This is a genomic window from Tissierellales bacterium, assembly GCA_025210965.1.
Lineage (GTDB): Bacteria > Bacillota > Clostridia > Tissierellales > JAOAQY01 > JAOAQY01.
In genome coordinates this window covers 1-57,671 of sequence record JAOAQY010000069.1, presented here as the reverse complement: position 1 = coordinate 57,671, position 57,671 = coordinate 1, and the positions used below count along the sequence as shown (strand labels likewise).

Here is a 57,671-nt window from a genome sequence, read left to right as displayed (position 1 = left end):
AACATAATATCAATTTTTCTACTGTATAATATAGATGAATACTTTACTAAGGAGGATTTTACATTAAATGAATAAACTCAAGTTTTACGCAATAATTTCTCTATGCGCAACACTTGCCTTAACTGGTTGCAAAACTGGCACTGCGCAAAATAATGAACAAAGCAATATTGGTGAACAAACTGTTTCTTCTGAAGTAAATTCTGAGCCTACTGAAACTGAGGCTGAAAGAATAGAACGCGAAAAAAAAGAAGCTGAAGAAGCCGCTAAATTTGAAGCTGAAAAAAAAGCTGAAGAAAGATTGGCACTTGAAACTTCTAGAAAGGAACAGTACAAAGAATTTTATGTACCACTTCCTGCACTTGATCAAGAAGTAGCAAAAAAAATGATTGAAGCTAAAGGTCTTTATGTTACAGGCTCTGTTGCAGGATACAAATTTGATGAATCTAGGATTGAAAGTTATGCTAAGTACGTAGAAGGATTAAAAACAGGCAATCAAGAATTAATTTCTCAAAACAGCGCTAGCAATAAAAATGCAAATCTTTTAGAAAAAGCTGTTGGAATTTGTTTAGCTACTGAAGTAAATGCACTTGTAATAGACGTCAAAAATGATTCTGGTTTCATGACTTACAATAGCGATGTTGAAGCTACAAATATAGCAAAATCTAATAGCAAAAATTCTATACGTAATATCGATGCTCTTATCGAACTTTTGAAAAAACATGATATCTACGCTATAGCTAGAATAGTTACTTTTAAAGATCCTCATTTTGCTAGAACTATGTCGAAACATTCAATGCAATCAAAATCAGGTGGAGTTTGGCATGATAGACACGGTATCCCGTGGGTAAATCAATTCGACGAATACGTTTGGAATTATAACGTTGCTATAGCAAAGGAAGCTGCGTTAAAGGGTTTTGACGAAATACAATTTGATTATGTGCGTTTCCCTGATAATGCAAGAGTTTATAATAAGCAAGTTAACTATCCGCATAGAAATGATAGAGATAAAGATGAAGGAATTGAAGATTTTCTTGAATTTGCAAGACAAGAACTGTCTCCTTATGGCGTAAATATAGCAGCTGATGTTTTTGGTGTTATAACACGAAATTGGGATGATAAACCTGAAGATATTGGTCAAACATGGAGAAAAGTTGCAAATACTACCGAGTACATTTGTCCTATGGTGTATCCTAGCCATTATTCTACCGGATGGTATGGATTTAAATATCCAGATGCTCATCCTTACGGCGTATTGGAAGCATCTATGAAGGAAGCTATAGAAAAAAATGCTGCACAGCAAACTCCAGCAACTATAAGACCTTGGATCCAAGGTTTTACAGCAGGATGGGTTAAAGGTCACATCGATTATTCACCTGAAAATATTCGAAAACAAATTCTAGCTTGTATGGATCTAGGCATAAACGATTATTTAATCTGGGATGCTGGTAACACTTATGATCCAAGAATATTCTTCTACAATTATGAAAAGAAAGATGTAAAAGATGTATCTTTAGATCGTATAGAACGAACACCTATAGATGCTGTTAAAAAATATTTAAAAGCTGAAAGATATGACAAGACAGCTTCTCTATATTTAATAACTGCAATCGAGTCAAGAGATAAAGACTATGACACTTTTGCATCTAATCATGAAAAAAGCAATATATCAATATCTAAATATACAGTTGGTGATATGACTCCAAACGATAAGGGTTATACAGTTTCTGTTACTTACACTTATAAAGCTACTGAAAAAAATGAATCTGGCGAAGATGTTCAAGTGAATAAAACTCTTGAAAACCAGCCAATTCAAGTAATAAAAGAAAATGACATTTGGAAAGTTGTACCTATTTCAATGTAATAGCAAAAAAAGATGAGAATGTATTTAATCTACATTCTCATCTTTTTTTATTAAATCTACAAATAAATCTGTGATTTCTGGATCTAATGTGGTTCCTCTTAATTCCACGCAATAATCGATACCTTTTTTCAAATCATAACAGTCATAAAAAACATCCGCATAAGTTTCTACAACATCTTTAACCCTTGAAATCAGATTTACATTATTTTTCTTTAGAGAAACCTTACCACTTCCATCCCAGTGCTCTAATATATCTTCATTATATTTGTCTATTTTTGTTTGAATTTCAATGCTATAATCTTGGTATTCTTTGCGTACAATTTCATTAACCTTCAAGTAATAAGCCTCTTCTTGCTCATTTTTTGAACCGGTTACTTCAAACACAAGTTTTCCCATCCAATACGCTTCAAATAATGTTTTATTAATAATGTTCTCATCATCATCAGACATTTTCCCTAGCCATATTTTTATCATTTTTTTGCCTAGATTGCTAAAATTGTTGTGTTTTTGATTTTTTCTATGCTTACTGAGCCTTATAACATTTGCCATACGTGCCTTTAAAACTTCTGTATTATATGGCTTATATATATAATCTTCAACACCAAATTCTATCCCTCTTGCTTCATCATCAAAAGAGTCCAATCCCGAGACAAATATTATAGGTATATCTTTTGTCTTTTCATTAGTTTTTAATTCTCTACAAATATCATAACCATTCATTTTGGGCATCATAATATCTAGCAATATCAAATCTGGTAACATAGTATTCTCATCAAAATAATTTAAAAGTTCTTCTCCATCAGAAAAGCACTTCAATTCGTAAATATTATGCAAAATACGATTTAAACTATTCAAATAATATTTTTCATCATCTACAACAAATATTTTGTTCAACTACACTCCTCCTTTGTTATTTATTATCATCTATCCATTCGAGAAGGTCTTTATATTTCTTTTCTGCGTCTATATATCCTCTTATATAAATATATATCAAATCTTTAATATTTGAATCAAATATTTTTATATTGATTGGCTCACTAGGGCGAATAACAAAAAAATCTTTAGATTTCTCTAAGTTTTTTATGTCACTAAGCGTTCGTTCATAATTAACTGGTCTTTCAAATATAGTTTTTAGCAAATTTGGGTATTCTCCATATTGCGTATTCAATATCAGTTTATGTTTTACTGGTTCTACTTCAAAATCTTCATCTCTAGTCAAAACTATTACATTTTTACAATATCCATCTCTAATTGCCTTTTTATATGGGATAGGGTCAGACAATCCTCCATCTAAAAGTTTTCTACCCTCAAATTCTACTATAGAATTAACTAACGGCAAACTACTTGAAGCTTTACAAGCAGTCAATATGTCATCACAGCTTCCTTTATCGTAATAAACAGGCTCTCCAGTTTCTACATCAGTACAAGCCAAGTTAAAATTTTGATCAGATTCCATAAAAGTCTTGTAGTCGAATGGATTATATTTTTTACAAATATCTTCAAATATGAAATCTAGTCCAAAAACATCTCTTCCCAAAAATATATTTCTCATATTTACATATCGCGAATCACTAATAAATTCCATAGTAATATTTCTATTTCTTCCTTTCTGCTTAGAAACATAGCTCAGTCCATTCATCGCTCCTGCGGATACTCCAATTACATATGGGAAATATAAATTCTTTTCCATGAAAAAATCCAAAACACCGGTAGTGTACATGCCACGCATTCCACCACCCTCTAATATCAAACCTATCTTACCCATCATTATACCCCTTTCTGAACTTAATTCACTACAATTATAGCATATTTTTTACATCAATTAGCAAATTCAGACAAAAATAAAATACCAGTACTCGAATATATTTCAATTCAAATACTAGTATTTATTTTTAATTAAAGCTATTTATCTGTACTTCCAATACCGCCAGTTCTAGTTTCATCACTATTTCCTTGATCTGCAACCAAGTATTTCATAAATATCCCTTGCGCTATTCTTTCTCCTGCATTTATATTTACTGTTTTGTCGCTATTATTAATTAATGCAATACCAATGTTTCCTTCATTCGAATCATTATTGTAATAATCATGATCGACTATTCCGGTTCCATTTGAAAGCACTATACCTTTTTTTATACCTATCGAACTTCTAACATAAAGCTGCAGTACTTCATCCTCCTGCATATATGCTTTTATATCAGTCCAAACAATAGCTTGTTTACCAGCTTCTATATCCACATCTATTGGTGTATAAAAATCATATCCAGCCGATGTTTTACTGCCTCTTTTAGGCAATTTAACCTCATCATTTTGCTTTTTGTTTTTGTCGCTTACTAATTCAAATCCTCTAATTTTCATGTTTACTCCTATCTTATCGGACAAACTCCTGATTCACAACCCTCTGTCCCTATGTCAAATTCAGTTTCTTCTTTTTCATACTTACTAATGAGAGATGGTATAAATGATTTCATTTCACCAACTCTCCTATTGTACTCTTCTTCGTCAATAGCTTCATATGGTAATAATTCGTAAAAATTATCATCTAATGCCAAAAACGAAAGTGCCACAACATCATCCCAATTTTCCCAAACCCATTCTTCTACAGTTTCCCATTCATGCGGTCTTACATGTATTGTAATAGAACAATTGTGATCTACATAGTGTTTCATAAACATCTTATAATTTTCTAATTGTTCTATAGCACTTACATCATACTTAGTAATTCCATCTGGTGCCTTTACTGGAAATTCTACTACTTTAGTTGTACAAGTTTTAATATCTTGCCCAACTTCTGGAAATACTGGGTAACCTAACTCTTCACAAACTTTGACCAATGGATCATCAGAACTAATCCTAACTCGTCTTATAAAGTAAGGTGAGTGTGAATAATGAACTCCACTAGACACTGTTGGAAGTTGAGATAATGTTCCCTCCGGCTTTACAGTAGTCACAAGAAGTGGTTCACTATGACCTAGTTCCCTAGCATACTCATCTGCAGCTTCACGCGCAGCTTTTCTAAGTTCTCCAAGTATATGCTTTTGCTCTTCTCTCTCCATACTAGTTGCATTAACCATATCTTGCCATCCCGTCATTGAGCATCCTAATAGCCTATCTCTATTTTGAACCTTATCCCACTTAGGTATTTCAAGTTCTACACAAGTCATTCTATATGCCGCCCTAGCTGAAAGTCTTTGAGCATCAAGCAATCTTTCAATATCTAGTTTTCCATTTTCTACAAATGAATATACATTTACTGTAGTCAGATTACACATTCCCTTCGCATCTAGCAATATCTCTCCGCAAGGGTTTACCCCATTCATATTCGGACGTCTTTTAGCTCCCGCTTCTTCGTTTACCCAGCCAGGTTCTCCAGAATATCTCATTTTTTCCATTTGCCAATGTAATCTTTCTCGCGTAGGTTTTTTTGTATAATATATTGAATTATTACTCATCTGTCTATGAATTATTTCCTGATCCACTATCCAGTTATTGTCAATTTTTTTGTATAAATTAGTTTTTGCATCAATGCTCATTTCATCATCTTGATCTACAAGTACTATTTCTGCTGTCCTTCTAACTCCACCTACTACAACATTTTCTCCAATTATGTTTGCTATATCCAAGCAATCTATAGGTCTTAGTGCTATTCTTGCTTTTTCAGCTAACACAGAGGCTTTCTTTATAACTCTATCTACTTTATAAAACATGTTTTTAAGACTCTCATGACCACTAGCTGTTCCTCCAAATGTTTTGAGCCTTTCTCCTTTAGGTCTAACATGGTCATAATTTATTATAATTGTCTTAATATTTCTGTATTCGTTGCTATACAACAATCTAAAGAAATAATCAAGCGATTGAACCCAACCCTCTTTACTATCTCCTACCGTTATTTTAACAACCGAATTATAACTGAACTCGAGACTAGTGCTATCTTCTCTATTTTGCTTTTGAATAGGAGTATAATCCCCATGAATCAAATCATAATCTGTTCGAATTTTAGGCAGTTGCTCAACATCTGATTTTAATATTCTAACGCCAACTCCAGCTCCTACCATCAGTAAATAAAATAAATCCCTCAAAGATTCAAAACTATTTATAACTTCAAATGCACAATTATAGTTCGACATAGGATAATTTTTAGCTACTTCTGTGTTTCCAACCCAAAATGTTCTACCCGATAGAAATTGTCTCAAATTAAATATATTATCGTATAAATTTTCAGCTTCTTCTTTAGTAGTTGGAACTAATTTACAATTATAATCTACCGCTCGTTTTACAGTCTCCCACCAATATTCTCTTCTTTTTAAATCAGGTATATATCGGGAATACGTTCTGTAGTATACAAAATTCCCCAATTGTTTCATAGGCGATGGCTTGTGTTTATACTGACTTACAAATTCTTCACTCAATAAACTTCCATCATGTCTTTTTCTAGCATCTCTAGTTTTATCTCTTTCATATCTATACAATATATATCGCTTAGCAGCATCTTTTCGACTACTATCCATAAGTGCATTTTCAACAATATCTTGTATATCTTCTACATTAATGCTTTCATAACCTTTTTCAATGATTTGTTCAACAACTGCAACTACATCCGCTATGATATCCTCTTCAATTCCAAGCTTAGTTTCAGCCATAGAAGCTCGTATAGCTACCACAATCTTATTTTTGTTAAATTCAACTAAATCTCCATTTCGTTTTATAACTTTCAATAATTGCACCTCCACATTATATGGGGTCTGATTGATAATCAGACCCCATATGTAGCATCTTCTCGATATTAGTCTATCACTTTCTCGATTTCAAAACAAGACTTTTTCCTAAAAATAATTGCCCAATCCCGATTAAACCTGACAAAATATATTTCATTAATAATATCTGCTCTGATACAATTCTCTCCAGAAGTGAAAATGTTACTGCATTTATTAAAAACAAACTTCCAACTACTATAAAAGATACTCCTATCATGAATTTAAAATTAATTTTCCACAGTTTCAAACTAAATATATTCAAAACTACTCCAATCAAAACCAAAGCAATCTCAAAGTATCTAAAGTCTCCTAAATTTGCTATCGCTAAAAATCCCAATATTATACCACCAGTTAGTATAAATAAACTTATTCCATATAAAAATACTCCAAGTAATTTGTACGGTGCTTCTATAATTTTCGATTCTTTCATTTCTTCTTTTTCTAACCTATTTTCTTTAAAAAAATCTTTTACATCTTGTGTATTCAACAATAAATATACCAAAATACAAGCCATAGAATTCGACATGACCATGGGTGTAAATCCTACCATGAAAATTTCTACCCCAATAGCTATAGGCATACTCAAAAGATATACTTTTTCTCCAATTGAATTTCCTTTTAAGATCAATATACCGCTCATCAAACTAATCACAGCTATTAGGGAATACAATATAGTTATAGAACTAGCATTTACATTAGTTAATAAATTTTGATTTCTCAAGATATTAAATAAGATATTTTGACCTATAATAGACATCAATCCACTAATCAATAATATTGTTCCAACCCACTTCAGTATATTTGGCTTTTTCATATCAAATTCTCCTCTAAGAATGTTCTTAATCGCTCCAAATCATTCGCATATATTTCTTTTAAGCTTTGATTGTATATTATAGCTGCTGGATGATAGAGCGGCATCAAGTCAAATTCTATTCCATTTAAATCCAATGTTTGAATTTCACCATGACATTGTCCTATATTTACCTTGTCTCCTAAAAGTGCTTTTAACGGAGTATTTCCAAGTGTTACTATAACTTTTGGTTTAATAGTTTCAATTTCTTCTATCAGATAAGGTTTAAAACTACTTATTTCGTCTTTTTTAGGGGGTCTGTTTATTGGTTTCCCAGTTTTAACACTTAATTTAGTTGGTCTAAATTTGACCACATTTGTTATGTATAAATCTTTTCTCTGTAATTTCAGAATAGATATAAATTCATCTAGATTTTTGCCAGCCTTGCCTACAAATGGTTTTCCTTGTTTAGCTTCTTGTTCTCCTGGAGCTTCTCCTATCAATAAAATTTTCGTTGATTTTTCTCCATCTCCAAAAACCAATTTTTTGTCAGGAAAGTGTTTTTTTAATCGTTCTACAAATTCTTTATTCAAATTATTTCCCCCTTAAGTTCATCATATTTTGCTTTTATTACCTTCCAGTCATCCCATGCATCTCTTTTTTTAGATTCATCTCTTAAAAGTGCTGCTGGGTGATAGGTTGCAATCATCCAATAATTCCCTTTTTTAAACCATTTTCCATGCTCTCTAGTTATTCTAAAATTTTCATCAATCAATCGCTTAGATGCTACTGCACCCAAACACACTATAATTTGGGGCTCTACAATTTTAACTTGCCATCTCAAATATGGCAAGCACGAGTCTTCCTCTTCTTTAAGTGGATTTCTATTATTCGGCGGCCTACATTTAACTATATTTGCTATATAAACTTCCTCTTTACTAAGTTCTATAGCTGCCAATATTTTATCTAGTAATTGACCTGCAACTCCTACAAACGGTATTCCCTGCTGATCTTCATTATAGCCCGGACCTTCGCCAATAAGCATCATATCAGCATCTTCTTTACCTTTTCCAAATACCAATTGATTTCTAGTTTCTCCTAGTTTACACTTTCGGCAGCCATGGCATATCTGTTCAAGTGAATCTAACGTGTACATAGGATCACTCCTTTTAAATGTGTTTTAAGATAACTAAAAAGCGTCCATAGGACGCTTTTTTATATCAAACTATTTATTATCTTCTATTGCTGTCCACCTGTTGGTTTCATAGTTGGGAATAAAATTACATCTCTTATGCTCGATTGGTCTGTAAATAACATTACCATTCTATCAATTCCAATTCCTAAACCGCCTGTTGGTGGCATACCAACTTCTAGTGCATTTATAAAGTCAGTATCCATCATTTGAGCTTCTTCATCACCAGATTCTCTTTTCTTAACTTGATCCATAAATCTTTCTTTTTGATCAATTGGATCATTTAATTCTGAAAAAGCATTTCCTGCTTCACTTTTGCAAATAAACGCTTCGAATCTATGTGTATATCTTCCATCTTCTGGATCTTTTTTAGCTAATGGAGATATTTCAACTGGATGATGAGTTACAAACGTTGGCTGAACTAGATGTTCTTCAACAAACGCTTCAAATGCCTCATTGATAATCTCTCCAATACTTTCATGACCTTCTAACTCTAAGTGTAATTCCTTAGCTTTAGCATGAGCTTCTTCTTTGTCAGTAATCTTGTCAAAATCAACACCAGCATATTCTGTAACTAAGTCGACCATTCTAGCTCTTTTCCAAGGTGGTGTCAAATCAATAGTCTCTCCCTGGAAATTAATTTTCAAATCACCTTTTACTTCTTGCGCTACAAATGCATAAAGTTCTTCAACCATTCTCATTACATCTTCATAATCAGCAAATGCTTCATACGTTTCCAATAATGTAAATTCTGGATTATGACTAGCATCCATTCCTTCATTTCTAAATACACGACTCATTTCATACACCTTGTCAAATCCACCAACAATCAATCTCTTAAGTGGTAATTCTAAGGCTATTCTCATATACATTTCTATATCTAAACTGTTATGATGTGTGATAAATGGTCTAGCAGATGCTCCTCCCGAAAGAGTATTTAATACTGGAGTCTCTACTTCCATGAACCCTCTACCATCTAAAAACTCTCTAGTCTTTCTGATTATTTTTGAACGAGTTTCAAAAACATTTTTAATCTCTGGATTCATAACCAAATCAACATATCTTTGTCTATATCTTAAATCTGGATCTTTTAATCCGTGGAATTTTTCTGGTAATATCTGTAATGATTTAGAAAGCAAAGTAACTTTTTCAACTCTAACAGAAATTTCACCCTTCTTAGTCATGAAAATAGTTCCTTCTGCTCCTAAGTAATCACCTATATCATAAGTTTTAATCCACTCATATTCAGCTTCTCCAACCAAATCTTTTTTGATAAATAATTGAATTCTTCCATTAGAATCTTGAATATCATAAAATCCAACTTTTCCTTGTCCACGCTTAGACATAAGTCGTCCAGCTAAAACAACGTTTTTACCTTCGAATTCTTCAAATCTTTCTTTAATTTCCTTGCTCTTGTTTGTAACCTCGAATTTTTCTATCTTAAAAGGATCTCTACCATTTGCTTGTAAATCTTTTAATTTGTCACGTCTTATAATTTGCATTTCATTTAAATTATCCATTAAATGCCCACTCCCTTACATAAAAGAAGGAGATTTCTCTCCTCTATCGACCTATTTTTAATACTTTATATTGAACTATGCCATCTGGCACTTGAACGTCTACCACATCATCTACTACATGTCCTAAAAGTGCAGAACCTACAGGAGAATCATTTGAAATCTTAAACTCAAATGGATCAGCTTCCGTAGAACCTACTATTGTGTACTCAACTTCTTCATTTTCCTCTAAATCTAAAATAGTAACAATCGATCCGACATGTACCTTTGATTTATCAATTTTAGAATCATCTATAATTTCAGCTTTGGCAATCATCTGCTCTAATTTATAAATGCGCTCTTCAACTTGAGCCTGTTCATTTTTAGCTTCGTCATACTCAGCATTCTCACTTAAATCTCCAAAACCAATAGCAATCTTTATTCTTTCTGAAACTTCTTTTCTCTTCGTCGCCTTTAAATAATCTAATTCTTCTTCTAGTTTCTGTAAACCTTCTTTGGTTAAAATAACTTCTTTTTCAGCCATTTATCGTCTTCCTTTCCATTCCTATATTTAAATTCCGTTTTATGTCTTACCGCTCGCATATAACGATAATTATAATTTAGTCTTCAAGCATTGTCAAGTTTGCTTGAAGTCTCATTTAAATAAGTTTATTAATCATACTCTTTAGATAAATTTCTACCTCTTCATATGTTTCTAATGTATTTATTTGTCTCCTAATTTCAGTAGAATGTCTTATACCTTTTACATACCACCCAATATGCTTTCTCATTTCTCTTATACTTCTATATTCACCCTTATATGGTATCAATCTTCTCATATGTTCTAACGCCATTTCTAATCGTTCAAAGGGCTCTGGCTTTTTAGGCACATCTCCTGATTTCAAATAATCTTTTATTTCATTAAATATCCAAGGATTGCCTTGGCATCCTCTTCCAATCATTACACCATCACAACCAGTATATTGAAACATTTTTAGCGCATCTTCTGCTTCAAATATATCGCCATTACCTATAACCGGAATACTCAGTTCATCCTTTACACGTCTTATTATGTCCCAATCAGCTTTACCAGTATAAAATTCTTCTCTAGTTCTACCATGAATAGTAACAGCTTGTGCACCCTCTGATTCTGCTATTTTAGCAATTTCAATTGCATTTATGTTATCATCATCCCATCCTTTTCGCATTTTCACCGTAACAGGTTTATTAGATGCATTTACAACCTCTCTTACAATTTTACTAACGCTCTCGGGTGATTTCATAAGGGCACTCCCATTTCCATTGTTTACAATTTTAGGTGCTGGGCATCCCATATTAATATCAATAACATCAATATCGTCTCTTTTATTTAAATATTTAGAAACAACATATGACATAATTTTTTCGTCATTACCAAAAATCTGAAGAGCTACTGGTCTTTCTCCTTCTTCTATATGGAGCATTTGCTCACTTTTTTTATCTTCATAGTAAAGTCCCTTACAACTAACCATTTCGCTAAAAACCATTTCAGCACCATTTTCTCTACAAATCTGTCTATAAACAGCATCTGTCACACCAGCCATTGGTGCTAAAAATACTCCATGTTCAAAAGTTAAATTTCCTATTTTCATGCACTACCCCTTCAACTTTAGATTTTCTTAATCACACTGCCCTACTATTTTATCAGTTTTGACAAAGTCTATCAACTCAATTTGAATTCTTTTTTATTATTTTACGAAATCAACATATCATTTCTATCCTATTAAATTTTCTAATAATCCAATGTGAAAACTCATATGAGTAATCATAATAGTTACAAGTTTTTGAACGACGTATATAAATGGAACTCCATACTTGAATTTCGATTTATTTAGCTTATGCTTGAAAAAAATCATACCAAATAAAATGCCTATGCTTCCGCCAAAAACAGCTGTAAATATCAAACTATTTTCACTTATTCTCCATTTTTTATTTTTGGCTTTTCGCTTATCTAAATACATAACCATTATTCCCATGATATTCATCAATATCATATAAACATAAAAAATCAACTCTGCTCTCGTATATATCACAATATCACCTCTTATTCTCAAATCATTATATCACAAAATTGAGATATCAAATTGAATCAAAAAAACTAAACCAAAAAAACATCCTCCAAAATATAGAGGATGTTTCTCAATCTTTTATTTATTACTGAAAGAACATCAATAAAACACCAGCTGCTACAGCAGAACCTATTACTCCCGCTACATTAGGACCCATAGCATGCATCAATAAATAATTGTTAGGATTTTCTTCTCTTCCTACTTTTTGAACAACTCTAGCAGCCATCGGTACTGCCGATACACCAGCTGCTCCTATAAGTGGATTTATCTTGCCTTTTGACAATTTACACATTACTTTTCCGAATAAAACCCCTGTCGCCGTTCCAACACAGAATGCCGCTATTCCTAGTATAAATATCAATCCTGTTTTTGGATCTAAAAACGTTACATAATCTGCCTTCGCACCAACTGTAACACCTAATAATATTGTCACAGTATACATCATCGCATTTGTAGCAGTTTCAGTAAGTTTTGGCACAACTCCAGATTCTTTTATTAAATTACCAAACATTAGCATCCCTATAAGTGGTCCTGCACTTGGAAGCAAGAATATTACAAATATCATAACAGCTATAGGAAATACTATCTTCTCTCTTTTAGACACTGGCTTTAGTTGTGTCATTTTTATCTGTCTTTCTTCCTTAGTAGTAAGCGCTCTCATAATAGGTGGCTGAATAATAGGCACTAACGCCATATAGGAATACGCAGCTAGACCTATAGAACCTAGTAAATGAGGTGCGAGCTTACTTGTAAGATAAAGTGCCGTAGGACCATCTGCTCCACCAATTATAGAAATAGCTGCAGCTTCTAGTCCATCAAATCCAAATAATATTGCTCCAAAGAATGTAAAGAATATTCCAAATTGAGCTGCTGCTCCTAAAAGCAAACTCCTTGGATTTGCAAGTACTGGTCCAAAATCCGTACTAGCCCCTAAACACAAAAATATGATAGGAGGATATATACCAAGCTTGGTTCCTTGATATAGGTAATACAACAGTCCGCCATTTGCATCTCCTTCAGGGTGTGCCATTAGGTTTGCTCCAGGTAAGTTTACTAATATTATTCCTACCGATATAGGAATAAGCAAATATGGTTCATATTCTTTTTTTATAGCTAAATATAGGAAAAAACAAGCCCCTACTATCATAGCTATTTGCCCTGGCTGTACCATGGCAAACCCGGTTGTCTCCCAAAAATTTTGTAAAAGTTCCATGAAATCGACCTGCCTTTCGTCGTCTTAATTAAGTGAAACTAATGTATCACCTGATCCAACATTATCACCTTTTGATACATGAATCGCACTAACTTTTCCCGATGTAGGTGCAGTAATTTCATTTTCCATCTTCATAGCCTCTAAAATCAATACTACATCTCCAGCTTGAACGCTGTCACCAACACTAACTTTGAAATCCAATATAGCTCCTGGCATAGGCGCTTCAATTGTAGTTGAACCTGCAGATACTTCTACCTTTGGAGCTTCTTTTTTTGCTGCTTTCTTTTGTTCCATCTTTGGAGTTTCTACTGCTTTTGTCTCTACTCGTTTCTCTGACCTAGCTGTACTTTGTGCACCAACACTGCTTGAACCTTGAACTTCTTCAACTTCAACTTCATAAGTTTTGCCATTTACTGTAATATTATATTTTTTCATTTCCGCTCCCCCAATTATATGCGATTAAGCATGTTTTCGTGTTTACCAGCTTCTGCCCACGGTTGCACTGGCGTATTTTTTCTCTTTATGCTCTTTAGTCTTATATCTCTAGTACTGCAAGAGAGTTCTGCTGCTATTGCTGCAGTAATAACAGCTATAAGCTCTTCGTCATCGTCTTTTGAAGTATTACTTGTAATTTCTGTTTTCTTTACCTGTGGAGTTATATCCTTAACAACCTCTGCTTTTTGCTTTTCTCCAAAAACCATTCTTATCAAATCCATCATAAAAGAAATTATTAGTAAAACAAAAAATACAATAGCCATACTAAAAATCATTACCGTAGCTGCTTCTGCAATCGTGACATTATGCACATCTGTAATCATCTATATCACCTCTTCTATAGTGGAATATTGCCATGTTTCTTAGCTGGCGATGCCTCTCTCTTTGTTGCAAGCATTTCAAATGCATTTATAAGTCTAGCTCTCGTATGAGCAGGCTCTATTACATCATCAATAAATCCTCTACCTGCAGCAACATAAGGATTTGCTACTGTATCTCTATACTCATTTATTTTATCGTTTCTAGTCTCTAGAGGATCATTAGAATTTTCTATGTCTTTTCTAAATATTATATTTGCTGCCCCAGCAGGTCCCATTACAGCAATCTCTGAATTTGGCCAAGCATATACAATATCAGCTCCCATATCTTTACTACACATAGCAAGATATGATCCTCCATAGGCCTTCCTTACAACTATAGATACTTTAGGAACTGTCGCCTCACTATACGCATACAACATCTTCGCTCCATGTCTTATGATTCCACCATATTCTTGGTCTACTCCTGGCAAAAATCCTGGAACATCTATCAAATTTAATATAGGAATATTATACGCATCACAAGTTCTTATAAAACGACTTGCTTTATCCGATGCATCTATATTTAAACATCCTGCGAGAACTGCTGGTTGATTCCCTATAACTCCAACAGATTGACCATTTAATCTTATAAATCCAGTTATTATATTTTTAGCAAAATGAGGCTGAACTTCAAAAAATTCTCCATTATCTCCAATTTCTCTAACAATTTCTTTCATGTCATATGGTTTATTTGGATTTTCTGGAACCAATTCATTTAAAATAGTATTAAGTCTGTTTCTCTCATCATCACTATCTATGCTAGGTGCTTCTTCTAGATTATTAGATGGCAAATAACTTAAGAGTTTTCGAACTGCATTTAATGAATCCTCTTCACTGTTATCTACAAAATGCGCAACTCCACTTACTGTATTGTGAGTCATTGCACCACCTAGTTTTTCAGCAGATACTTCCTCGCCAGTAACTGTTTTTATTACCTGTGGACCTGTTATAAACATCTTGCTTGTTTTCTCAATCATAAATACAAAATCAGTAAGTGCTGGAGAATAAACTGCTCCACCTGCACATGGTCCCATAATAACAGAAATTTGTGGGATAACGCCCGATGCTTTGGTATTGTTGTAAAATATTCTTCCGTATCCTGAAAGTGCATCAACACCCTCTTGTATTCTCGCTCCACCAGAATCATTTAATCCAATTACCGGAGCACCCACTTTCATAGCTAGCTCTTGTATCTTGCAAATTTTCTTTGCATGCATTTCTCCAAGTGAGCCACCTATAACAGTGAAATCCTGCGCAAATACGTAAACCAATCTTCCGTCAATCGTTCCATATCCAGTAACTACTCCCTCTCCTGGAATATCTTTTTTCTCCATACCAAAATTATTGCATCTATGTGCTACAAATGCATCTAATTCTACAAAACTATCAGTGTCTAGTAATACATTTATTCTCTCTCTAGCTGTTAATTTCCCTCTTTTATGCTGCTTTTCTATCTGTGCTTCTCCGCCACCATTTTCTATTTTAGAGCGTTTTTCATAAAGTTCTTCTATTTTAGAGTTTGACATCTCTAAACCTCCTTATCGCCTTCTAATCATTTCTTTCGCAAAGTTCCAAAAGTACACCCTTAGTGCTTTTTGGATGACAAAAGGCTATCTTAGCGCCACCTGCACCATATCTAGGTTTTTCGTCAATCATTCTAATTCCTTTTGCTTTCATCTCTTCTATAGCTTCTTCAATATTGTCTACTCTAAGTGCTATGTGCTGTATCCCTTGACCTTTTTTTTCTATAAATCTAGCAATCGGACCATCTTCTTCTGTCGATTCTAATAATTCAATTTCACTATCTCCTACTGGCAAAAAAGCTACCTTCACCTTTTGTTCTTCCACTACCTCAGTTCCCGCTAAATCGAGTCCTAAAACATCTGTGTAAAACTCTAAAGTTTCTTCTAAATTGCTCACTGCAACTCCTATATGGTCTATTTTTTTTATCACTCTAATTGCCTCCCCTTGATTTTGAAATGATTTTATCAATAACCTCATCCCTTGCAGAATAAGGATCTTGTCTTTTTTCAAAAACTAAATGCGCTATTTTATCCAAATAACTAGATTTTTGATCATTTTCATATATAACATTGATAAGTTTGTCTTCAACCAATCCTAAAATTTCATATTTCAAATGATCTCTTTTTCTTTCTTCATATAAATTTTCTTCAATCAAATAAGCTTTATGCTTTTCAATCTCTTCAAACAAATCATCAATTCCCTTGTTTTCTAATCCTATTACTTCAACAACTGGTGGGCGTCTTTCTAAATGACCACCTAAATCTAACATCATATTTATTTCAGTAACTGTTCGCTGCGCTCCAAATAAATCCGATTTGTTTACAGCAAATATATCTCCAATCTCCATAACACCAGCTTTTATAGCCTGAATATCATCACCCAGTCCTGGTACCATTACCATAACTACTGTATCTGCTGTTTTAACTACATCAACTTCTGATTGTCCTACTCCTACAGTCTCAACAAATATATAATCCATTCCAAATGCATCTAGCACTTTAATAGCATCTTTAGTAGCTCTTGAAAGACCTCCTAAATGACCTCTAGTACCCATACTGCGAATAAATACATCTGGATCTAACGCCAAATCGTTCATTCTAATCCTATCTCCTAGTATTGATCCACCAGAAAAAGGACTTGTCGGATCTATAGCTATTATTCCAACTTTTTTATTTAATTTTCTAATGTGTTTTGCAAGTTTATCTGTAATAGTGCTTTTACCACCACCAGGCGGCCCTGTTATACCTACAACATGGGCCTTACCTGTATATGGATATATTTCTCTCACTAGCTCCGATGCCAGCGCTTCACTGTTTTCAACTTGGGAAATCACTCTAGCACAAGCCCTCTTATCTCCCTTTAACAATCTCTCTATTAGCTGGTCCATCTTAAACTCTCCTTAATGTCTTTTAAGGTTGTCTTTTATAAAATCAATAGTAACCTGTGTTGGAGTTCCTGGAGTAAATACCTCTGCTATGCCACATGATTTCAAAAATGGAATATCTTCCTCTGGAATAACTCCACCACCGACAACTAAAATGTCATCTGCATCTTGATTCTTCAATAATTCCATTACTTTTGGAAATAAGTGATTGTGAGCTCCTGATAGTATACTCATTGCTACTACATCAACATCTTCCTGTATGGCTGCTGCAACTATTTGCTCTGGTGTTTGTCTGAGCCCTGTATATATTACTTCCATTCCTGCATCTCTAAGTGCTCTAGCAACTACTTTTGCTCCTCTATCATGCCCATCTAGGCCTGGTTTTGCCATCAAAACTCTAATTGGTCTATCCATATCATATCCTCCTCAAATCCTATAGCATAACACTCTGTTGATATTCACCAAATACTTCACGCATAACTCCACAAATTTCTCCAAGTGTAGCATATACTCTTACAGCCTCTAATATATACGGCATAACATTTTCTGTACCTTCACAAGCCACTTTTAATGCCTTCAAAGTTTCGTCAACTTTGGCTTGATCTCTTTCATCTCTTAATGCTTTAAGTCCTTCTTTCTTTCTCTCGCCAACAGCTGGGTCGACTTTCAAAAGACCTTTTGGTGGTTCTTCCTCTATTTTAAATTTGTTCATACCTACTACAATCTGCTCTCCTGATTCTACTTCCTTTTGATAGTGATATGCAGCTTCCATTATTTCTTTTTGAATATAGCCCATTTCAATAGCTTTAGGTGCTCCACCTATTTCATCTATCTTAGAAATATACTCCATAGCTTTTTCTTCAATTTCACTTGTCTTTGCTTCAATATAATATGAACCAGCAAGTGGATCTACTGTATTTGTTACACCACTTTCATGTGCCACTATTTGCTGAGTTCTAAGTGCTATTCTAACAGAATCTTCAGTAGGTAGTGCTAAAGCCTCATCTTTTGAATTTGTATGAAGAGACTGTGTGCCACCTAATACTGCAGCTAATGTCTGTATAGCAACTCTGACAATATTATTATCTGGTTGCTGTGCTGTAAGTGTAGAACCACCAGTTTGAGTGTGGAACTTCAAAGCCATAGATTTCGGATTTTTTGCTCCAAATCTGTCTTTCATAATTTTTGCCCAAAGTCTTCTTGCAGCTCTATACTTAGAAACCTCTTCTAATAAATCATTGTGTGCATTGAAGAAGAAAGAAAGTCTAGGTGCAAAATCATCTATATCTAATCCAGCCTCTAATGCTGCTTCTACATATGCAATACCATCTGCAATTGTAAAACCTACTTCTTGTGCCGCTGTTGAACCAGCCTCTCTAATATGATAGCCTGAAATACTTATTGTATTCCATTTTGGAACCTCTTTAGAGCAATACTCAAATATATTTGTTATTAGTCTCATTGAAGGTTCAGTAGGGAATATATACGTCCCTCTGGCTATATACTCTTTAAGTATGTCATTTTGAATAGTTCCCCTCAATTTTTCTGCACTAACACCTTGCTTTTCTGCAACAGCAATGTACATTGCTAACAAAACTGCCGCTGGAGCATTTATAGTCATTGATGTACTTACTTTATCCAAAGGAATCCCATCAAATAAAATTTCCATATCTGCAAGGGAATCTATAGCAACCCCAACTTTACCAACTTCCCCTTCTGAAAGAGGATGATCCGAGTCATATCCAATCTGTGTTGGTAAATCGAATGCAACTGAAAGACCTGTAGATCCTTGCTCTACTAAATATTTATATCTCTTGTTTGATTCTTCAGCAGTCGCAAATCCAGCATACATTCTCATAGTCCAAAGTCTACCTCTATACATAGTTGGTTGTACGCCTCTTGTGTATGGATATTGACCTGGGTAACCTAAATCGGTTTCATAATCTAGATTAGAAGCGTCGTTTGGTGTATACAAACGCTCAACAGCTTCTCCAGAGCCTGTAGTAAATGTTTCTTTTCTTTCTGGAAATCTAGAAACGACTTTTTCTACTGTTGTTTCTCGCCATTTTTTCTTTCCTTCGGCTATTTGATTTAATTTATCTTTTTCTATCATCCATTGACCTCCGTTCATAGGTTTTGTATTCTCCCAAATATAGACTATTACATTCTCGTTTTTTTTGCAATATTTATTTCATTTTGTTAAAAAAGGTGACTGTAAAAATTCAAAATATACATTTTTTTGACAATAATAGTAGAATGATTATTTAAAAATAAAAAAGAGACTCAAAGAGTCTCCTTTTTATTTCTTATTCTTTTTCTTTTTCAAATTCTGCATCTTCAATATGTTCTTGATTGTCAGTACTAGGCTTCTCTAAATCTACTTTTGTATCTTCATCTGATGATTTTTCCAAATCAACTGATTTAGATTTATCTTTCTGCGCTTCGTCATCAAAAACTTTTAAATCCTCTAATTCCATAGAACCATCAAATAATCCCTTAAATTGTTTAGCATCTAATGTTTCCACTTTCAATAGTCCTTGAGCAACTATTTCTAACTTATCCATATTTTCAGTTAAAAGAGTCTCCGCTTTATGATATGCCGCATCAATTATCATTCTTACTTCTTGATCTATTTCAGCTGCAACTTTCTCACTAAAGTCTCTAGGACGTCCCATATCTCTTCCAAGGAAAGGCTCGTCTGAATCCCCACCATAAGAAATAGGTCCTAATTTAGAACTCATACCATATTTAGTAACCATACTGCGAGCAATTTTAGTAGCTCTCTCAATATCATTAGACGCTCCTGTACTTATATCATCCAAAATAAGAGCTTCTGCTACTCGTCCACCTAAAAGACTTACCAATTCTTCTTCCATTTCTGTTTTAGAATAATAAGATTTATTATCCTCATCTGGAAGCTTCATAGTAAATCCTCCAGCTCCACCTCTAGGAATAATAGTTATCATGTGTACATTCGTAGAGTTAGACGAAACCGCCGTAACCACAGCATGACCGGCTTCATGGTACGCCGTCAATCTTCTCTCTTTTTCACTAACTATTCTACTCTTCTTAGCTACTCCAGCTTGAACTTTAGTAATAGCTTCTTCAGCTATCCGCATAGGAATCTCTTTTAATGCCTCTCTAGCCGTTAAAAGTGCTGCTTCATTCATTAGATTTTCTAAATCAGCAGGAGTAAATCCTGGTGTTCTTCTCGCTAATACCTTTAAATCAACATCTTCTGCAAGAGGTTTGTCTTTAGAATGAATTTTAAGTATAGCTTCTCGCCCTTTTATATCAGGAACTCCAACATATACTCTTCTGTCAAATCGGCCTGGTCTCAAAAGTGCAGGATCTAGTATGTCTGGTCTATTAGTGGCAGCCATAACTATTACTCCTTCATTTTTGCCAAATCCATCCATTTCAACTAACAACTGATTAAGAGTTTGTTCTCTTTCATCATGACCTCCACCGTGACCTGCGCCACGACGTCTTCCAACTGCATCGATTTCATCAATAAAAATAATACAAGGCGAATTCTTCTTTGCTTGGTCAAACAAATCTCTAACACGCGAAGCTCCAACCCCAACAAACATTTCTACGAAATCAGAACCACTAATCGTAAAAAACGGCACTCCCGCTTCTCCAGCTACTGCCCTTGAAAGATAAGTTTTTCCTGTACCAGGAGGACCTACCATTAGTATTCCTTTCGGAATTCTTGCGCCTAAATCAATAAACTTCTTTGGATTCGAAAGAAAATCAACAACTTCAGCTAATTCTTCTTTTTCTTCCTCTAAACCAGCAATATCTTCAAATGTAACTTGATTATTATCATCATCTGGCTTTTTCATACGCGCTTTACTTCTTCCAAAATTCATAACCTTACCATTACCACCTTGTGATTGCTGCATGAAAATAACCCAAAAGGCCACTAACACGAGAATCATAAAAATAGTTGGTAACATTGTAATTAAAAATGAAGTCTGAGGTTTAGCCTCTGCTACCATTTTTATATTACTGTTGCTTTGTAAAGCCTCGTAGTAATCATGTGGAATTTCTGGCACATAAGACCTGAATTCAGTACCATCCGGCAATTTACCTTCTATACTATTTTCCACAATTTTCATCTCAATTATCTTTTCTGGTGTTGCTTTTTCAACCTGACTTACTAATTCTTCAAATGTAAGTGCCTTAATAGTTGGTGTTTGCTGTGTAGCCATCTGTACAACTAATATTATGGCTATAAAAATTAACAAATAGAAGCTAATACTTTTCATGAATTTTTTCATGAGATGCCTCCTTTCTCATGGTGATACTCTATTTGTAAACCTCCTCTTTTAAGATGCCTACAAACGGTAGATTTCTATACTTTTCTGCATAATCTAATCCATAGCCTACTAGAAATTCGTTTGGAACATCAAAACCAAGGTATTTAATAGGTACTTCAACTGTTCGTCTATCTGACTTATCCATAATAGTACAAATTTCAACACTTTTAGGACCTCTAGCTTTAAAATATCCCATCAAATAATCAAGTGTCAAACCACTGTCTATTATATCTTCGACTATAAGTATATTTTTCCCTTTTATTTCTTGATCTAAATCTTTCAAAATTCTAACTACTCCAGAAGATTCTGTTCCATCTCCATAACTAGATACCGCCATAAAATCCATAGATACAGGAATGCTTATCGATCTTGCTAAATCAGACATAAATATTACGCTTCCTTTCAATATACCTAACAAGAGTAATTCTTCGCCTTGATAGTCTTTTGAAATCTGCTCCCCTAATTGAGCAATTTTATTCTTTAAATCTTCTTCAGTAAGTAATACCCTTTCGATATCATTCATCCATTCATTCATCATCTAACTTTTTCTCTCCTCGTTTTAAAATTTTAATCTTTAAAACTCTCCTAGTAGAATCAGTTACCTTGAAATCATCACTAATCCTGTACCCAACTACCCAAACAATTTGATCACCAGAAACTATGAGAGGTATATCATTTCTCTCATATCTTGGTATTTTCAAATCAATAAATAAATCTTTTAATTTTTTACTACCTTGCATGCCCAAAACTTTTATGCGATCACCATTTTTTCGATTTCTAATTTTAAGAGCATAACTAATTTTATCATAATCAAAGCATTTTACAAACACGTCTTTGGAATATTTTTTTATATTTTCTGCATTTATTACTTCCGTTTCTATTTCAAAACGCTCGTTTTTCAATAAAGTCCCAATTCCTATTTCGTATTCATATCGTTCAGAATTCATATTTATATAGCCTATTCTGCACTTATCATTATAACTATGTGCCTTCAGCCCATCTTTAATATCATGAAACCTTCCCGATACGCTATTTTCAATAAACGCTTTTAACAAAATTATATTATTTTCTTCGATTCCCTCTAATGACTGTTTTAATAATCGCAGGCCTCTTCTTAGTACCCTATTTTTTAGTCGATTATCTATTTTATTAAATTTTTCTATGGAAAATTCCAAGTATTTCTCATCTATTTCAAACATTTCACTTGCTATCCCATCAACTACACCTTCAATATAAGATACATCGGCTTCTGCAGATTTAGAAAGTCTGACTAAGCTTTCTATAATTTTAGGATTATATTGTTTTTGAATCATAGGCAATAAATCTAATCTAATTTTGTTTCGCTCATAAATAGTCTCTAAATTAGTATGGTCAGTTCTGTATTTGATTCCATATTCCAACGCATATCTCTCAATTTCAGTTCGACTAATCATAAGCATAGGTCGTATCCACATTCCATTTATTTTTTTTATACCTATCAATCCATCTATTCCTGTTCCTCTAAATATCCTCATTATAAGAGTTTCTGCTTGATCATTTTGATTATGCGCTAGCACTATTTTTTTATAGTCATATTTTTCGCTTATTCGCCTGAAAAAATTTCGCCTTAAATTTCGTCCTGCCTCTTCTGGTGTTAATTTATGTGTTCTAGAATATTCCATCATATCCACTTTTTCTTCATAAAAAGGAATTTCATTTTCAATACTAACACGCCTTACCAGTTCACAGTCTTTGTCAGCAGCTTCTCCTCTCAACCCGTGATTTAAATGAGCTACGCCTAACTCTATTGACATATCCGCTCTAATCTGAATCATAAGGTCGAGTAATACCATAGAATCTACTCCTCCTGATACACCCAAAAGCAATTTATCTCCAGCTATAATCAATTTTTCACTCAAAATCAATTGTTTCAATTTTGTCCTCATGATACCTCCAAAAAAATAAACCGGAGCACTCCGGTTTTAATTTCGAGTATATCGACGCTTACGATTTTCTTTTTGCTTAGCTCTCGTACCGTCTATTCTCTCACTACTTTCTTTTAAAAATGCACCAATTTTATCCTCAAAAGATAGTCCCTTCTGTTGTTTGTTCTTCACTTTCAAGTCAACAACTTCTGGCATCTTAGTACTTTTCTTTTTGGCTTGTCGAATAGATAGACTAATTTTTCCCTTAGCGTCCACTTCTACTACCTTAACTTGTACCTTCTGTCCTACTTTTAAATATTCCTTAATATTGCTAACATAATCATGAGAAACTTCAGATATATGCACCAACCCTGTCTCTTTTTCGCTTAATTTAACAAACGCTCCAAAATTAGTAATACCTGTAACCGTTCCACTCAATATTTCTCCTACCTTAATGGCCATGTTATTTAAGATTCCTCCTTTTAATATTCTCTTCCTTATTCTATTGGAAGTTTTCTACTCTTTCAAGTTTATAACAGGTTTCGATTTTCGTCAACCAATCATTTAACAGAATTATTATAAAAACGCTTTTTTTCTTCATTTTTTTTGGTTGCTTCGTCAATAAACATGATTTCATTATCTCTAATCATACCTTCATCTCTAGCAACCATCTCTATATAGGCTTGAGCCTCAATTGTCTTTAATGAATCATTTTCATTAGAAATATATATTTGTAAACGTTTTAATCGCTCTGCCTTATCAACATTCTCTTCTTTTAATTCACATATAGTTTGGCTAAGCTCCTGCTTTTCCTCTTTCAATCTAGTTATCTGCTTTGCTTGATTATAATATGTCGATCCAAAATAAAGCATAATTGCTACAACAATTAAATATCTTATTTTAAAACTTCCAAATCTTTTCATAATCAATCAACTCTATTCTATAATTTCATATAACATTGTAGCTTCATCTTTTAGTACATGCTCTTTTATATTTGCTATCTTTATAGTAACTTTCTTGTCTCCGAATCCTAATTCAACTTCATCCCCAACAGAAACTTCTGTCCCTGGTTTCGCAGCTTTACCGTTTACTAAAATTCTACCTTGAGTACACGCTTCTTTTGCAACTGTTCTTCGCTTTATAAGTCTACTCACTTTAAGGTATTTATCTATTCTCATCATTATTCACCTCTTTTTAATAATTATATCATAAAAAATAAATTTATCTACAAGTCTAATTTATCTAATACCCATTATTAACTCATTCATTTATTTTTTTCAACTATAACTAGGCTTAGACCATAGAGTATTGCGCCTCTAAATTATAAAAAAATCAGGTCTATTGACCTGATTTTTAAATTTCTACTTATTTACTGATTGCTTTAAAGTCTTACCTGCTTTAAATACAGGAGCTTTTGATGCTGGAATAGTGATTTTTTGCTTAGGATCTCTAGGATTTCTTCCCTCGCGCTCTTTTCTTTCTCTAACTTCAAATGTACCAAAACCAACTAATTGAACTTTATCATTTTCAATTAAAGCCTCTTCTACACTTTCCATAAATGCATTCAATGCTGCCTCTGCATTTTTTTTGTTTAACCCACTTTTCTCAGAAATACTTGCTATCAATTCAGCTTTATTCACAATAAATACCTCCTTGTTTTTTATGTTAAATTAGTGAGCACTAATTTAATAACTCTTTTGACTCTTCCCAGTACTTATCCATTTCGTCTAAAGACATATCCTCTAATCGCATATTAGCCTCTAAACTTCGCTTTTCTATATATTCGAAACGCTTTATGAACTTCTCTATAGTTTTTTCAAGTGCTTCTTCAGGATCTATATTCAAAAACCTTGAAACATTTACAACAGAAAACAATACATCGCCTAACTCTTCTAACATATCATCTCTACTACCATTTTCAATTGCATCTTTAATCTCAACAATTTCTTCACATAGTTTTTCTAGAGGACCATTGATATCATCCCAATCAAAGCCAACCTTTGAAGCCTTCTTTTGTATTTTATAACTTTTTAGCAAAGATGGCAATACTTTTGGCACATTTAATAATCTTTCTGTGTAATTTTCTATGCCTTTTTCGCTATCTTTAAGCTTATCCCATTGTTCTAACACTTTGTCAGTATTCAAATCTCGTTGTTTTTCGTCAAAAACATGAGGATGTCTATAAACCATTTTTCTCGAAATATGATTTATTACCTCATCCATTCCAAAATATCCTTCTTCATCTGCCATCTGCGAGTGGAAAACTACTTGAAAAAGCAAATCGCCAAGCTCTTCTTCTAAATTAGCATAATCTTCATTTTCAATAGCTTCAATAACTTCGTAAGCTTCTTCTATCAAGTTTCGTTTGACACTCTCATGAGTTTGTTCTATATCCCAAGGACAACCATCTTTACCTCTAAGTTTTTCCACGAGTTCTCTCAAATCTCCTAAATTATACTTTTCATATTTAGGCACCGCTGGTATAAATATAACTGTTTGATGATCATATCCTTCATAATTCAATATATCCATCAATTTCGTTTTATTGACAGTAAACTCATCTTTAGTCCCAACCTTTAAAAACAAATAAACTTCGTATTCATCGCCTAATTGCTCTTCTAATGTCCAAACCAAATCACTTAAAAGCATTGAATCATATGCATTTGTTATAAAATTATTACTATGAATATCATAAAAATACTTTGAAAAATCAAAAACATTCATAACTTTACTTGGAAATTTACTATCTATTGAAACAAAATTCATAGCATAAGCTACATAACTTATCCCAGATACTATATTTATGGTTCTATCGCTATTTAGCAATCTTAGTGTAACTTCATCGTCTTCAGCAGGATTGCCTAGAACACAATAAACCACATCTTCATTCTCTGCAATTTTTTCTATATGATTTTGTATCCTCTCTGATAGCTCGTCAAAATCATCAGCTTCTTCATACCAATCATCTAATGACTCTACTACTTTGCCCATTGCTTCAAATTCTTTATATACTTGATGCCATGATGTTCTAAATATCAACTTACTCGCACTATTCATCACATCATAAGCCTCTCTAGTTAGCAAATTAGAATCACCAGGCCCCATACCAACAATCGTAATATTATTCATGCCCTCACCTCTAAATCAATCTCATTTTTTTAAAGCATTTAACTATCTTTCCGCCAGCCGGGATGCTCTTAAGTTCATCTTCTGTTATTGCTTTTAGACTAACTACAAATACCGCATAAACAATAACAGCAAGTAAAATGGCTATTATAGTAGCTATTTTATGACTAATAATATAGCTAAATCCATTGTAAGCCACCCAAGCTGTCAAAGCCATCATAATAGTTGCTACAAATGGTTTTATAAAAACCTGCTTTATGTCAAAATTCACACCAAGATATTTTTTTACAGCCATGTAATCAAGTACCGCTGCAACTATATAAAACGCCGTAGTACTTATAACCGCACCATAAATGTTAAGTGCAGGTATTCCTATAAGCACGTATGAAAGTATCAATTTCACGCCCCCACCAATTAGTAGATTAATAACAGGGACACTTGTTTTTCCGATTCCTTGTAAGATTGCTGTAAGCGCCTGTATTATAGTTAGAAATATAACACTAAATGAAAGACATGCTAATATAGACCCTATGCTCGATTGACTGGCCTCTGATAGTTTATAATACAATAATTGTATTATAGGTGTCGATAAAACAAATAAACCAAATGCAGCTGGCAAACCAATCATTACTATGGTTCTAACTCCACCATTTACTATTTCTTTCATTCTATCTCTATCTTTTAGTGCGAATGCTTCAGATACAGCTGGCACAAGGCTCATGCCTAAACTTATCGCTAACACTTGTGGAAAATTTATAAATGTCTGGGCAAATCCAGACAATTGTCCCCACATAGAATTAGCCTCTACTTCAGTATATCCAATTTGCTGCAATCTAGTCATTACAAGCTTGACATCAATAAGATTCATCATTGGAACTATTATTGCTCCAAAAGCAATCGGTAGCGCAATAACTATTATTCGCTTTATAAGTGAGCTCGTTGTTTCATTCGTTTCAAAATGCTGCAAAGCAATTTCACATTGTAGATCTTTCTTTTTAATTAAATAAATCAAGAAAACAACTAAAAATGCTGCAACCGCACCTGCTGATGCTCCAAATGTAGCTCCACCCGCTGCCTTATCAAGCCCTTCTGATATGAGCATATATGCTAGTGAATATCCCACTATCACTCTGATTAATTGTTCAAAAATCTGTGACAACGCTGTGGGTACCATATTCTGATGTCCTTGAAAATAACCTCGAAACGCCGAAGTCATAGGTGCAAATAAAAGCGCTGGTATCATAGCCATCAACGCATAATATGCATTAGGATTGCCAAGTGCTACTGAAATTTTTCCACCAAATATCGTTACAATTCCACTCGCTATTATTCCAAATATAATGAGACCAATCAAAGACAAATCAAAAACCTTTTTTGCCGATTTATAATCTCCCAAAGCTCTTTTTTCAGCTATGATTTTTGCAACAGCTACAGGAAGTCCAGCTGTAGATATTGCATATAGTGTATTGTAAACTGGATAAGAAGTTTGATAATACCCCATACCTTCGGTATTTAGCAAATTTCCCAATGGAATTCTATATATAGCTCCTAATATCTTAATTAAAATCCCCGCAACCCCTAATATGGCAGCGCCCTTTAAAAAACTTTTCTTTGTCATAAGGGGATAACTCCTCTCTTCTATCAATACTATGTTCTCTAATACAAATATTAGCTATAAAAAAGCCCTTCCTTTACGAAAGGGCTAAATTCAGAAAATTATTATTCAGCACTATTTTCTGATGTTTCATCAGCTTTTGTTTCATTTTCTGCATTTTCATCAGTTTTAGCTTCTTCTGATGCTTCAGTAGCTTCTGCCCCTTTAGACTCTTCAACTACATTTTCAAAAGATGCTAATTTTTCAACTTTAGCCGATTCCGACAACTCTTGCATTTTTTCAGAATACATTTTTTGAGTGTACAAATTCTTTACATCAGATTGGTTACTTTCAAAATCCATTTTTCTATCTGTAACTTTAATCAAATGATATCCAAACGAAGTAAGAACTGGCTCACTTACAACTCCTGTTTCAAGACCAAATGCTACATCTTCAAATTCTTTAACCATTTGTCCTTTTCCAAAATAGCCCAAGTCTCCACTTACATCTTTAGAAGGACCTTCTGATTCAGCTTTTGCAACCACATCAAACGCTTCTCCATCTGCAATTCTTTTTTGTATATCTGTAATCTTATCAAAAGCTTTCGCTTTAGAAGTCTCATCTAAATTTCCATTTTCATCTTTTTCTACATTTATCAAAATATGACTTGCACGAATCTTGTCAAAATAAGGTTTGTTCTCTTCATAGTATGCTTTTAATCCTTCATCGTCAACAACAACACTGCTTTCCAAGTATTGATTGATTATAAGTCTGTTTTTAATTAACTCTTTCATGTAATCTTCTGTTATTGCCATTTTTTCTAAATACTCTTTGTATTGTGACTCATCTTCAAAACTTGATTTGATTTTTTCAAGTTCTGAATTCATTGCTTCATCTTTAACTTCAATCTTAGCTTCTGCTGCTGCCTGAAGAAGTATTTCTTGTGTTACCATGTAATCTAGCGTTGCAGTTTTAAGCTCTTGCTCAAATGTTTTTCCCTTACCAGCATTCTCAGTCCACATCTCCGGAGTTATTTGCCCACTACTTTCTGCTCCTTTTTTCTGGAACTCAACATATGCATCAAATTCATTCTCTGTAATACTTTCTCCATCAACTACCGCTACAGCTGCCACATCATTAGTTTGCTCTGTCTTTTGAGAAGAACACCCCATAGTTCCAACACTAGCTAACATTGCTACAATCATAAGTCCTATAATTTTCTTTTTCAAAGTACCTCTCTCCTTTTTCTTTCTCCATGTCTAGTATTATATCGCAAACTCTACTCTATTAAAACAGACAATTTATTTACAATTTCTTCTACCCCAGCTAAAATTTCTTTCTGAGTTGAAGCTTTCAACCTAAATTTAAGTTTTGGTTCACTTGAAGCATCAAATGCAATTTTATTTCTATAACACATAACAAGCTCATTTACTACCTCTGATGTCAATGCTTCCCCACTCTTAAAATGTATTATTAAATACGGTTCCAATTGTTGCAATTTAACAATGCCCATTTTATTTGACATACCTTTTATTTTTGCTATTTTGAGAAGATTAGAAACAGCCCTTGGATACTCTCCAAATCTGTCTATCAATTCATCAAGCATATCTTCATATGATTCTTGATCAGATATCATTGCTATCTTCTTATAAGTTTCAACCCTTAATATTTCATCATCTATATACTTTTTCGGTATATATGCATCCACATTGAAATCCACTTCTGTTTCAATATCATCTCTCACATCTATACCTTGTAACTTTTTAACAGCTTCTTCTAAATATTTCACATACAGTTCATAACCTATAGACTCCATATGCCCTGATTGCTGTGAACCCAACAAGTTCCCTGCACCTCTTAATTCCAAGTCCCTCATTGCAATTTTAAAGCCAGAACCAAATTCAGTAAACTCTTTTATAGCTTTAAGTCGTTTCTCTGCAATTTCTGTTAACGATTTATTTCTCTCATACATAAAATAGGCATAAGCTATTCTATTTGACCTTCCAACTCTACCTCTTAGCTGATAAAGCTGAGATAAACCCATTTTATCTGCATCATGTATAATCATAGTATTGGCGCGTGATACATCTAAGCCTGTTTCTATTATCGTAGTAGCTACTAGTACATCATACTCATAATTCATAAAGTCTATCATTACATTTTCAAGCTCACGTTCGCCCATTTGACCATGACCTATACCAACTCTAGCCTCTGGAACAATTTCTTGAATTTTTTTCGCTATCTCATCTATACCTTGAACCCTATTGTATACATAGAAAACCTGCCCATCTCTGTCTATCTCTTTAAGTATAGAATCTCTTATTACATTTTCATTAAATTCCAGAACGTAAGATTGGACCGGAATTCTCTCTTCTGGTGGCTCTTCTATAACACTCATATCTCTAACTCCTATCATCGACATATGAAGTGTTCTAGGTATTGGAGTTGCAGTTAGTGTTAGTACATCAATATTGGCTTTAAATTGCTTAATCTTTTCTTTGTGTTTTACACCAAATCTTTGTTCTTCATCTATTATAAGCAGCCCTAAATCCTTAAACTTTAGCTCATCAGATAAAATTCTATGTGTTCCAACAACTATATCAACCTCTCCATTCTTTACGCCATTCATAATCTCTCGTTGTTGCCCCTTTGTTCTAAATCTACTTAACATCTGAACTTTTACTGGGTAATCTCTAAATCTTTCTGATATCGTATTGTAATGCTGCTGTGCCAATATTGTCGTTGGCACTAATATAGCCACTTGTTTACTGTCTATTGCAGCTTTGAACGCGGCTCTTAGTGCGACTTCTGTCTTTCCATAACCAACGTCACCACAGAGCAATCTATCCATAACTTTTTGATTTTCCATATCTCCTTTTATTTCTTCTATACATCTCAACTGGTCATCAGTTTCTTCATAAGGAAATAAATCTTCAAACTCTTTTTGCCAATTTGTATCTGATGAAAATTGATATCCACGAGCAGCTTTTCTTTTAGCGTATAATTCAATTAATTCATCCGCCATATCTTCAATAGCTTTTTTAGCACGAGTTTTAGTCTTTTGCCACTCTGTGCTATTTAATCTATTTACTCTTGGTTTTAAACTATCTCCACCAATATATTTCTGAATCAAATCCATCTGATCAACTGGTACAAATAACTTATCTTCACCCGAATACTGTATTTCCATATAATCCTTTATTATACCCTGTATATCGAGTTTTTCAATTCCCATATATCTACCAATACCATGGGATTCATGTACCACAAAATCCCCAACTTTCAAATCAGTAAATGTATCTATTTTTTTTCTGTTCTTATCCCTTGATTTTCTCTTTTTCTTTGTTTTATGAATTCCATAAATTTCACGATCACTCACTAATACAAATTTAATCTCAGGATACTCTACACCTCTCTCTATACCTATAGGAACAATAACTATTTCGCTACTTTGTATCGATTCACTTATTTCATTTACACGTCTATGTGCAACTTTATTTTCATTTAAAAGCTCATCTATCCTCTCGGCTTTTTGTACATTACCTGCTGCAATAATGACTTTGTAACCTCGTATTTGCCATTTTTTCAAATCATTTATGAGCAAGTCCATTTTGTGATTATAAAATACAATTTCTTTAGAAACTATAGTGTGTATCTTTTGGGGTCTAAATAAATCGTCTGATTTGGATAACATTGACATTGTAATAATAGAATATATTTGTAAACCCTCTATGAATTTCTTGTAAGTTTTAAAAATTTTCGTATGAGATTTCATAATTTCGCCTTGCTGATACCACTCTGTAAACTTCTGAGAATAAGACTCTCTTTTATCCTCATACCTTTGTTTAACTCTAGATGATTCATCTAATATCACCATTGAATTTTCAATTATATATGAAAATGCTGATTCTAAATAATTTCCAATATACGGCAACAGTATGTCTGGATTTGGCAATGCAATATTTTGTTCCAATCGTTCAATTATATTCATGAATTTCTTATTTATTCGTTCTTTATACAGCTCATCATCTAATTCTGCATTTATTTTTTCTAAATCTCTTCTCACTTTTTGAGCTATTTTTAATTTTTCTTCTGGATATAAAATTATTTCACCAGCTTGTATAATTTTTGCTTTACTAACATTTTGAAGTGTTCTCTGGTCTCTTGAATCAAAAAATCTTAAAGAGTCAACTTCAGTATCAAATAATTCTATTCGAAGAGGATCATCATATTGAGGTGAATAGACATCAACAATTCCACCTCGAATGCTATATTGTCCACATTGTTCAACCCGTTCGACTCTCTCGTAGTGCAATAAATTCAAATGATTAGTAAAGCTTTTTAAATCTATTTCACTCCCAATCTCTACATCGTAAATCGATTCCTCGAATCTTCTTTTTTTAAGAACTGGCATCATCAAGCTATCTATAGATGCTATGTATATTTTATTTTCTCCTTCAATTAAATCATTTAAAAATTTAACTCTGTCATATACTATTTCTCTACTAGTTGCAACTATATCATAATATATGAGCTCTTTATATCTCAGTTCACTTGAGCCTTCTTTTTTCAAATCATTTAATCTAGTTCTAAGAGCTCTAGCTTTTGCAGTATCATAAGTAATTATAAAAACGGGTTTATCTTGATGTTTCTTTAATGCATAGAGAATATGAGCTATGTTCTCATCTTGAATCCCGTACAATGCGATAGGTGAAGCTTTTTTATCTATATCTTCCAATAGCTCTTTATATACTTTCATGTTTTTTAATTGATCTATCAACAAATCTCTCATTTTCTGCCTCCGTTTCTCAAATTCTCATGATTTTTATCGACGAAAAAATAGCCTAGACCCGAAGCCTAGGCTATAATTTACTTTCGATTACAATTATTCATCGCAGTTTGAACATCTTTTGTTACTATCATTTCAACCGCTCCTGCTGTCAATTCTATCATATCATCTACTAATTTTCTATCTTCTTTAGAAAACTCTCCCATAACATGATGAATTATATCTCCAGCTTGCTTACCAATTCCAATTCTAATTCTTGGAAATTGATCTTCTCTAAGTTGATATATGATAGACCTCATCCCATTATGCGTGCCGGCACTTCCAGAAGGTCTAATTCTAAGTTTGCCTACGTCTAAATCTAAATCATCATATATAACAATTATATTTTCTATTGGCACTTTATAATAATTCTTAAGTTCGCGCAATGATTCTCCACTTGCATTCATAAAAGTTTGAGGTTTTACAAGTAAAACTTTTTCACCATTAATTCTATGCTCTCCAATCAACGCTTTATGCTTTAATGTTTTAACTGACACACCCCACTTGTCAGATAAATAGTCTATAGCGTTAAAACCAACATTATGTCTAGTCCACTCGTATTTTTTACCGGGATTTCCTAATCCTACTACTAAATACACATTCTCACTCCCAAATTTCTAAACTTTAAAACTCCATCGCAATATATTTTTAATCAAAAAGAGTACTTACTGATTTATTCCCATGTATTCTAGTGATAGCTTCTGCTAATAGCGGTGCTACAGAAACTATTTCTAGTTTGTCTATCTTTTTTTCTTCTGGCAATTTTATTGAGTCTGTAACTATCAATTTTTTGATAACAGAATTTTCTAATCGCTCTATGGCTGGTCCAGAAAGTACTGGATGAGTACAGCAAGCAAATACTTCTTTAGCTCCTAGATCTTTGAGTGCTGCTGCTGCCTTTGTCATAGATCCAGCAGTATCAATTATATCATCTACTATTATCGCATCCTTACCTTCTATATCTCCAATTACATTCATAACTTCTGATACATTCGCCTTAGGACGTCTTTTTTCTATGATAGCAATAGGTAAGTCTAATATAGCTCCAAAATTTCTCGCACGTCTTACTCCACCGATATCAGGCGATACAACTACTGCATTTTCCAAATTATAATTTTCCTTTATATGTCTCGCTAATATTGGTGTTGCTTTCATATGATCTACAGGGATATTAAAATAGCCTTGTAACTGTGATGCATGTAAATCCATACAAATAACACGGTCTGCTCCAGCTGTAGTTATAATATCAGCAACTAATTTAGACGTAATTGGATCTCTTGCCTTTGTTTTTCTGTCCTGTCTAGCATAACCATAATAAGGAATTACAGCATTTATTCTACCTGCTGACGCTCTTTTAAATGCATCAATTAGTATAAGCAACTCCATTAAATTATCGTTTACTGGTTCGCATGTTGGTTGAACAATATAAGTATCTGCCCCTCTAACAGTTTCAAAAATATCAACAGCAATCTCTCCATCACTAAATTTTGAAACACTTGCCTTCCCTACTTCTACACCTAACTCTTTACAAATTTTTTCTGCTAATTCTACATTTGCGTTGGCAGTAAATACTTTCAAAGTACTACTTTCTGAATACATGTGAACGCCTCCTAAAATATTTTATCTCATGGAATGTGTCGTAAAACAACGTCACTTACTACCTTGCACCATCTGGGGTGTGCAAAATAGTATCCCATTTTACTTTACCCAGTTTTTCTTATTTACCTGTCTTGCCCTAGCTATAGCTAAATCTCTTTCTTCAACCTTGTTTGTAATTGTTGAACCCGCTGCAACGTATCCATAGCTTTCAACTTCAACAGGTGCTACCAAATTAGAATTACTACCTATGAAGACATGATCTCCTAATTTGGTTTTATGTTTATTTTTGCCATCATAGTTGCAGAAAATCACCCCGCAACCAATATTGCATGATTCTCCAATTTCACCATCTCCAACATAAGCAAGATGTGGAACTTTGCTACCATCTTTTATAGTCGTATTTTTAACTTCGACAAAATCTCCAATTTTAATATTAGATGCAACCTTACTATTAGGTCTTAAATATGCAAATGGACCTATACTGTTATCATTTTCAACAGTACTAGAAAGTATAGTTGTTGATTGGATATCATTTCTATCACCAATAACAGAATCTACTATTTTAGTCTGACTTCCAATTATACAATCATCACCTATAGTCGTAGTCCCCTGCAAAATAACATTCGGATAAATAGTTGTATCCTGTCCTATTTTGACATCTTTATCTATATAAGCCGTTCTCGCATCTATAAATTCAACTCCATTTAGCATGTGCTGCTCATTAATTCTACGTCTCATAATCTGTTGAACCTGTTCTAATTGGACACGAGTATTTACGCCCAAAATTTCTTCAGCATTTCCTAAAATATATCCTTCAACTCTCTGATCTAATTCAAAGGCCAATCTAACTATATCCGTTAGATACATTTCATTTTGAGCATTATCCATACTAAGCATAGATAGTGTTTGCTTCAAAAGCTGTCCTCTAACAACAAAAATTCCTGAATTTATTTCTCTAATTTCTCTTTGTTCCAAACTAGCATCTTTCTGCTCAACGATCCCTTTAACTATACCTCTTTCATTTCTGACTATTCTTCCATATCCAAATGGCTTTTCTAAAAGTGTAGTCATAACCGTCAAATCATTTTTTTTCTCAGTATGAAATTTTAGTATTCCCTCTATTGACTCTTGACTCAATAAAGGAGTATCTCCGCACAATATCAATACTTGATCCTTGTCATCTATTTCATCTATTGCTTGCTTAACCGCAAATCCCGTTCCATATGGATATTGATCTCCAACTGGCTGTTCTTTAGCTATTACATCTTTATATTCAGCCTTAACCATATCTTCTATAGTTTCTCTACTATGTCCCAAAATCAAAAGATTCTTTTCAACTCCTGATTTATTAACTACATCTAATATGTGAAATAACATTGGCTTTCCACACACCTCATGCATAACTTTTGGCAGCTTCGATTTCATTCTAGTTCCTTCACCAGCTGCAAGTATAACAGATTTTATCATTCTCGGCGCCTCCAATGATCCTTTTTTTAAATTCCTTATGCATTATATCACATTTCTAGTTAAAATAAAAAGAATTATAGCCTACAAAATACAAAAAACTGAAAGGCATAATTCCTTCCAGTTTCTGGCTTTATCTCTATTCTGCTTCTATTGCTTCTTCATTAACTTCTTCCGAATCAGAATTTTCAAGTTCTTTGTGATACTCTTCAAATACAATATCTTGTATTCTAGCTCTCATTTCAGAATTAATTGGATGAGCTATGTCTCTAAACTCTCCATCTGCCATTCTTCGACTTGGCATCGCAATAAAAAGACCATTCTGTCCTTCTATGATTTTTATATCATGGACAACGAACTCTTCATCGAATGTAACAGAAACTATAGCTTTCATCTTGCCCTCGTTATTGATTTTACGAACTCTTACATCTGTGACCTTCATATAACTCACCACCTTTCTGTCTCGCAATGCTGCTTCCTCACTTAATTAATTCTTCACAAAATTCAAAAATCCTTCTTTTTTTTTACAAAAAATTAATCTTTTTTATATCTTTTGAACTCAAAAGACTCCTTTCCTGTAAATTTTATACATCCAACTCTAATTTACCCAGTAAAAAATGATTCAAACAAATTACGTGTAATAAAATTACAAAAAAACAAGGGCTTAATTACCCTTGTACAATTTCTTTTCCAGCTTTTATATATATTTCTCCATTATGATTATCTATTTTCTCAAGAGTCAAAAGTGAGTAGTAAGAATCAACCAATTTTATTTCTGGTTCCGCAGTTGACATGAGCACACATATACCTTCAACCTCTGATTTAAATTCCTTCATCATCTCTACAATTCCCTTAGCCGTACCTCCAGCTTTCATGAAGTCATCTACCACCAATACTCTTGCACCTTCTTTCATAGCCTTCCTTGAAAGAGACATCGTTTGAATATTGCCAGAGCTGCCACTTACATAATTTATATTAACAGTTGCCCCCTCAGTAATCTTTATATTCCTTCTTATTATAACAAGTGGTACATTTAACAATCTTGCTGTTTCAAATGCAAGGGGTATCCCCTTAGTTTCAACAGTTACAACATAATCTAGATCTGCTGTTCTATATTGATTTGCGAAAATTTTAGCTATTCTAGCTACTAATATAGGATTATAAAGCATATCTACCATGTATATAAAATTTCCAGCAAGTATTCGCTCTTTACTATTGAGCATTTCTGCAATCAACTGAACTACATCTTCTTCTTCTTCTTCATTTACACTTGGTATGTACCTTACACCACCAGCAGCACCTGGCAACGTTTGTATTTCACCTAAATCCAATAAGCCCACTGTTTCCTTTACAATGACTATATCTTCGCTAATTGACGTTTTTGCAGCTTCAAATTTCTCTGTAAAATAATTATAACTAAAAACTTTATTAGGATGCGTAGTTAAAATATTCATAATAGCACCTATTCTTTGATTTCTTTTCATCGTCACACTCCCATTTTACGAATGTTTTTTACTATTAATATTATTTTATTCGTAAAATGATATAATATCAAGTCTTATTTTCGGATATTTTCACCATTTATACTTTTTAATTTCCATTTACTATATGCTATAATTATGTTATTATCAATTAATTTTCAATATTTGGAGGAGGGGTTTGTTTGAATCTCAACACATTAAAAAAAATACATTTTATAGGTATAGGTGGAATCAGCATGAGTGCTCTAGCTCTTATAATGAGAGATAAGAACTGCATCATTTCTGGTTCTGATAGATCTCATTCTGAAACTACCGATTGGTTAGAATCCAAAGGTATAGAAATATATTATGGACACGATGATTCCAACATCGATGAACCAGGTTTAGTTGTATATACTTCTGCTATTGGTGACGACAATCCTGAATTTGTTGCCGCAAAACGAGACAATTTACCATTAATGTCTCGTTCCGAATTTCTAGGTCTTCTCATGAAATCTTATGACAAATCATTGACCGTAGCAGGTACTCATGGAAAAACCACTACTACAGGTATGGTTGCTACTATTTTAGAACATTTAAATACAGACAGCACTATTTTAATAGGTGGTTTCTTAAAAAATATAAATGGAAATTTAAAAATAGGTAGCGGAAATTGGATACTAACCGAAGCATGTGAATATAAAGAAAACTTTTTAGACTTTTCGCCAACACATAGTATTATTTTAAATGTAGACGAAGATCACCTAGACTATTTTTCAGGCATAGATCACATAAAATCTACTTTCAAAAATTATGCTGCATTACATCCTAAAGAAGGTGCTCTCATATTAAATTCTGATGATGTCAATTCTGCAGAATTAATATCAAACAATCCTAATTGTATAACCTTTGGAATAAATTCAAATGCAGATTTCCAAGCATTTGATATAAATCATAACGATTTTGGATATCCAAATTTCAAATTTTCATATAATAACAAAGTATATAACGTTCAACTTAAAGTTTTCGGCACTCATAATATTTTAAATGCTTTAGCCGCAATAGCTCTTTGTTACAGTCTTGAATTACCTATAAATAAGATTGTTGAAGGTATAGAACATTTTACTGGTACTCATAGGCGTTTTGAACAACTAGGTTTATGCAATGGTGCTCTAATAATAGATGATTATGCTCATCATCCGACAGAGTTAAAATCTACACTTGATAGTTTGGCTTCTTTTAAGCACCAAAATATACTAGCAGTTTTCCAGCCACATACCTATACTAGAACTTTATCATTGATAGATGATTTCGCAAATATATTAGCTAAATTTAATAATCTAATAATAACTGATATATATGCCGCTAGAGAAGTTAATGACGGACGAGTATCTAGCAAAGATTTGGTGGATAAAATTAAAGCACTTTCACCAGATTCTAAAATAATGCAAATGTCATCTTTTGATGAAATTTCATCATATGCCAAATCTTATCTCAAACCAAACGACGTTTTTATAACAATCGGAGCTGGCGATGTGAATAAAATTGCAAATAATTTAGTTAAACAATAAAAAACAAAATGTATCTCATAACGAAAAAGTGCTAGTGCATTGGTAAACTAATAACCAATACATTAGCACTTTTTATAATAAATTATATTAAGCTACTTTACATCATACAATTTCTTTACAAGTTTTTCTATTTCTGATTCACTTGCTTCAAAGTAAGACAGTCTCTCACCGCTATATGTCATCATTTTCGCATCACCAGGTAAAGTTCCCATCGTTATCTTATCAGAAGTAATTCCCAATAAATTTTCCTGATAAAAAAGTATCTCACTCATACCTGCATTTGTCTTAACATAAGGAAGTGCAGTTCTAACTACCGATGAAAACTTTAGAGATAAAGCTTGCTGAATAGCTGATTTTACAAAAGCTTGCTGTGCTCTAACTCTTCCTAAGTCTCCATTTGGATATCCACCAAGAAATACTCCATCTCTATCAGGATCCATATTACCATGCCTATATCTCAAAAATCCTACTGCATCATTCCCTTTTAGTACTTGTGTACCTTTTTGAATATTAATGTGCAATGGCGGGTTATCTGTTGGATCATCATACAACATTCTAACTGGTACATTTACCTTTACACCACCTATAGCATCAACTATGGCTCTAACACCAGAATATTTTATACTCGCATAGTAATGGATAGGAACTCCTAGTATATTTTCTACAGCGTCCTCGACACCTTCTTCTCGCCTTCGTCCATAAGCTGCATTTATCTTTCTCTGACCAGCACTCTCATGACCTGCTTCGTAATAGTATGTATCTCTTGGAATAGAAATTACATCTAATTTGCTCGTTTCCGGGTCAAAACTTATAAACATAATCACATCTGAACGGTTCTCCGTTTCAATCCCCATAAAAACTGCATTTACTCTCTCACTATTTTCTATAGCTTTTTCTAAAGGTGTTTTTTCTGGAACAACTTCTTCCACCTTTTCAACTTCAATAACCTCTTCTATAGGCTTTTCTTCCACTTTTACAATTGCTTTTTTCTCAGGTGCAAAAAATTTGTACGCACCAACCCCTGCCCCAATTGCAATCAAAAACACAACTAAAGCTACTAAAAATACTTTCAAAAACTCCTTCAAACTAATCACCGACCTCTAATTTCTTTAAACACATAGGGTATTATATCATAGTATTTATTTCATAAAGGTTAAAATTCAGTTACAAATATTAACTTGTAATTCATTTATTTTTTAGCTTACTGTACTTTTCTATAATCCCATAAAGAAACTTTTCTACTAATTCTAAATTTATTTACCCTTCAAATAGCTTATATTGATTCTATCCCGTATAGATTATTTATAAATGTCTCTACCTCGTCTTCGTCTATACTAAAATATGACAATTCCCATCCACCATACGTTCGTTTTTCTGCTATTCCTGGTAACGTACTGAAATGTATATTCTCTATATCTAACTTTATCAAATCATCATTGTAATACAATACTTCTGCCATCCCAGCATTCGTTTTTACATATGATAATGCCGTTTTAGCTACTGATAGAAAATTATTCCCTAACACTTTCTTTATAGTTGATTTTATGAAAGACTGCTGTGCCCTAACTCTACCCAAGTCACCATCTCTGTAACCTCCTAGAAACACTCCATTCCTATTCGGATCCATGTTGCCATGTCTGTATCTCAAAAAACCAATTGCATCATTTCCATCTAATACTTGCTTTCCTTTTTTAATATTTATGTGTAGAGGCGGATTATCTGTAGGATCATCATAAAGCATTCTAACTGGTACATCTACCTCAACCCCACCTACTGCATCAACTATAGCTTTAACTCCAGAATATTTCGCACTTATATAGTAATGAACCGGAACACCTAATATATCTTCTACCGCCATTTTAACCCCTTCTTCTCTATTTCTTCCATAGGCTGCATTTATTTTTCTCTGATCTGATTTTTCATATCCCTTTTCATAATAATATGAATCTCTTGGAATTGACATTATATCCAAACTAGAATTATCTGGATCAAAACTTACAAACATAATCACATCTGAACGATTTTCAGTCTCTATTCCCATAAAAACCGCATTTATCCTTTCACTGTTTTCTATAGCTTCTTCCAAAGGTGTTTTTTCTACAACAACTTTCTCTAAATGTTTCTCTTTAGTTTCTTCTACAACCTTATACTCTTCTTTTGAAATTATTTTTTCCTCAGATTCAAAAAATTTATGCGCGCTGACCCCGGTTACAATTACAATCAAAAATATAACTAAGGCTACTAAAAATATTTTTAAAAATTCTTTCAAACTAAATCACCGACCTCTTTTTCTAAATACAACCGAATTATATCACAACTGAATTTATCAATATTTAAAATATAGTTACAAATTTGTTATTTCAAAACAAAAAAGCTGAGGATAAATTAATTCATCCTCAGCTCTTCATAAGATTGTAAAACAACAATCACTAATCCATATTCTACTTTAACTTTTCTCTAAGCTCTTTTGTCAGCTCTTCAAAACCTGGCTTTTCTAATAAAGCAAACATATTTTTCTTATATGCCTCTACTCCCGGTTGGTTAAAAGGATTTACATCTAGTACGTATCCACTAACCCCACAAGCTTTTTCAAAGAAATAAATTAAATGACCAAACGCTTTTGCATCCATTTTTTCTATCGACAATACAATATTAGGAACTCCTCCATCCTCATGAGCTAAAACAGTTCCTTCAAATGCCTTTTTATTTACGTAATTCATAGTCTTTCCAGCCAAGTAATTTAATTGATCTAAATTTTCTCCATCTTCTAAAATATCAAAATCTCCATCAATATTCTCTATATTTAAAACAGTTTCAAACAACAATCTTTCGCCTTCTTGTATATACTGTCCCATAGAATGTAAGTCTGTAGAAAAATCTACACTTGATGGATATATTCCTTTATTCTCTTTTCCTTCACTTTCGCCATAAAGTTGCTTCCACCACTCACTTAAATAGTGCATTGAAGGTTCATAGTTAACCATTATTTCTATTTTTTTGCCATTTCTATACAATAGGTTTCTAAGTCCCACATATTGATAACAAGGGTTTTCCAAGATGTTCTCTTTTGAATACATCTTCACAGCCTCTTTGGCTCCTTTAAACATTTCATCAATATCTATTCCTGTAACAGCAATTGGCAACAAGCCTACCGCTGTAAATATCGAATATCTACCACCAACATCATCAGGTATAACAAATGTTTCATATCCCTCTTGATCAGCTAATTGTTTTAGTGCACCTTTATTGGCATCTGTAGTAGCAAAAATTCTTTCTTTCGCACCATCTTTGCCATACTTTTCTTCAAGCAATCTCTTAAAGACTCTAAACGCAAGCGCAGGCTCTGTTGTAGTCCCTGACTTTGAAATAACATTTACCGATATATCTTTATCCTTAACTAATTCTACTAATTCTTTTAAATATCTACCGCTTATGTTGTTTCCAGCGTAATATATACTAGGTGTGTTCTTTTCTTTTAAGTCATTATAAAAATTGTTTTGAAGTGCATCAATTGCTGCTCGAGCTCCTAAATAAGATCCACCAATTCCAATTACAATCAACGCTTCACTTTGCTTTTGTATACGCTTTGCAGCTTCTTTGATTCGATTAAATTCATCCTTATCATATTCATTCGGATAATCTAACCATCCTAAAAAATCATTTCCTTTACCTGTCTTATTGTGTAAAAGTTCATGTGCCTTCCCTACCTCGTCTTGCATACCCTTCAATTGTTCCTCTGTAATACCTGTTCTAGCGTAATCAACTTTAATCATGCCTCGGCGCCTCCTCAATTTAATAAAAAAAGTTTTTACTTCCCTGATTTCTAACATATCTTGCCTTTATTATGGCAAAATCATCTTCTTTTGTATTGAATTCATACTCCTTAACATACCTTTTTATGTCCTCAATTATATTATGATTCCTATCTCTAGCAAGCTCTCTAAGCCTTTCTAAGCCAAATTGTTCGCCATATTTATTTTTAGCTTCGATTATACCATCGGTGTATAACAACAGCTTATCGCCTTCATTTAAGGAGATAGTCTGTTCCTCATACGTTATACTATTAAACAATGATGCAATAGGATATCCTGTAACTTTCAAAAGATTTACCTCATCATCTTTTAAAAGGAGTGGAATACAATTATGACCAGCATTTGAAAATAAAAAAGTATCGTCCGCCGAATCTAGTATACCATAAAATATAGTAAAATATTTATCATCATCTAATTGTAATTGTAAAAATCTTTTGTGCAATTCAGACAAAACTTTTCCTGGCCTAATATAATAGTCCTTTAACGCACGCATAGTTTGGCGTATAAACATAGTCATCATAGATGCTGTAACACCATGACCTACAACATCACTTACGTATATACCCGTATATCTATCATCTATTTTAAAAACATCAAACATGTCGCCACTAAGCGCTTCTGATGCTTCATATATATAATCTATTTTAAATGAACCATATTGATCTTTATTTGGAAGTATTTTTCTTTGAAGTTTTCTTGAAAACTCTAAATCATCTCTCATAATCTTATTAGCTTCCATTATTTCACGCTCTAAAGCACGTTCTCTTGTAACGTCTCTAAAAACCTCCACCGCTGCATATATTTTACCAGACTCATCTTTTATAGGGGCACTCTTCACAGAATAAATTCTATTTCCAATGACCTCTTCTTTTTCTGTTACTCCTCCAGTAGATATGGTAGCCTTAGTAGTGCATACATTGCATGGATTATCCTTTCCAATAGCCTCATAGCATTTCGAATCAAGACGCACTCCACCTATACACTGACTCATACTTCTATTTGTAAAAATAACATGACCATCGCAATCGACTACTCTAACCCAATCAACCATACTATCTAAAACATCATATGTAAAACGTATATTTTCATTTTTTAAATTGCGTCTATTTTCCATAATCTCACCCCAATTATTTGTCTATTACATTATATCAAATAACTAGGGTAATAAAAAAGGGCTATCGCCCTTTTTTATCGTCTTTTTTATTCATATTTTTTATACCACAATCTTTGCAATTACAATTACAATTCGAACATTTTCCTTGACTACCATTTTTAAAATTTTTATAAATAATACCTATCGCAAATATAACCATAATAGTTGTAATAATATATGCAATTATTTCAAACATAAATCACCTCTTGATTTTAACTATTTAGCCAAATCCACAATAATTTTATGAGCCATGCCTCTCCCTAATATCAATCTACTCCCACGCAAATTAATTATATATGCTCCTCTATTATCGCCTCTAAGCATCTCAAAACTAACGCCTTCAGTTAGTCCCATATCTTCTAATCTTCTTCTAACCTTTTCGCCCCACGTAATTTCTTTAAGCACTACTTTTTGACCTGGATAAACCATAGACAGTGGCATAATAAAACCTCCTAAATAATGATAATCATTCTTTACTTAATAATATAATATTTGATAATGATTGTCAATAGCACAATTTGATTTTCACTCTAACAAAAAATGATTGCAAATATTTATAAATATCTGCAATCATTTTAAAGAATTATTTATGACCTTCCTCTGGAACTATACATATAAATTTAAAAGTTGAATTTCCTGTGTTAACAAATTGATGTAATTCCCCAGCTGGGATATACGCATACGAACCTGCTTTAACTGGTATTTCTTCGCCATTTAAATAAACGTAGCCTTCTCCTTCTAAAATATAGTTTATATGTGGCCAAGGATGCTCATGTTTAGGGCTATATCCTCCCTCTTCTAATTCTAAAATTCTCATAACATGTCCTTCCCAGCCCTCTTTAGGTGATATCAATGCCTTTATAGATGCCCCTTTAGTCGCATCATTATTTATTTTAGTGTACTGTATCGTATCTTCATGTTGTACTATCATTTTCAAATCCTCCTTTCATACTATATTTATATTATACTATATTTTTGGGTATAATATAAATATAGTATGTTAAATCTGTATTCAACCAAAGGGGGATTTTTATGGAAAACATTGAAAATTTAATGTCTCTCGAAAAAAGCAATCCGATTCAATCTGTATCACCAGCTAGTCAAAATTTAATTCAGTTATTAAAACAGCCAGAACCATTAGAAGCTTTTCACGCTCTTCTTTCGTTTGACCAAGTTAAACAAATCACAAATTTCATAAAAGAATTTTCAAATTCTATATCCGAGCTCGAAGAATCAAGTGAAAAATTAAATGAATTTCTCAGCGAACAAGATACTTCAATTTCAGCTGAGAATAACGAAGCATTTTCTGCTGAAATTGCAATTGAAGACAAAGATGATAACCAATTAAACGAAAACAAAGCCACTCCTGATATCGATATTCAAAAAAATTTTCTTAAAAAACCGACAATAAGACAAAAAGCTAAAGAAGAAAATGACACTACATATAATTCGTTGATATCTGATTTTACAAAAACTTATAATAATTTCACTGATTTACTTGACCAAAATGAAGAAATAAATGCTCTTAACCCATTGAGAGAATCTATATATTCCCTCGAAAATATTTACGAAGAAACTTTATCTAACTTTGACATAGAAAAATCCGAGGAGTCAAACCATCTAAAAATCATAGATGAAGAATCTAGCACTAATGAATATTCAGGTTCTGATTTTAATATTTATTTATCTCAATTAACTCAAACTTTATCACTTATAGAGCAGCGTACATCTGAATTCGCTCTTTCTCTAGCTAATGTTAATATGATGGGAACTACTCTCTACTCTCCAAATTCACCTCCAACATTTCTAAATGATTTGATGGGCGTTGGTCTATATATTGATTTATATCTATAGACACTAAAAAGATCCAAGAAATTTATCTATTTTTCTTGGATCTTTTCTTTATAACTCTGGCAAACCTCCCCAGAATTTCTCAGCACTACATTAGATGGCATTTCTTTGCTTTTGAAACCAAAAAACTTACATCCCTTTGGATTTTGAGGTTCCCAAGTTACATAATAATATACACACTTTAAACAATTCACTCGCATTACATCACCTTACTTTAATTTAACTAAGCTTCCCCAATCATGTTCATGACTATCATCTAACAATAGCCAAACATCTCTACAGCTTTGAGGTATATATAAATCCTCTTCCAATAACTTCATTCTGCTATAGGTCAGATCTGGTGTAGCACTCCTTATTAATAAGACTATAGGAAAATCGACATCGTACTTACTTATAACTTTTTCTTTCTTTCTCAGCAATTGATTTAGTGCAATTAAATGATCATCGTAGTGTTCTGCTACTTCAAAATACAAATTTAATTGCTCAGCTTTTCCCAATAAAAATCTAGCCTCTTCTTGATTTTTAAACAAATGAGCTATCTCAACACCAATCTTCTTCCCTCTTTCGGTTTCCAATAGTGCATCAGGTCTTTCCCTTAACTCAAGAATTTTATACTTAGCTCCAAATATATTATAAAATCTATCAACGAAAATATCAACAGCATGTCTTTCCAATTGCTTTTTATCTGTATGACCTTTCATTTCGCCACCATCCTTTTGATTTATCATTTTGTGCTGTTTAAATTCTCTATTTTTGTATATAATATTTATATACCTATTTTTATAGTTTCAACCAATTTTAAAGGAGGTTTTACCAATGACTGATGAAAAGATATTAGATTTACTAAGTCAAATAAATTCTAAATTAGAAAAATTAGCAGAAGATGTTTCTTATAATCGTGAAGAAATTGACGCACTACAGAGAAGTGTAAATAGCTTGAATATGCTAAGTAGTGACACTAATAATAAAGTGCGTGAAGCAATTTCAACAATCAAAGAAAAAAAATAAATCACTAAAAAAATCTCAGAATTTAATTCTGAGATTTTTTTATATAAATTCCATGTTTTTAAAATCTATATATTGCTCTATACTATAGACAATCTTTCTAAGGCCTTCCATGTCAATCTCTTTAAACCTTCCTATTTTAGGACTATCAATATCCAAAACTCCAATAACCTTGTCTTTATAGTGAATCGGCAAAACTATTTCTGAATTTGATGCTTCATCACAAGCAACATGTCCTGGGAATTTATTAACATCTTCTACTAATTGAATTTTATCTTCTTCAACCGCAGTACCGCAAACGCCTTTTCCAATTTTTAATCTAGTACAAGCTGGCAATCCTTGAAAAGGTCCTAATACAAGCTCTTCATTTTTTAAAAAATAAAATCCAGCCCAGTTAATATCGCTAAGTAACAACTTCAATATCGCAGATACATTAGAAAAATTTGCTAGCCAGTCGCTCTCTTCACTCAAAAAACCTGTAATCTTCAAATTTATGTAATCATAAAGTTTTTTAGGGTCCTCTGTAACTATAGGCTTTATTGGCTTCATATTAATCCCCCTATTTAAACAATTTTGAAGTACTGTTTCTTTCTATAATTTTATGTGCCAATTGATATGACATCTCTTCTAATTTATTTTTACCCTTAATCTTATCTATAAGTCTCATTGCTACAGCTCCCATATCAAAAGATGGCTGACTAATAGTAGTTATTTGAGGTACAAATAATTTTGAGATTTTTGAGTCATCAAAACCCATTATTGAAATATCTTCTGGCACTCTAACCCCATTCTCTAAACAATAACCTATAGCTCCTGCTGCCATTTCATCACTTGCACAAAATACTGCTGTTGGAACTTCCTCTAATTCAAGAAGTTCTTTAATTTTCTCTCTAGCTAATTCAGCTGAATAATTTGCTTCTTTATAATAATCTTCGTTATACTCTACATCGTTATCTTCTAGTGCTTTTTTATATCCTTTTTTTCTCAAATATCCTGTAGCATAATCTGCATTATCTACGCCTATCATCGCTATCTTTTCATGACCTAAGTCCATCAAATATCTAACGCCCTCATATGCTGCCATTTCATTATCTATATCGACATTAGGGTGTCTTACATCTTGAATTTTTGCATTTACCGTTACAACCGGTTTTTCATACGAATCAAAAAATTCTTTGTGATAATCAGATGCACTATAAGTCACAAAAATAATACCATCTACCTCTTTTTCAGATAGCACTTCCAAAAAATCTTCCTCTCTCTGATAATCACTAAATGTATTACAAAGAATCATGGTGTAATTGTAAATATTAGCGACATCTACAACTCCTTGAACTAATTGACTACAAAATTCATTAGATATATCTGGAACCACTACCCCTATGATATTAGTTTCTTTATTAATCAAACTCCTTGCAACAAACGATGGTTTATATCCAGTTTCCTTAATAACTTGCATAACTCTCTGTCTAACTTCGCTACTTACAGGCTTAGTTTTATTAATAACTCTAGATACCGTTGCTTTTGAAACACCAGCCATTTCTGCTATATCTGTAATTGTTAATTTTGCTTTTTCTTTTCCCATGCTAGAGCCTCCTTCTGAATCTTTATCTTTGTATTTTATCATATAAATTATTCTGTGAATAGTATTTACCCCAATTGTGCTAAATTTGTAACAGAAAGTGCTAATCTACAACATTACTCATTAATCATAAGCTCTAGCCTATTTCCTAAGTATCTAAGTTCCTCAGTCATACTCTCCTTATCAATAGTCTTTTCCTCAAATACCAACCTCAGTATTTCTCTATCTATCTTAAATTTCAAAGCCTTATATAATTGAGTATTTTTATCTATCACCTTATACTTTCCACTTAAAATATTATCATTTGCTCGTTTCAAATATTTTTTTTCAAATTTTTTTCTAGACTTGTACCCTTCTGTATTAATGTAAATAGACATAGCATTCATATTAGTTGGATACCCAATATTTCTTCCACCACCTTCCAATAATATCTTTTGATTATTTCTCTCAATCAACCCGTTTATATACGATAATCCGGAATTTGTATTTTTCCCATTAGTATTTACTATAAATCCAGATAAATTGATATATTTAGTAGCTTTCTGATTATCTAATATTATCAAATCATCATATCTAGAAATACCATAGTATAAAAAAGGATTTAACAAATTAACCGTTCTCTCAAATTCAACATCCCTATAATTAAAATTCTTATCATCTAAAAGTCTAAAAGTTGACTCTTGATACAAATTTGAGTTTGGATTCAAGAGCAAGTTTTCATAATCATTGACAGAATAATTGTGAGGTCTTAAATATAACGATGACCACAATTCTTTTTTTGCTTCTATCAAGTGACTGATAAATTCTTTTTTAGTTAAATCAATCTTTCTTTTTTCAATATTTATTAAATCAAAATTTTCTATTACATCTCCTAAAATTTCATCATATCTCTGCCAATTCAAGTCTTTACATGACGATTTCAACCACTTATCTCTAATAGACCAAAACTCTGGTTCCTCCTTCGAATAGCCTACTCCTTCAATAACTTCCTTTTTTATAGCTATTGGACTCTGCTCTGCTCTTACTGGAATAAAATAATCATTTTTCATAATGGGATACAATTCACTAGCGTTGTTAACTTTCCCTGAAATGTTCATTGCCACTCCATTATCAGAATATGTCTTATATGATTCTAACTTAGAAATATAAATTAAAGTTGGTCCTTCTTTTTTATAAAGAAGCTCTCTCAATTTATCTTGATATTCACTCAAGTTACTAGCTTTTATCTGATTTATTACAACATTTATACCATTTTCCATCACAAATTTATATGGCATTTGCCGTTCATAATCTGTCCAATTAGCGTAATCCAGCTCCCATACCGCTATTTCTATTGCATTTTTTTTGTCATTTTCTACTGCGTCAAAGTTCCTATGATTTTCACTATAAAAATAAAAACCAATCAACATTATAATCATTATCACAATTGCATTCCATCTAGTCTTCAACTAATCATCACCTCAAATTGTGAAATTATTTCTCTAAAAAAATTTTTTTTCCTTTTTTTATCCTATCATCAACCGTCGTTATAACATAAGGATTTTTAAGTGGCTCCGTTATAACATTGTAGTCACCTACTACTATCATATCAACGAATTCTTCATCAACAAAATACTCTTCTCCAAGTATTCCTTCTTCTCTTCTAGCAACAAATACCGATCCGCTTGTTCCTTCTTCAAAGCCAATAGGCGCTTTTATAACACTTTTAGGTAAAGTCATAGTCCCCATAAATCTTTTTTTGTATTCTAACTTACAATCATAGCTACTTCCAAGTACTATATTAGAATCAAATTCTTTGTAAAAATACGCCTCTATAAAAACATTTCCTAACTCATCAGTATATAAATCATCAATGTACGCTTTCTTTTTTTTACCATCAACATACGCATATAGAAGTTGTAGTTCTCCAACCTTTTTGAATTGTTCTGCCGTCAAAGTCGTTTTTATCTTAACATCCTCGTAGTCATCTATACTAGTAATCTCTAAAACACTTTCCCCCTCCTTTAATGCGTATTTTTCATTCAAATTATAGATTACACCTTCACTTTCGGCCAAATAATAGCCCTGACCTTCATTTAGTATTTCTATCCATTTTTCAAGCTTTTCTTTAAGTTCTAAATACTTCTTTATCTCATTATTTGACATCTTATTTTGTGCTAATTTCAAATCTTTTTTCTCTTCTAACTGTCCTATTTTACTCTGGATAATAGACGCATTTAATATTATTTTTTCTAACTCCATTTCATCACAATCTCCAAAATTAATCAGCGATTCTTTTTCTTTCTTTTTTCTTACGAGTTTTTTTAATTCTAGATTGTCTCTTCTTTCTCTTTGAATTTCTTCTTTTATAGATTTTACTAATGTAGCATTTTTTTCTTTCTCATCTTTTAAATATTGATTTACTTCCTCTAATTTCACTATTAAATCATTTATATTTCGTACTTTAAATATTTTTTGACTTTGTGAAACCCTCTCTCCTTTTTTTACAAAATATGATTCTATTTGCATTTCAATAGGTACTTCAACTTTATAAACTTCATTTGGTTTTATAATTCCTTTACATTCTACACTTCTTACAATTTCAGAATTTCTTGGAATCATTATATTAACTTTCGGCATAAATATATCAATGATTTGTTCTGAAAAAAAACCCAAAATGAAAATTATAGCAAAAAAAGCAAAAAGAACATCAGCTATTATATTAATTATTTTTTTTGCCAAATTTGCACCTCCTAAAAATTTCAAAAATGATACCAATACATAAAAAATCCCAAACAATAACCTTTAACACATCAATTTCATATTCATTAAATCCTAAATAAAATAATTTATATATATCTAATTTAAAAACTTTGAAAGAATCTATAATTTTACCTACCGATAAAAAATCTTCTGGAATATATCTTCCTATAATTTTTATTTCTCTTATAAGCAAAAACACTACGAAATAAAATATAAACACTGACACTAAACTAACAATAGTCTTGGCTATTAGATTATAATTTTTAATCAAATATTTGCCTAAACTCATTTTATGGTATTGCATTTCATAATTATCTTTTAAATTCTTAAATAACTGCACAAATTTTTTTCTAAAAACAATTGCAAATTCCCAAAATAAAGCTATAAATACTAAAAATATAATATTTCTAAAAATATAAGTCAACTCCAAATATACTTTAACACTTAAAATTTCAACTCCCCATGACTTTAAAGAGTTTTTTATTTCACTCAATTTTCCTTCAAAATACTTTTCGCTCGGCATCAAGTAGCTCATATAATTGCAATCCCAGTTGTCATCTATAATCTCTTCATCCATTCCCAAATATAAATAATTATCGTCTTTTAACACCCCCCTTACAGTAAATTTTTTATTCAAATATGTTATTTCTTCTCCGATAACACTTTCAGATTTCAAATATTTATCAACTAAATTTTCGCTAATAACCGCGCCTTTATTTTTCAAAAAGAACTCACCTTTAGTCATGTTAATATATCTAAATTTTCTCAAATCTCCGCTCATCATTCTAACTTGATATTCACCATTTTTTTCATAAAAAATTGCCATTTCGATTGATCCATATAATTCTTCAATTTTATCTTTCTGCTCCTCACTAAGTGAATCTGTAAATCTAATCTCTATCGTCTTTGTGCTATAAATATTTTCAATATATATTAGACTCATTGCACTTAATAATAAAGCTACTATCAAAAAAAATTGTTTTTTCAATTGCATAGCATTACCCTCTTTCCGTCTTTTAACTTATGAGATACGCTATTTAAAACAATAATTTCTTTTAAATCTTCAGTGTCACTTTTTGACAATTCACCAAGAACATATTCATCGCCTAGTTCTTTTATTCTAACACTTACCCTCCTAATTTTTCTGCTTCCCGCAAAACCATTTTTTTCCAATATATATATATAATTCGTACTATCAACTTCTATATTTTGGTTTAAAAACGAACTCATCGGTACCGCATATGCATTGTCATTTTCAATGTTCATTTCTATTTTACCCATGTAACTTTTACCTATAGAATAGTTTCCTTTCGGTCTTGATACTACTTTCATGTAAATCTTAATCTTACCTTCTTTATCTGCTAAATATCCTATATTTTCTACCTCAGTCTCAAATGGCTTTTCATAAGAATCTGATTCAATTTCAATAAAATCTCCCACATTAAAATACTTCGATTGATCCATGCTCACTGAAGCTATAAGTAAAAGGTCTTTATAACTCTCCTCTATCGCCACACTTAAAATTTTATTTCCAGTACTTTTAAAATTTCGATTCTTATCTATATACACTATGTGTCCGGATTTTACAGCATAATAGTTTCCATCTTGATCAGCTTTATAATATAAACTCTGACTTTGTTCTATCCCTATACTTTCTTCTAGTTTTTTCAAAAGATCGTCATTTGTCCTTAACTTTTCGTTTATATTTTGCAAATCAACCCTATGTTGAGCATTTTTTGATTCTAAATCAGCAACTTTAATAAAATAGTCACTTCTATAATTTTGATAATCGGACTCTGAAATAGCATTTTTTTGATATAGTAAATCATAGCGCTCTTTATTTCTATTTTCTAAATTTATAGACTCTATGTTTAATTCTATTTTTCTAAAAATATCACTTTTTTGAGTTTCAAACAATTTATTTTCACTCATTACTACATCGAAATTACTTATTAACTTTTGTCTCTCATCTTCATAACAACCAGAACATTTAAATAACTTAACCCCTTTTCCAACGGATTGACCATACCTTACAAAAAACTTTTCAACACTTGCATTCTTAGGAATTGTTATATCGTAGTTATTCTCTGTTTCTAATTCAGCATCTAAGTATATAGTCTTCTTTATTTTCCTTTGTTCTATCTCTTCAGTATTTACTCTCGGTAAGTAATAGTTAAATATACTCGGCAAGAAAAATATACATAACCCCAATATAATCAATATGCTCATGATAAAATCCCTTTTATTATCAAATTTCATCGCTATTTTATACCTCCAGTCATAATTCCCTCTTTTATATATTTTTCTCCTTTATAAAATATCATTAGTGTAGGAACCATATAAAGTACTGAGCCTGCATAAAAAACTTTTAAATCCCCATTGTATATTTTTTCTAAAAAAACTGAAAGTGGTTCTTTTACAGGGTCTTTTATAAAAACCAGTGATTGCTCTATCAAGTTCCAATTGTCTATAAAAACCAACACTACAAGTGATATTATAGCTGGCCTCAAAAGTGGCAATATTACCTTAAACAAGATCTGAATATTTGTAGCACCATCAATCTCTGCTGCTTCGAGATAAGCACTTGGAATATCTTGCATAAACTGTCTTAGTAAAAATATTCCTAGTGAAGAGAAAATCCCCGGCAATATCAATGCCATATGTGTATCAATGATTTCAAATTCAAACAATCTTTCTATTGTTTCAAAAACTATATAGTTTGGTATAAGAGTAACTTGAAATGGTAATAATAATGCAAAAACATATAAACTGAGTATTACATTTCCAAGTCTTTTAGGCATTTTATAAAGTCCATATGCACCAAATAAACTTATCAAAACCTGACCACTTATAACACCAATTGTTATTTTAGCTGAATTAAAAAAGTATCTAAAATAACTTGCTTTATCTGTAATTATCAAATAATATTGATGTAAATTAAATTGATTTGGAATAAATTGCAGCCCTTCATGATTTAATTGTACGCTGTCCATGAAAGAATTGAACAATGTATACATTATTGGAATAACAAAAAAAATTGATATTATTATTGTAAGATTATTCAGTAATTTTTTCATTTTAGCCTCCCTACTTTTCTCGCATAATTTCTATCAATTCTTAGAAATATGAACACTAAAATTAAAGTCATTAGAGTAAAAATATTTGCAGCTGTAGTTAGTTCTTCATATTTCAAAAAATTAAATTTGTTATTTAAAAAATGTTGCATCATATATATTGATGGATTAGGATATTCACCTTGAATAATAAATATATCTTTAAATATTTTAAAAGAATTGATAATGCTAAGTATTCCTACAAATGCTGTTCCAGGAGCTGTGAGCGGAATAAATATATGTTTTATCTTTCCCAAATATGAAATCCCATCAATTTCAGAAGCTTCTATTATTCCTCTATCAATTTTGCTAAAACTTGCTAAATAGATAATGAAATTGTATCCTGTATTTCTCCAAATATATAGAAATACGACGATTATCATCGCATACTTAGTCTCCAATATATTATTAGTTCCACTTCCAAAAGCTTCTTTAAAAAATCCTGCTATACTTCCAGATGGTATAACCATGGGCAATATAATAAATAGCGATACAAATTTAGGTGGTTTAGTTTCATAAACTGTTAATGCTAATAAAAAAGAAAGCACAATAATCAATGGAATAGCAATTATTACAAATTTTATCGTATTATTCATCGCTAAGCAAAATGATTTATTGTGCACTATATTTATGTAATTATCAAAGCCTACGAAGCTAGTATTGAAGCTACTCTTTTGAAATGAGTACTTCAATACTAAAAATAAAGGTATCAGATACAAAATTAGAAATCCCGTCAAACTTGGAATTATATATTTGACACCTCTATAATTTTTCAGTATTTTTCTCATAATATCACCGACCAATTTCAATATCAAAATAGTTAGTTTCTATTCTAGGGTAATTTTCTATTTCAAAATCTAAAAAAGAATCACTCCCATTAGTTTTTACTCTTAAATTAAGTATTGTTTGATTTGTATTTTCTATATAGCTTAAACTGCTCTTTGAAATAGTTGCTCTATTCGACCTAACCTCAATATCTGAATTCAAATCCCTCATATCAAAATTCCCAATTCTAATAGATATATCATATCCTACATCAGTCTTATTCATTTCTGCTATTTCAAATTCATCATGCCCCTTTATAATCCACTTTTTATTATTTAAATCGATACTATTTTCAATTTTATAATTTTCATCTAAATACTTTATATTAGCACCAACAAGTCTAAATGAATCACTTGGCTTATAATAACTACTGCTAAAATACAACTTCTGTCCTCTTTTATACATATAGTTATATCTTTCACCTTCTTCATCAACGATTGCCATAGAATCAAAATCTAACAATTTTACGTTATCTAATTCATTTATTTCGCATCTCACAACATTTCTCATAGGGTATTCTTCTAAAGTCTTAAACGTTATTTTCCCAGCATTTGTACTTACATTTTCATTTATTATATACTTTGATTTTTTTCCTTCGAACACTTTATTGTCTATTTCAAAAGGTAGTGTATATGATATTTTCTCTAGACTGCCATCACTATTTTTCACACTAAATTTAGCTACTAGATTCACTTTTGATTCAACTTCATTATTATCAAAATCAAATATCAATCTTGACTGGTACTTTGACAAATTACTTATATCTAATACACTATTTCGACCTTCAAAATATCCTTTAGCAACTTTAGCTGAATTCTCATCTTCTAATACCATTTCTTCTAATATAGCCTCTTTATAATCTCCTAAGTTTTCTATACTATAAAAAACCATCATTCCAGAATCATCCATTAATACATCTTGTATGCTCATTTTTAAATTTTTGCTACTTTCATTAACGCTAACGTCTTGCATAATACCATTTTCTATCGCCAACATCAATCCTGGTTCAAAATTAGATATCTTAGCTATCTGAGTCTCATCTAATTTATTTGTTACAAAAGAAGCTATTGGCTTCAATCCTATCGAAAATGTTATTGCAACACTTGCTGCTATCCCTATTAATTTTCTTCGTTTCATAATAGAATTTCTTTTTTTATTAGCTTCCATTAGGAGGCGTGACTTAAGTCTTGCTTCTAAGCCTATCAGCTCTTTAGGCAAATCTTTATTATTCATTCTATTCTTCCCCTTCTATGCATCTTTTCAAAATTTTTAGTCCATTAAATATTCTAGATTTAACAGTTCCAACAGGAACGTTTGTTTTCTCAGAAATAGTCTTATAATCTAAATCATGATAATACTTCAGCTCTAAAGCTTCTCTCTGCTTATGGCTTACTTGATCTAGATAATTTCCAATATCTAATTCAATCTCTTTTTTCAATATGACATCGTCTTCTCTCTCAAAAACTTCTAAATCATCAGTATAAACTATTTTTTTGTTACTTCTAATCATATTTAGACATACGTTCACAAGTATTTTTTTACTCCAACCATAAAAGGCCTCTGCTTTTCTTAATTTTTTTATGTCATAAAATATTTTTACGGTCATCTCTTCTATGGCATCAAGCGCATCTTCCGAATTCTTTAAATACGACATAGCAATCTTATAGTATACAAGCTTTTGAACTGAAATTAGTTCAACTATGCTGTCTAAATCACCATTTTGTGCCGCTTTAACTTTTTCTATTGTCTCCATTTACTGCGCTCCCTTCTACTCTATAGACAAAGTATCGTTACAAAAAGTTCATTTTTTTCTATATTCTTTACTTTTCTTTAATATTTTTATATTTTTATTTTTTCTATTTTTATGTTATCTCTTTTTCTGTGCTGGGTAAACACTAAAATATACTATTTTAGAAAAAAATAAGATTGGAGGTCTATTATGAACGAAATAATCATATACACTACACCAACTTGTCCTCATTGTAAACGTGCAAAAGATTACTTAAACGAAAATAATATTTCATATGCAGAAAAAGATATTTCTTCAGATTCTATCGCTGCTTCAGAACTAAGATCTCAAAAAATAATGAGCGTTCCTACTTTTAAAATTAATGGACACTACGTTGTTGGCTTTGATCTAAAAAAAATAAACGAATATCTAACCCCATTTATTGTTACTTGTCCCGAATGCAATAGCAGAATGCGTCTTCCAAGTCATATGGGAAAATTGAGAGCGACTTGTCCTCATTGTAAACACAAATTTGAAACAAAAACCTAAAAAAGCCACTCCCCACGGGAATGGCTTTTTTTATAACAAATATCCTATCTTACAATATCTGCCCACTTGTATTCATAAGTTATTCCCACTGGGAATTTCAAAACATTTTTCAAGTAATCTCTTTGAACAATGTTTGACGCTTTGTAGTAAATAGGCGCTACTGGCATTTCTTCCATAAGAATCTTTTCTGCATCAATCATAGCTTGCATTCTCTCATCACCAGTTGTATTTGTAGCTTTTTCTATAAGCAAATCATACTCTTC

At 32.3% G+C, this 57,671-nt stretch carries 60 protein-coding genes and 1 pseudogene; 5 read left to right on the top strand and 56 right to left on the bottom strand.

What is annotated here, in order from left to right:
• The first annotated feature begins 67 nt into the window (after positions 1 to 67).
• Complete coding sequence (locus tag N4A40_04900) at positions 68 to 1,861, top strand: putative glycoside hydrolase (GenBank protein ID MCT4661180.1); 1,794 nt, start codon at positions 68 to 70, stop codon at positions 1,859 to 1,861.
• Between the two features lie 24 nt (positions 1,862 to 1,885).
• On the opposite strand, the gene N4A40_04895 is transcribed toward N4A40_04900, so the two are convergent.
• From N4A40_04895 to purR, 36 genes and pseudogenes are all read right to left on the bottom strand, one after another.
• Positions 1,886 to 2,755 carry a response regulator gene (locus tag N4A40_04895; protein MCT4661179.1) on the bottom strand — a complete coding sequence of 290 codons (870 nt, stop codon included), beginning with the start codon at positions 2,753 to 2,755 and terminating at the stop codon, positions 1,886 to 1,888.
• Between the two features lie 16 nt (positions 2,756 to 2,771).
• Positions 2,772 to 3,626: a patatin family protein gene (locus N4A40_04890; protein MCT4661178.1), complete on the bottom strand. Its 855-nt coding sequence runs from the start codon at positions 3,624 to 3,626 to the stop codon at positions 2,772 to 2,774.
• Positions 3,627 to 3,763: 137 nt separating this feature from the next.
• Positions 3,764 to 4,219 carry a hypothetical protein gene (locus N4A40_04885; GenBank protein MCT4661177.1) on the bottom strand — a complete coding sequence of 152 codons (456 nt, stop codon included), beginning with the start codon at positions 4,217 to 4,219 and terminating at the stop codon, positions 3,764 to 3,766.
• Between the two features lie 8 nt (positions 4,220 to 4,227).
• Positions 4,228 to 6,576, bottom strand: coding sequence for a ribonucleoside-triphosphate reductase, adenosylcobalamin-dependent (gene nrdJ, locus N4A40_04880; protein ID MCT4661176.1), 2,349 nt, complete (start codon positions 6,574 to 6,576; stop codon positions 4,228 to 4,230).
• A 76-nt stretch (positions 6,577 to 6,652) separates the two neighbouring features.
• Positions 6,653 to 7,429, bottom strand: coding sequence for a hypothetical protein (locus N4A40_04875; GenBank protein ID MCT4661175.1), 777 nt, complete (start codon positions 7,427 to 7,429; stop codon positions 6,653 to 6,655).
• Positions 7,426 to 7,998 carry a uracil-DNA glycosylase gene (locus tag N4A40_04870; GenBank protein MCT4661174.1) on the bottom strand — a complete coding sequence of 191 codons (573 nt, stop codon included), beginning with the start codon at positions 7,996 to 7,998 and terminating at the stop codon, positions 7,426 to 7,428. Before N4A40_04870 ends, N4A40_04875 begins: the two co-directional genes overlap by 4 nt.
• A complete protein-coding gene (locus N4A40_04865; GenBank protein MCT4661173.1) occupies positions 7,995 to 8,561 on the bottom strand; it encodes a uracil-DNA glycosylase in 567 nt (188 codons plus the stop codon). Before N4A40_04865 ends, N4A40_04870 begins: the two co-directional genes overlap by 4 nt.
• An 83-nt stretch (positions 8,562 to 8,644) precedes the next feature.
• On the bottom strand, positions 8,645 to 10,117 hold the full coding sequence (gene lysS / locus N4A40_04860) for a lysine--tRNA ligase (GenBank protein MCT4661172.1): 1,473 nt from the start codon (positions 10,115 to 10,117) through the stop codon (positions 8,645 to 8,647).
• 43 nt (positions 10,118 to 10,160) lie between these two features.
• Positions 10,161 to 10,637: a transcription elongation factor GreA gene (gene greA / locus N4A40_04855; protein ID MCT4661171.1), complete on the bottom strand. Its 477-nt coding sequence runs from the start codon at positions 10,635 to 10,637 to the stop codon at positions 10,161 to 10,163.
• A 115-nt stretch (positions 10,638 to 10,752) separates the two neighbouring features.
• Positions 10,753 to 11,724 (bottom strand): tRNA dihydrouridine synthase DusB, encoded by a 972-nt coding sequence (gene dusB, locus N4A40_04850; protein MCT4661170.1) that lies wholly within the window; start codon positions 11,722 to 11,724, stop codon positions 10,753 to 10,755.
• 123 nt (positions 11,725 to 11,847) lie between these two features.
• Positions 11,848 to 12,165 (bottom strand): DUF1294 domain-containing protein, encoded by a 318-nt coding sequence (locus N4A40_04845; protein ID MCT4661169.1) that lies wholly within the window; start codon positions 12,163 to 12,165, stop codon positions 11,848 to 11,850.
• 121 nt (positions 12,166 to 12,286) lie between these two features.
• The gene (locus N4A40_04840) at positions 12,287 to 13,414 is read right to left on the bottom strand and encodes a sodium ion-translocating decarboxylase subunit beta (protein ID MCT4661168.1); all 1,128 of its coding nucleotides are present in this window, start codon (positions 13,412 to 13,414) and stop codon (positions 12,287 to 12,289) included.
• A gap of 24 nt (positions 13,415 to 13,438) precedes the next feature.
• Complete coding sequence (locus N4A40_04835) at positions 13,439 to 13,849, bottom strand: biotin/lipoyl-binding protein (GenBank protein ID MCT4661167.1); 411 nt, start codon at positions 13,847 to 13,849, stop codon at positions 13,439 to 13,441.
• Between the two features lie 14 nt (positions 13,850 to 13,863).
• The gene (locus N4A40_04830; protein MCT4661166.1) at positions 13,864 to 14,232 is read right to left on the bottom strand and encodes an OadG family protein; all 369 of its coding nucleotides are present in this window, start codon (positions 14,230 to 14,232) and stop codon (positions 13,864 to 13,866) included.
• Between the two features lie 14 nt (positions 14,233 to 14,246).
• On the bottom strand, positions 14,247 to 15,794 hold the full coding sequence (locus tag N4A40_04825) for a methylmalonyl-CoA carboxyltransferase (protein ID MCT4661165.1): 1,548 nt from the start codon (positions 15,792 to 15,794) through the stop codon (positions 14,247 to 14,249).
• A 22-nt stretch (positions 15,795 to 15,816) separates the two neighbouring features.
• Positions 15,817 to 16,221 (bottom strand): methylmalonyl-CoA epimerase, encoded by a 405-nt coding sequence (gene mce / locus N4A40_04820; protein MCT4661164.1) that lies wholly within the window; start codon positions 16,219 to 16,221, stop codon positions 15,817 to 15,819.
• A 1-nt stretch (position 16,222) separates the two neighbouring features.
• The gene (gene meaB / locus N4A40_04815; GenBank protein ID MCT4661163.1) at positions 16,223 to 17,179 is read right to left on the bottom strand and encodes a methylmalonyl Co-A mutase-associated GTPase MeaB; all 957 of its coding nucleotides are present in this window, start codon (positions 17,177 to 17,179) and stop codon (positions 16,223 to 16,225) included.
• Between the two features lie 12 nt (positions 17,180 to 17,191).
• Positions 17,192 to 17,590 carry a cobalamin B12-binding domain-containing protein gene (locus tag N4A40_04810; protein MCT4661162.1) on the bottom strand — a complete coding sequence of 133 codons (399 nt, stop codon included), beginning with the start codon at positions 17,588 to 17,590 and terminating at the stop codon, positions 17,192 to 17,194.
• Between the two features lie 19 nt (positions 17,591 to 17,609).
• Positions 17,610 to 19,289: a methylmalonyl-CoA mutase family protein gene (locus N4A40_04805; protein ID MCT4661161.1), complete on the bottom strand. Its 1,680-nt coding sequence runs from the start codon at positions 19,287 to 19,289 to the stop codon at positions 17,610 to 17,612.
• Between the two features lie 193 nt (positions 19,290 to 19,482).
• The gene (ftsH, locus tag N4A40_04800; protein MCT4661160.1) at positions 19,483 to 21,462 is read right to left on the bottom strand and encodes an ATP-dependent zinc metalloprotease FtsH; all 1,980 of its coding nucleotides are present in this window, start codon (positions 21,460 to 21,462) and stop codon (positions 19,483 to 19,485) included.
• A gap of 28 nt (positions 21,463 to 21,490) precedes the next feature.
• Positions 21,491 to 22,039 carry a hypoxanthine phosphoribosyltransferase gene (hpt, locus tag N4A40_04795; GenBank protein ID MCT4661159.1) on the bottom strand — a complete coding sequence of 183 codons (549 nt, stop codon included), beginning with the start codon at positions 22,037 to 22,039 and terminating at the stop codon, positions 21,491 to 21,493.
• Complete coding sequence (gene tilS / locus N4A40_04790; protein MCT4661158.1) at positions 22,029 to 23,426, bottom strand: tRNA lysidine(34) synthetase TilS; 1,398 nt, start codon at positions 23,424 to 23,426, stop codon at positions 22,029 to 22,031. The genes hpt and tilS overlap by 11 nt, the downstream gene beginning before the upstream one ends.
• 36 nt (positions 23,427 to 23,462) lie before the next feature.
• Complete coding sequence (locus tag N4A40_04785) at positions 23,463 to 23,867, bottom strand: S1 RNA-binding domain-containing protein (GenBank protein ID MCT4661157.1); 405 nt, start codon at positions 23,865 to 23,867, stop codon at positions 23,463 to 23,465.
• 98 nt (positions 23,868 to 23,965) lie between these two features.
• Positions 23,966 to 24,328: a septum formation initiator family protein gene (locus tag N4A40_04780; protein MCT4661156.1), complete on the bottom strand. Its 363-nt coding sequence runs from the start codon at positions 24,326 to 24,328 to the stop codon at positions 23,966 to 23,968.
• 12 nt (positions 24,329 to 24,340) lie between these two features.
• Positions 24,341 to 24,583, bottom strand: a complete 243-nt coding sequence (locus N4A40_04775) for an RNA-binding S4 domain-containing protein (GenBank protein MCT4661155.1) — start codon at positions 24,581 to 24,583, stop codon at positions 24,341 to 24,343.
• Between the two features lie 183 nt (positions 24,584 to 24,766).
• Positions 24,767 to 25,045, bottom strand: a complete 279-nt coding sequence (locus N4A40_04770) for an HU family DNA-binding protein (GenBank protein ID MCT4661154.1) — start codon at positions 25,043 to 25,045, stop codon at positions 24,767 to 24,769.
• Between the two features lie 40 nt (positions 25,046 to 25,085).
• A complete protein-coding gene (gene mazG / locus N4A40_04765) occupies positions 25,086 to 26,534 on the bottom strand; it encodes a nucleoside triphosphate pyrophosphohydrolase (protein ID MCT4661153.1) in 1,449 nt (482 codons plus the stop codon).
• Positions 26,535 to 26,544: 10 nt separating this feature from the next.
• The gene (locus N4A40_04760) at positions 26,545 to 28,149 is read right to left on the bottom strand and encodes a polysaccharide biosynthesis protein (protein MCT4661152.1); all 1,605 of its coding nucleotides are present in this window, start codon (positions 28,147 to 28,149) and stop codon (positions 26,545 to 26,547) included.
• Positions 28,150 to 28,250: 101 nt separating this feature from the next.
• On the bottom strand, positions 28,251 to 28,877 hold the full coding sequence (locus N4A40_04755; GenBank protein ID MCT4661151.1) for a peptidylprolyl isomerase: 627 nt from the start codon (positions 28,875 to 28,877) through the stop codon (positions 28,251 to 28,253).
• Positions 28,878 to 28,889: 12 nt separating this feature from the next.
• Positions 28,890 to 29,360 (bottom strand): annotated as a pseudogene (locus N4A40_04750) (SurA N-terminal domain-containing protein).
• 44 nt (positions 29,361 to 29,404) lie between these two features.
• Entirely contained in the window at positions 29,405 to 32,917 is a 3,513-nt protein-coding gene (gene mfd / locus N4A40_04745) for a transcription-repair coupling factor (GenBank protein MCT4661150.1), read from the bottom strand.
• A gap of 77 nt (positions 32,918 to 32,994) precedes the next feature.
• Entirely contained in the window at positions 32,995 to 33,552 is a 558-nt protein-coding gene (pth, locus tag N4A40_04740) for an aminoacyl-tRNA hydrolase (protein ID MCT4661149.1), read from the bottom strand.
• A gap of 49 nt (positions 33,553 to 33,601) precedes the next feature.
• A complete protein-coding gene (locus N4A40_04735; protein ID MCT4661148.1) occupies positions 33,602 to 34,552 on the bottom strand; it encodes a ribose-phosphate pyrophosphokinase in 951 nt (316 codons plus the stop codon).
• A 99-nt stretch (positions 34,553 to 34,651) separates the two neighbouring features.
• Positions 34,652 to 36,019, bottom strand: coding sequence for a bifunctional UDP-N-acetylglucosamine diphosphorylase/glucosamine-1-phosphate N-acetyltransferase GlmU (gene glmU / locus N4A40_04730; protein MCT4661147.1), 1,368 nt, complete (start codon positions 36,017 to 36,019; stop codon positions 34,652 to 34,654).
• A gap of 136 nt (positions 36,020 to 36,155) precedes the next feature.
• Positions 36,156 to 36,458, bottom strand: a complete 303-nt coding sequence (gene spoVG / locus N4A40_04725; GenBank protein ID MCT4661146.1) for a septation regulator SpoVG — start codon at positions 36,456 to 36,458, stop codon at positions 36,156 to 36,158.
• 226 nt (positions 36,459 to 36,684) lie between these two features.
• A complete protein-coding gene (gene purR / locus N4A40_04720; protein ID MCT4661145.1) occupies positions 36,685 to 37,500 on the bottom strand; it encodes a pur operon repressor in 816 nt (271 codons plus the stop codon).
• A gap of 179 nt (positions 37,501 to 37,679) precedes the next feature.
• On the opposite strand from purR, the gene murC reads away from it, so the two are divergent.
• Positions 37,680 to 39,047: a UDP-N-acetylmuramate--L-alanine ligase gene (murC, locus tag N4A40_04715; protein MCT4661144.1), complete on the top strand. Its 1,368-nt coding sequence runs from the start codon at positions 37,680 to 37,682 to the stop codon at positions 39,045 to 39,047.
• A gap of 92 nt (positions 39,048 to 39,139) precedes the next feature.
• On the opposite strand, the gene N4A40_04710 is transcribed toward murC, so the two are convergent.
• The 7 genes from N4A40_04710 to N4A40_04680 all read right to left on the bottom strand — a co-directional run bounded on the left by N4A40_04710 (position 39,140) and on the right by N4A40_04680 (position 44,943).
• Positions 39,140 to 40,141, bottom strand: coding sequence for an LCP family protein (locus N4A40_04710; GenBank protein MCT4661143.1), 1,002 nt, complete (start codon positions 40,139 to 40,141; stop codon positions 39,140 to 39,142).
• Between the two features lie 179 nt (positions 40,142 to 40,320).
• Entirely contained in the window at positions 40,321 to 41,316 is a 996-nt protein-coding gene (locus N4A40_04705; GenBank protein MCT4661142.1) for an LCP family protein, read from the bottom strand.
• Between the two features lie 172 nt (positions 41,317 to 41,488).
• On the bottom strand, positions 41,489 to 42,820 hold the full coding sequence (locus tag N4A40_04700; protein ID MCT4661141.1) for a glucose-6-phosphate isomerase: 1,332 nt from the start codon (positions 42,818 to 42,820) through the stop codon (positions 41,489 to 41,491).
• Between the two features lie 19 nt (positions 42,821 to 42,839).
• A complete protein-coding gene (locus tag N4A40_04695; protein MCT4661140.1) occupies positions 42,840 to 43,973 on the bottom strand; it encodes a SpoIIE family protein phosphatase in 1,134 nt (377 codons plus the stop codon).
• A 61-nt stretch (positions 43,974 to 44,034) separates the two neighbouring features.
• Entirely contained in the window at positions 44,035 to 44,208 is a 174-nt protein-coding gene (locus tag N4A40_04690; protein ID MCT4661139.1) for a hypothetical protein, read from the bottom strand.
• Positions 44,209 to 44,228: 20 nt separating this feature from the next.
• Entirely contained in the window at positions 44,229 to 44,453 is a 225-nt protein-coding gene (locus tag N4A40_04685) for a ferrous iron transport protein A (GenBank protein MCT4661138.1), read from the bottom strand.
• Positions 44,454 to 44,595: 142 nt separating this feature from the next.
• Positions 44,596 to 44,943, bottom strand: coding sequence for a cupin domain-containing protein (locus tag N4A40_04680; protein MCT4661137.1), 348 nt, complete (start codon positions 44,941 to 44,943; stop codon positions 44,596 to 44,598).
• Positions 44,944 to 45,044: 101 nt separating this feature from the next.
• On the opposite strand from N4A40_04680, the gene N4A40_04675 reads away from it, so the two are divergent.
• Positions 45,045 to 45,866 carry a hypothetical protein gene (locus N4A40_04675; GenBank protein ID MCT4661136.1) on the top strand — a complete coding sequence of 274 codons (822 nt, stop codon included), beginning with the start codon at positions 45,045 to 45,047 and terminating at the stop codon, positions 45,864 to 45,866.
• 26 nt (positions 45,867 to 45,892) lie between these two features.
• On the opposite strand, the gene N4A40_04670 is transcribed toward N4A40_04675, so the two are convergent.
• A complete protein-coding gene (locus N4A40_04670; GenBank protein MCT4661135.1) occupies positions 45,893 to 46,057 on the bottom strand; it encodes a hypothetical protein in 165 nt (54 codons plus the stop codon).
• Positions 46,058 to 46,072: 15 nt separating this feature from the next.
• Positions 46,073 to 46,591: a hypothetical protein gene (locus N4A40_04665; protein MCT4661134.1), complete on the bottom strand. Its 519-nt coding sequence runs from the start codon at positions 46,589 to 46,591 to the stop codon at positions 46,073 to 46,075.
• A gap of 88 nt (positions 46,592 to 46,679) precedes the next feature.
• Between N4A40_04665 and N4A40_04660 the strand changes: the two genes are divergently transcribed.
• A complete protein-coding gene (locus tag N4A40_04660) occupies positions 46,680 to 46,871 on the top strand; it encodes a hypothetical protein (GenBank protein ID MCT4661133.1) in 192 nt (63 codons plus the stop codon).
• A 39-nt stretch (positions 46,872 to 46,910) separates the two neighbouring features.
• On the opposite strand, the gene N4A40_04655 is transcribed toward N4A40_04660, so the two are convergent.
• The 10 genes from N4A40_04655 to N4A40_04610 all read right to left on the bottom strand — a co-directional run bounded on the left by N4A40_04655 (position 46,911) and on the right by N4A40_04610 (position 56,883).
• Positions 46,911 to 47,417 (bottom strand): GAF domain-containing protein, encoded by a 507-nt coding sequence (locus tag N4A40_04655; GenBank protein ID MCT4661132.1) that lies wholly within the window; start codon positions 47,415 to 47,417, stop codon positions 46,911 to 46,913.
• Positions 47,418 to 47,427: 10 nt separating this feature from the next.
• The gene (locus tag N4A40_04650; GenBank protein ID MCT4661131.1) at positions 47,428 to 48,453 is read right to left on the bottom strand and encodes a LacI family transcriptional regulator; all 1,026 of its coding nucleotides are present in this window, start codon (positions 48,451 to 48,453) and stop codon (positions 47,428 to 47,430) included.
• Between the two features lie 113 nt (positions 48,454 to 48,566).
• The gene (locus tag N4A40_04645; GenBank protein ID MCT4661130.1) at positions 48,567 to 49,898 is read right to left on the bottom strand and encodes a hypothetical protein; all 1,332 of its coding nucleotides are present in this window, start codon (positions 49,896 to 49,898) and stop codon (positions 48,567 to 48,569) included.
• A gap of 25 nt (positions 49,899 to 49,923) precedes the next feature.
• Entirely contained in the window at positions 49,924 to 51,171 is a 1,248-nt protein-coding gene (locus N4A40_04640) for a hypothetical protein (GenBank protein ID MCT4661129.1), read from the bottom strand.
• Positions 51,152 to 52,186 carry an ABC transporter permease gene (locus N4A40_04635; GenBank protein MCT4661128.1) on the bottom strand — a complete coding sequence of 345 codons (1,035 nt, stop codon included), beginning with the start codon at positions 52,184 to 52,186 and terminating at the stop codon, positions 51,152 to 51,154. Before N4A40_04635 ends, N4A40_04640 begins: the two co-directional genes overlap by 20 nt.
• A complete protein-coding gene (locus N4A40_04630; GenBank protein MCT4661127.1) occupies positions 52,177 to 53,451 on the bottom strand; it encodes a hypothetical protein in 1,275 nt (424 codons plus the stop codon). The genes N4A40_04635 and N4A40_04630 overlap by 10 nt, the downstream gene beginning before the upstream one ends.
• A gap of 2 nt (positions 53,452 to 53,453) precedes the next feature.
• Positions 53,454 to 54,269, bottom strand: coding sequence for a carbohydrate ABC transporter permease (locus N4A40_04625; protein MCT4661126.1), 816 nt, complete (start codon positions 54,267 to 54,269; stop codon positions 53,454 to 53,456).
• Complete coding sequence (locus N4A40_04620; protein MCT4661125.1) at positions 54,266 to 54,901, bottom strand: sugar ABC transporter permease; 636 nt, start codon at positions 54,899 to 54,901, stop codon at positions 54,266 to 54,268. The genes N4A40_04625 and N4A40_04620 overlap by 4 nt, the downstream gene beginning before the upstream one ends.
• A gap of 196 nt (positions 54,902 to 55,097) precedes the next feature.
• The gene (locus N4A40_04615) at positions 55,098 to 56,363 is read right to left on the bottom strand and encodes a DUF4179 domain-containing protein (GenBank protein ID MCT4661124.1); all 1,266 of its coding nucleotides are present in this window, start codon (positions 56,361 to 56,363) and stop codon (positions 55,098 to 55,100) included.
• Between the two features lies 1 nt (position 56,364).
• Complete coding sequence (locus tag N4A40_04610) at positions 56,365 to 56,883, bottom strand: sigma-70 family RNA polymerase sigma factor (protein MCT4661123.1); 519 nt, start codon at positions 56,881 to 56,883, stop codon at positions 56,365 to 56,367.
• Between the two features lie 186 nt (positions 56,884 to 57,069).
• Here N4A40_04610 and N4A40_04605 point away from each other — a divergent pair, with 186 nt between their 5' ends.
• A complete protein-coding gene (locus tag N4A40_04605; protein ID MCT4661122.1) occupies positions 57,070 to 57,408 on the top strand; it encodes a hypothetical protein in 339 nt (112 codons plus the stop codon).
• A 44-nt stretch (positions 57,409 to 57,452) separates the two neighbouring features.
• Here N4A40_04605 and N4A40_04600 read toward each other — a convergent pair.
• Positions 57,453 to 57,671 (bottom strand): peptide ABC transporter substrate-binding protein (locus N4A40_04600; GenBank protein MCT4661121.1); only part of this gene is annotated, 219 nt, incomplete at its 5' end.

Excerpts from the sequence above, each read along its gene's own strand:
- N4A40_04900 (MCT4661180.1), top strand. The coding sequence starts at position 68 with ATGAATAAACTCAAGTTTTACGCAATAATTTCTCTATGCGCAACACTT.
- N4A40_04890 (MCT4661178.1), bottom strand. The coding sequence starts at position 3,626 with ATGGGTAAGATAGGTTTGATATTAGAGGGTGGTGGAATGCGTGGCATG.
- N4A40_04885 (MCT4661177.1), bottom strand. The coding sequence starts at position 4,219 with ATGAAAATTAGAGGATTTGAATTAGTAAGCGACAAAAACAAAAAGCAA.
- N4A40_04875 (MCT4661175.1), bottom strand. The coding sequence starts at position 7,429 with ATGAAAAAGCCAAATATACTGAAGTGGGTTGGAACAATATTATTGATT.
- N4A40_04865 (MCT4661173.1), bottom strand. The coding sequence starts at position 8,561 with ATGTACACGTTAGATTCACTTGAACAGATATGCCATGGCTGCCGAAAG.
- lysS (MCT4661172.1), bottom strand. The coding sequence starts at position 10,117 with ATGGATAATTTAAATGAAATGCAAATTATAAGACGTGACAAATTAAAA.
- greA (MCT4661171.1), bottom strand. The coding sequence starts at position 10,637 with ATGGCTGAAAAAGAAGTTATTTTAACCAAAGAAGGTTTACAGAAACTA.
- dusB (MCT4661170.1), bottom strand. The coding sequence starts at position 11,724 with ATGAAAATAGGAAATTTAACTTTTGAACATGGAGTATTTTTAGCACCA.
- N4A40_04840 (MCT4661168.1), bottom strand. The coding sequence starts at position 13,414 with ATGGAACTTTTACAAAATTTTTGGGAGACAACCGGGTTTGCCATGGTA.
- N4A40_04835 (MCT4661167.1), bottom strand. The coding sequence starts at position 13,849 with ATGAAAAAATATAATATTACAGTAAATGGCAAAACTTATGAAGTTGAA.
- N4A40_04830 (MCT4661166.1), bottom strand. The coding sequence starts at position 14,232 with ATGATTACAGATGTGCATAATGTCACGATTGCAGAAGCAGCTACGGTA.
- N4A40_04825 (MCT4661165.1), bottom strand. The coding sequence starts at position 15,794 with ATGTCAAACTCTAAAATAGAAGAACTTTATGAAAAACGCTCTAAAATA.
- meaB (MCT4661163.1), bottom strand. The coding sequence starts at position 17,179 with ATGGACCAGCTAATAGAGAGATTGTTAAAGGGAGATAAGAGGGCTTGT.
- N4A40_04810 (MCT4661162.1), bottom strand. The coding sequence starts at position 17,590 with ATGGATAGACCAATTAGAGTTTTGATGGCAAAACCAGGCCTAGATGGG.
- N4A40_04805 (MCT4661161.1), bottom strand. The coding sequence starts at position 19,289 with ATGATAGAAAAAGATAAATTAAATCAAATAGCCGAAGGAAAGAAAAAA.
- ftsH (MCT4661160.1), bottom strand. The coding sequence starts at position 21,462 with ATGAAAAAATTCATGAAAAGTATTAGCTTCTATTTGTTAATTTTTATA.
- hpt (MCT4661159.1), bottom strand. The coding sequence starts at position 22,039 with ATGATGAATGAATGGATGAATGATATCGAAAGGGTATTACTTACTGAA.
- tilS (MCT4661158.1), bottom strand. The coding sequence starts at position 23,426 with ATGAGGACAAAATTGAAACAATTGATTTTGAGTGAAAAATTGATTATA.
- N4A40_04785 (MCT4661157.1), bottom strand. The coding sequence starts at position 23,867 with ATGGCCATTAAGGTAGGAGAAATATTGAGTGGAACGGTTACAGGTATT.
- N4A40_04780 (MCT4661156.1), bottom strand. The coding sequence starts at position 24,328 with ATGAAAAGATTTGGAAGTTTTAAAATAAGATATTTAATTGTTGTAGCA.
- N4A40_04775 (MCT4661155.1), bottom strand. The coding sequence starts at position 24,583 with ATGAGAATAGATAAATACCTTAAAGTGAGTAGACTTATAAAGCGAAGA.
- mazG (MCT4661153.1), bottom strand. The coding sequence starts at position 26,534 with ATGAATAATATTACGATTGTTGGTATGGGGCCTGGTGATTCTAATTTG.
- N4A40_04760 (MCT4661152.1), bottom strand. The coding sequence starts at position 28,149 with ATGACAAAGAAAAGTTTTTTAAAGGGCGCTGCCATATTAGGGGTTGCG.
- mfd (MCT4661150.1), bottom strand. The coding sequence starts at position 32,917 with ATGAGAGATTTGTTGATAGATCAATTAAAAAACATGAAAGTATATAAA.
- N4A40_04735 (MCT4661148.1), bottom strand. The coding sequence starts at position 34,552 with ATGTATTCAGAAAGTAGTACTTTGAAAGTATTTACTGCCAACGCAAAT.
- glmU (MCT4661147.1), bottom strand. The coding sequence starts at position 36,019 with ATGATAAAATCTGTTATACTTGCAGCTGGTGAAGGAACTAGAATGAAA.
- spoVG (MCT4661146.1), bottom strand. The coding sequence starts at position 36,458 with ATGAAGGTCACAGATGTAAGAGTTCGTAAAATCAATAACGAGGGCAAG.
- purR (MCT4661145.1), bottom strand. The coding sequence starts at position 37,500 with ATGAAAAGAAATCAAAGAATAGGTGCTATTATGAATATTTTAACTACG.
- N4A40_04700 (MCT4661141.1), bottom strand. The coding sequence starts at position 42,820 with ATGATTAAAGTTGATTACGCTAGAACAGGTATTACAGAGGAACAATTG.
- N4A40_04695 (MCT4661140.1), bottom strand. The coding sequence starts at position 43,973 with ATGGAAAATAGACGCAATTTAAAAAATGAAAATATACGTTTTACATAT.
- N4A40_04690 (MCT4661139.1), bottom strand. The coding sequence starts at position 44,208 with ATGTTTGAAATAATTGCATATATTATTACAACTATTATGGTTATATTT.
- N4A40_04685 (MCT4661138.1), bottom strand. The coding sequence starts at position 44,453 with ATGCCACTGTCTATGGTTTATCCAGGTCAAAAAGTAGTGCTTAAAGAA.
- N4A40_04680 (MCT4661137.1), bottom strand. The coding sequence starts at position 44,943 with ATGATAGTACAACATGAAGATACGATACAGTACACTAAAATAAATAAT.
- N4A40_04675 (MCT4661136.1), top strand. The coding sequence starts at position 45,045 with ATGGAAAACATTGAAAATTTAATGTCTCTCGAAAAAAGCAATCCGATT.
- N4A40_04665 (MCT4661134.1), bottom strand. The coding sequence starts at position 46,591 with ATGATAAATCAAAAGGATGGTGGCGAAATGAAAGGTCATACAGATAAA.
- N4A40_04660 (MCT4661133.1), top strand. The coding sequence starts at position 46,680 with ATGACTGATGAAAAGATATTAGATTTACTAAGTCAAATAAATTCTAAA.
- N4A40_04655 (MCT4661132.1), bottom strand. The coding sequence starts at position 47,417 with ATGAAGCCAATAAAGCCTATAGTTACAGAGGACCCTAAAAAACTTTAT.
- N4A40_04650 (MCT4661131.1), bottom strand. The coding sequence starts at position 48,453 with ATGGGAAAAGAAAAAGCAAAATTAACAATTACAGATATAGCAGAAATG.
- N4A40_04635 (MCT4661128.1), bottom strand. The coding sequence starts at position 52,186 with ATGCAATTGAAAAAACAATTTTTTTTGATAGTAGCTTTATTATTAAGT.
- N4A40_04630 (MCT4661127.1), bottom strand. The coding sequence starts at position 53,451 with ATGAAATTTGATAATAAAAGGGATTTTATCATGAGCATATTGATTATA.
- N4A40_04625 (MCT4661126.1), bottom strand. The coding sequence starts at position 54,269 with ATGAAAAAATTACTGAATAATCTTACAATAATAATATCAATTTTTTTT.
- N4A40_04620 (MCT4661125.1), bottom strand. The coding sequence starts at position 54,901 with ATGAATAATACGATAAAATTTGTAATAATTGCTATTCCATTGATTATT.
- N4A40_04615 (MCT4661124.1), bottom strand. The coding sequence starts at position 56,363 with ATGAATAATAAAGATTTGCCTAAAGAGCTGATAGGCTTAGAAGCAAGA.
- N4A40_04610 (MCT4661123.1), bottom strand. The coding sequence starts at position 56,883 with ATGGAGACAATAGAAAAAGTTAAAGCGGCACAAAATGGTGATTTAGAC.
- N4A40_04605 (MCT4661122.1), top strand. The coding sequence starts at position 57,070 with ATGAACGAAATAATCATATACACTACACCAACTTGTCCTCATTGTAAA.